Source organism: Pseudomonas sp. URIL14HWK12:I6, assembly GCF_000514195.1.
GTDB lineage: Bacteria > Pseudomonadota > Gammaproteobacteria > Pseudomonadales > Pseudomonadaceae > Aquipseudomonas > Aquipseudomonas putida_A.
Genome location: NZ_AZVL01000013.1, coordinates 1 through 54,645 on the forward strand (window position 1 = coordinate 1; position 54,645 = coordinate 54,645).

At 59.6% G+C, this 54,645-nt stretch carries 57 protein-coding genes; 26 read left to right on the forward strand and 31 right to left on the reverse strand.

Annotated features, from left to right (window positions below):
* Positions 1-144 precede the first annotated feature (144 nt).
* Positions 145-1,989 carry a UvrD-helicase domain-containing protein gene (locus H043_RS0117685; RefSeq protein WP_027612953.1) on the reverse strand — a complete coding sequence of 615 codons (1,845 nt, stop codon included), beginning with the start codon at positions 1,987-1,989 and terminating at the stop codon, positions 145-147.
* Complete coding sequence (locus tag H043_RS0117690) at positions 1,986-4,280, reverse strand: AAA family ATPase (RefSeq protein ID WP_027612954.1); 2,295 nt, start codon at positions 4,278-4,280, stop codon at positions 1,986-1,988. The genes H043_RS0117685 and H043_RS0117690 overlap by 4 nt, the downstream gene beginning before the upstream one ends.
* Positions 4,281-4,717: 437 nt before the next feature.
* Between H043_RS0117690 and H043_RS0117695 the strand changes: the two genes are divergently transcribed.
* Both H043_RS0117695 and H043_RS30715 read left to right on the forward strand, forming a co-directional pair.
* Positions 4,718-5,410: an ImmA/IrrE family metallo-endopeptidase gene (locus H043_RS0117695; RefSeq protein ID WP_027612955.1), complete on the forward strand. Its 693-nt coding sequence runs from the start codon at positions 4,718-4,720 to the stop codon at positions 5,408-5,410.
* Between the two features lie 103 nt (positions 5,411-5,513).
* Complete coding sequence (locus tag H043_RS30715) at positions 5,514-5,642, forward strand: hypothetical protein (protein ID WP_256214295.1); 129 nt, start codon at positions 5,514-5,516, stop codon at positions 5,640-5,642.
* A 685-nt stretch (positions 5,643-6,327) separates the two neighbouring features.
* Here H043_RS30715 and H043_RS0117700 read toward each other — a convergent pair.
* The 3 genes from H043_RS0117700 to H043_RS0117710 form a co-directional block, all read right to left on the reverse strand.
* Entirely contained in the window at positions 6,328-7,434 is a 1,107-nt protein-coding gene (locus H043_RS0117700) for a DNA alkylation repair protein (protein WP_027612956.1), read from the reverse strand.
* A 2-nt stretch (positions 7,435-7,436) separates the two neighbouring features.
* Complete coding sequence (locus H043_RS0117705; RefSeq protein ID WP_027612957.1) at positions 7,437-8,042, reverse strand: glutathione S-transferase; 606 nt, start codon at positions 8,040-8,042, stop codon at positions 7,437-7,439.
* A gap of 61 nt (positions 8,043-8,103) precedes the next feature.
* A complete protein-coding gene (locus tag H043_RS0117710) occupies positions 8,104-9,012 on the reverse strand; it encodes a MurR/RpiR family transcriptional regulator (RefSeq protein WP_027612958.1) in 909 nt (302 codons plus the stop codon).
* A 414-nt stretch (positions 9,013-9,426) separates the two neighbouring features.
* Between H043_RS0117710 and H043_RS0117715 the strand changes: the two genes are divergently transcribed.
* The 3 genes from H043_RS0117715 (at position 9,427) to H043_RS0117725 (ending at position 11,974) form a co-directional block, all read left to right on the forward strand.
* Entirely contained in the window at positions 9,427-9,831 is a 405-nt protein-coding gene (locus H043_RS0117715) for a TraR/DksA family transcriptional regulator (protein ID WP_003225981.1), read from the forward strand.
* Positions 9,832-10,056: 225 nt separating this feature from the next.
* Positions 10,057-11,661: a methyl-accepting chemotaxis protein gene (locus H043_RS0117720; protein WP_027612959.1), complete on the forward strand. Its 1,605-nt coding sequence runs from the start codon at positions 10,057-10,059 to the stop codon at positions 11,659-11,661.
* Positions 11,662-11,773: 112 nt separating this feature from the next.
* Positions 11,774-11,974: a hypothetical protein gene (locus H043_RS0117725; RefSeq protein WP_007966907.1), complete on the forward strand. Its 201-nt coding sequence runs from the start codon at positions 11,774-11,776 to the stop codon at positions 11,972-11,974.
* A 6-nt stretch (positions 11,975-11,980) separates the two neighbouring features.
* Here the strand turns inward: H043_RS0117725 and H043_RS0117730 are convergent, their stop codons facing one another.
* Both H043_RS0117730 and H043_RS0117735 read right to left on the reverse strand, forming a co-directional pair.
* Positions 11,981-12,217, reverse strand: a complete 237-nt coding sequence (locus H043_RS0117730; RefSeq protein ID WP_027612960.1) for a DUF2789 family protein — start codon at positions 12,215-12,217, stop codon at positions 11,981-11,983.
* Between the two features lie 47 nt (positions 12,218-12,264).
* Positions 12,265-12,540, reverse strand: coding sequence for a hypothetical protein (locus H043_RS0117735; protein ID WP_027612961.1), 276 nt, complete (start codon positions 12,538-12,540; stop codon positions 12,265-12,267).
* A 423-nt stretch (positions 12,541-12,963) separates the two neighbouring features.
* Between H043_RS0117735 and H043_RS0117740 the strand changes: the two genes are divergently transcribed.
* The 3 genes from H043_RS0117740 to H043_RS0117750 all read left to right on the forward strand — a co-directional run bounded on the left by H043_RS0117740 (position 12,964) and on the right by H043_RS0117750 (position 14,764).
* Complete coding sequence (locus tag H043_RS0117740) at positions 12,964-13,413, forward strand: hypothetical protein (protein WP_166497420.1); 450 nt, start codon at positions 12,964-12,966, stop codon at positions 13,411-13,413.
* A gap of 8 nt (positions 13,414-13,421) precedes the next feature.
* Positions 13,422-13,619: a hypothetical protein gene (locus H043_RS0117745; RefSeq protein WP_027612962.1), complete on the forward strand. Its 198-nt coding sequence runs from the start codon at positions 13,422-13,424 to the stop codon at positions 13,617-13,619.
* A gap of 128 nt (positions 13,620-13,747) precedes the next feature.
* Positions 13,748-14,764: an ABC transporter substrate-binding protein gene (locus H043_RS0117750; protein WP_027612963.1), complete on the forward strand. Its 1,017-nt coding sequence runs from the start codon at positions 13,748-13,750 to the stop codon at positions 14,762-14,764.
* Between the two features lie 139 nt (positions 14,765-14,903).
* On the opposite strand, the gene H043_RS0117755 is transcribed toward H043_RS0117750, so the two are convergent.
* Both H043_RS0117755 and H043_RS0117760 read right to left on the reverse strand, forming a co-directional pair.
* Positions 14,904-17,036: a TonB-dependent siderophore receptor gene (locus tag H043_RS0117755; RefSeq protein ID WP_027612964.1), complete on the reverse strand. Its 2,133-nt coding sequence runs from the start codon at positions 17,034-17,036 to the stop codon at positions 14,904-14,906.
* A 92-nt stretch (positions 17,037-17,128) separates the two neighbouring features.
* Entirely contained in the window at positions 17,129-17,518 is a 390-nt protein-coding gene (locus H043_RS0117760; protein ID WP_027612965.1) for a DUF2946 domain-containing protein, read from the reverse strand.
* A gap of 94 nt (positions 17,519-17,612) precedes the next feature.
* On the opposite strand from H043_RS0117760, the gene H043_RS0117765 reads away from it, so the two are divergent.
* Positions 17,613-18,053 (forward strand): DUF3995 domain-containing protein, encoded by a 441-nt coding sequence (locus tag H043_RS0117765; protein ID WP_027612966.1) that lies wholly within the window; start codon positions 17,613-17,615, stop codon positions 18,051-18,053.
* A 127-nt stretch (positions 18,054-18,180) separates the two neighbouring features.
* On the opposite strand, the gene H043_RS0117770 is transcribed toward H043_RS0117765, so the two are convergent.
* The 7 genes from H043_RS0117770 to H043_RS0117800 all read right to left on the reverse strand — a co-directional run bounded on the left by H043_RS0117770 (position 18,181) and on the right by H043_RS0117800 (position 25,421).
* Positions 18,181-18,543, reverse strand: coding sequence for a Na+/H+ antiporter subunit G (locus H043_RS0117770; RefSeq protein WP_027612967.1), 363 nt, complete (start codon positions 18,541-18,543; stop codon positions 18,181-18,183).
* Entirely contained in the window at positions 18,540-18,818 is a 279-nt protein-coding gene (locus H043_RS0117775) for a K+/H+ antiporter subunit F (protein WP_003225959.1), read from the reverse strand. Before H043_RS0117775 ends, H043_RS0117770 begins: the two co-directional genes overlap by 4 nt.
* Positions 18,815-19,303, reverse strand: a complete 489-nt coding sequence (locus tag H043_RS0117780) for a Na+/H+ antiporter subunit E (RefSeq protein ID WP_027612968.1) — start codon at positions 19,301-19,303, stop codon at positions 18,815-18,817. The genes H043_RS0117775 and H043_RS0117780 overlap by 4 nt, the downstream gene beginning before the upstream one ends.
* A complete protein-coding gene (locus H043_RS0117785) occupies positions 19,300-20,979 on the reverse strand; it encodes a monovalent cation/H+ antiporter subunit D (RefSeq protein WP_027612969.1) in 1,680 nt (559 codons plus the stop codon). Before H043_RS0117785 ends, H043_RS0117780 begins: the two co-directional genes overlap by 4 nt.
* On the reverse strand, positions 20,976-21,320 hold the full coding sequence (locus tag H043_RS0117790; protein ID WP_003225953.1) for a Na+/H+ antiporter subunit C: 345 nt from the start codon (positions 21,318-21,320) through the stop codon (positions 20,976-20,978). Before H043_RS0117790 ends, H043_RS0117785 begins: the two co-directional genes overlap by 4 nt.
* Entirely contained in the window at positions 21,320-24,238 is a 2,919-nt protein-coding gene (locus tag H043_RS0117795; protein WP_027612970.1) for a monovalent cation/H+ antiporter subunit A, read from the reverse strand. The genes H043_RS0117790 and H043_RS0117795 overlap by 1 nt, the downstream gene beginning before the upstream one ends.
* Before the next feature lie 247 nt (positions 24,239-24,485).
* Entirely contained in the window at positions 24,486-25,421 is a 936-nt protein-coding gene (locus H043_RS0117800; RefSeq protein ID WP_027612971.1) for a DMT family transporter, read from the reverse strand.
* A gap of 85 nt (positions 25,422-25,506) precedes the next feature.
* Between H043_RS0117800 and H043_RS0117805 the strand changes: the two genes are divergently transcribed.
* Both H043_RS0117805 and H043_RS0117810 read left to right on the forward strand, forming a co-directional pair.
* Complete coding sequence (locus tag H043_RS0117805; RefSeq protein ID WP_027612972.1) at positions 25,507-26,070, forward strand: helix-turn-helix domain-containing protein; 564 nt, start codon at positions 25,507-25,509, stop codon at positions 26,068-26,070.
* Positions 26,071-27,465 (forward strand): FAD/NAD(P)-binding protein, encoded by a 1,395-nt coding sequence (locus H043_RS0117810; RefSeq protein WP_027612973.1) that lies wholly within the window; start codon positions 26,071-26,073, stop codon positions 27,463-27,465.
* A gap of 199 nt (positions 27,466-27,664) precedes the next feature.
* On the opposite strand, the gene ppnN is transcribed toward H043_RS0117810, so the two are convergent.
* Positions 27,665-29,038, reverse strand: coding sequence for a nucleotide 5'-monophosphate nucleosidase PpnN (ppnN, locus tag H043_RS0117815; protein WP_027612974.1), 1,374 nt, complete (start codon positions 29,036-29,038; stop codon positions 27,665-27,667).
* A 223-nt stretch (positions 29,039-29,261) separates the two neighbouring features.
* Between ppnN and H043_RS0117825 the strand changes: the two genes are divergently transcribed.
* On the forward strand, positions 29,262-29,789 hold the full coding sequence (locus tag H043_RS0117825; protein WP_027612975.1) for a DUF3087 domain-containing protein: 528 nt from the start codon (positions 29,262-29,264) through the stop codon (positions 29,787-29,789).
* On the opposite strand, the gene H043_RS0117830 is transcribed toward H043_RS0117825, so the two are convergent.
* On the reverse strand, positions 29,786-30,172 hold the full coding sequence (locus H043_RS0117830) for a DUF2784 domain-containing protein (RefSeq protein ID WP_027612976.1): 387 nt from the start codon (positions 30,170-30,172) through the stop codon (positions 29,786-29,788). The two genes, H043_RS0117825 and H043_RS0117830, sit on opposite strands and share 4 nt — an antisense overlap.
* Positions 30,173-30,324: 152 nt before the next feature.
* On the opposite strand from H043_RS0117830, the gene H043_RS0117835 reads away from it, so the two are divergent.
* The 3 genes from H043_RS0117835 (at position 30,325) to H043_RS30445 (ending at position 31,540) form a co-directional block, all read left to right on the forward strand.
* Positions 30,325-31,023 carry an AzlC family ABC transporter permease gene (locus tag H043_RS0117835; protein ID WP_027612977.1) on the forward strand — a complete coding sequence of 233 codons (699 nt, stop codon included), beginning with the start codon at positions 30,325-30,327 and terminating at the stop codon, positions 31,021-31,023.
* A complete protein-coding gene (locus H043_RS0117840; protein WP_166497451.1) occupies positions 31,023-31,334 on the forward strand; it encodes an AzlD domain-containing protein in 312 nt (103 codons plus the stop codon). The genes H043_RS0117835 and H043_RS0117840 overlap by 1 nt, the downstream gene beginning before the upstream one ends.
* Before the next feature lie 62 nt (positions 31,335-31,396).
* On the forward strand, positions 31,397-31,540 hold the full coding sequence (locus H043_RS30445) for a hypothetical protein (RefSeq protein WP_177325641.1): 144 nt from the start codon (positions 31,397-31,399) through the stop codon (positions 31,538-31,540).
* A gap of 44 nt (positions 31,541-31,584) precedes the next feature.
* On the opposite strand, the gene H043_RS0117850 is transcribed toward H043_RS30445, so the two are convergent.
* From H043_RS0117850 to H043_RS0117865, 4 genes are all read right to left on the reverse strand, one after another.
* The gene (locus H043_RS0117850) at positions 31,585-31,857 is read right to left on the reverse strand and encodes a hypothetical protein (protein WP_027612979.1); all 273 of its coding nucleotides are present in this window, start codon (positions 31,855-31,857) and stop codon (positions 31,585-31,587) included.
* Positions 31,858-32,113: 256 nt separating this feature from the next.
* Positions 32,114-32,794 carry an SOS response-associated peptidase gene (locus H043_RS0117855; RefSeq protein ID WP_027612980.1) on the reverse strand — a complete coding sequence of 227 codons (681 nt, stop codon included), beginning with the start codon at positions 32,792-32,794 and terminating at the stop codon, positions 32,114-32,116.
* A 48-nt stretch (positions 32,795-32,842) separates the two neighbouring features.
* Positions 32,843-33,688: an ABC transporter permease gene (locus tag H043_RS0117860; protein WP_027612981.1), complete on the reverse strand. Its 846-nt coding sequence runs from the start codon at positions 33,686-33,688 to the stop codon at positions 32,843-32,845.
* Between the two features lie 60 nt (positions 33,689-33,748).
* Positions 33,749-34,735: an aliphatic sulfonate ABC transporter substrate-binding protein gene (locus tag H043_RS0117865; protein WP_027612982.1), complete on the reverse strand. Its 987-nt coding sequence runs from the start codon at positions 34,733-34,735 to the stop codon at positions 33,749-33,751.
* Positions 34,736-35,027: 292 nt separating this feature from the next.
* Between H043_RS0117865 and H043_RS0117870 the strand changes: the two genes are divergently transcribed.
* The 3 genes from H043_RS0117870 to H043_RS0117880 all read left to right on the forward strand — a co-directional run bounded on the left by H043_RS0117870 (position 35,028) and on the right by H043_RS0117880 (position 37,358).
* Complete coding sequence (locus H043_RS0117870) at positions 35,028-35,975, forward strand: ABC transporter substrate-binding protein (RefSeq protein ID WP_027612983.1); 948 nt, start codon at positions 35,028-35,030, stop codon at positions 35,973-35,975.
* A 131-nt stretch (positions 35,976-36,106) separates the two neighbouring features.
* Positions 36,107-37,006 carry a polysaccharide deacetylase family protein gene (locus tag H043_RS0117875; RefSeq protein WP_027612984.1) on the forward strand — a complete coding sequence of 300 codons (900 nt, stop codon included), beginning with the start codon at positions 36,107-36,109 and terminating at the stop codon, positions 37,004-37,006.
* Between the two features lie 109 nt (positions 37,007-37,115).
* Complete coding sequence (locus tag H043_RS0117880; RefSeq protein ID WP_003225919.1) at positions 37,116-37,358, forward strand: DUF1652 domain-containing protein; 243 nt, start codon at positions 37,116-37,118, stop codon at positions 37,356-37,358.
* Positions 37,359-37,362: 4 nt separating this feature from the next.
* Here H043_RS0117880 and H043_RS0117885 read toward each other — a convergent pair whose 3' ends face one another.
* A complete protein-coding gene (locus tag H043_RS0117885) occupies positions 37,363-37,725 on the reverse strand; it encodes an NUDIX hydrolase (RefSeq protein WP_027612985.1) in 363 nt (120 codons plus the stop codon).
* A gap of 222 nt (positions 37,726-37,947) precedes the next feature.
* Here H043_RS0117885 and H043_RS0117890 point away from each other — a divergent pair, with 222 nt between their 5' ends.
* On the forward strand, positions 37,948-38,145 hold the full coding sequence (locus tag H043_RS0117890; protein WP_027612986.1) for a hypothetical protein: 198 nt from the start codon (positions 37,948-37,950) through the stop codon (positions 38,143-38,145).
* A 62-nt stretch (positions 38,146-38,207) separates the two neighbouring features.
* Here the strand turns inward: H043_RS0117890 and H043_RS0117895 are convergent, their stop codons facing one another.
* Complete coding sequence (locus H043_RS0117895; protein WP_027612987.1) at positions 38,208-38,447, reverse strand: hypothetical protein; 240 nt, start codon at positions 38,445-38,447, stop codon at positions 38,208-38,210.
* A 186-nt stretch (positions 38,448-38,633) separates the two neighbouring features.
* Here H043_RS0117895 and H043_RS0117900 point away from each other — a divergent pair, with 186 nt between their 5' ends.
* Together H043_RS0117900 and H043_RS0117905 are read left to right on the forward strand one after the other, a co-directional pair.
* Complete coding sequence (locus H043_RS0117900) at positions 38,634-38,969, forward strand: hypothetical protein (RefSeq protein ID WP_003225912.1); 336 nt, start codon at positions 38,634-38,636, stop codon at positions 38,967-38,969.
* A gap of 183 nt (positions 38,970-39,152) precedes the next feature.
* Positions 39,153-39,758, forward strand: a complete 606-nt coding sequence (locus tag H043_RS0117905) for a DUF6338 family protein (RefSeq protein ID WP_027612988.1) — start codon at positions 39,153-39,155, stop codon at positions 39,756-39,758.
* Between the two features lie 191 nt (positions 39,759-39,949).
* On the opposite strand, the gene H043_RS0117910 is transcribed toward H043_RS0117905, so the two are convergent.
* Positions 39,950-40,834 (reverse strand): LysR substrate-binding domain-containing protein, encoded by an 885-nt coding sequence (locus tag H043_RS0117910; protein ID WP_027612989.1) that lies wholly within the window; start codon positions 40,832-40,834, stop codon positions 39,950-39,952.
* 159 nt (positions 40,835-40,993) lie between these two features.
* Between H043_RS0117910 and H043_RS0117915 the strand changes: the two genes are divergently transcribed.
* Positions 40,994-44,020 carry an FAD-binding and (Fe-S)-binding domain-containing protein gene (locus H043_RS0117915; RefSeq protein ID WP_027612990.1) on the forward strand — a complete coding sequence of 1,009 codons (3,027 nt, stop codon included), beginning with the start codon at positions 40,994-40,996 and terminating at the stop codon, positions 44,018-44,020.
* Here the strand turns inward: H043_RS0117915 and H043_RS0117920 are convergent.
* Positions 43,953-44,642 (reverse strand): paraquat-inducible protein A, encoded by a 690-nt coding sequence (locus tag H043_RS0117920; protein WP_027612991.1) that lies wholly within the window; start codon positions 44,640-44,642, stop codon positions 43,953-43,955. The genes H043_RS0117915 and H043_RS0117920 overlap by 68 nt on opposite strands.
* Complete coding sequence (locus H043_RS0117925) at positions 44,639-45,235, reverse strand: paraquat-inducible protein A (protein WP_027612992.1); 597 nt, start codon at positions 45,233-45,235, stop codon at positions 44,639-44,641. Before H043_RS0117925 ends, H043_RS0117920 begins: the two co-directional genes overlap by 4 nt.
* A 182-nt stretch (positions 45,236-45,417) precedes the next feature.
* On the opposite strand from H043_RS0117925, the gene H043_RS0117930 reads away from it, so the two are divergent.
* Positions 45,418-46,587, forward strand: a complete 1,170-nt coding sequence (locus H043_RS0117930) for a DUF1624 domain-containing protein (RefSeq protein ID WP_027612993.1) — start codon at positions 45,418-45,420, stop codon at positions 46,585-46,587.
* A 3-nt stretch (positions 46,588-46,590) separates the two neighbouring features.
* Here H043_RS0117930 and H043_RS0117935 read toward each other — a convergent pair whose 3' ends face one another.
* On the reverse strand, positions 46,591-47,487 hold the full coding sequence (locus tag H043_RS0117935; protein WP_027612994.1) for a LysR family transcriptional regulator: 897 nt from the start codon (positions 47,485-47,487) through the stop codon (positions 46,591-46,593).
* A 102-nt stretch (positions 47,488-47,589) separates the two neighbouring features.
* Between H043_RS0117935 and H043_RS0117940 the strand changes: the two genes are divergently transcribed.
* Positions 47,590-49,134: an MFS transporter gene (locus tag H043_RS0117940; protein ID WP_027612995.1), complete on the forward strand. Its 1,545-nt coding sequence runs from the start codon at positions 47,590-47,592 to the stop codon at positions 49,132-49,134.
* Positions 49,135-49,266: 132 nt separating this feature from the next.
* On the opposite strand, the gene H043_RS0117945 is transcribed toward H043_RS0117940, so the two are convergent.
* Positions 49,267-50,658, reverse strand: coding sequence for an aldehyde dehydrogenase family protein (locus H043_RS0117945; protein ID WP_027612996.1), 1,392 nt, complete (start codon positions 50,656-50,658; stop codon positions 49,267-49,269).
* A gap of 103 nt (positions 50,659-50,761) precedes the next feature.
* Here H043_RS0117945 and H043_RS0117950 point away from each other — a divergent pair, with 103 nt between their 5' ends.
* Together H043_RS0117950 and H043_RS0117955 are read left to right on the forward strand one after the other, a co-directional pair.
* Complete coding sequence (locus H043_RS0117950) at positions 50,762-51,640, forward strand: LysR family transcriptional regulator (RefSeq protein WP_027612997.1); 879 nt, start codon at positions 50,762-50,764, stop codon at positions 51,638-51,640.
* Between the two features lie 83 nt (positions 51,641-51,723).
* Positions 51,724-52,386: a M24 family metallopeptidase gene (locus tag H043_RS0117955; RefSeq protein ID WP_027612998.1), complete on the forward strand. Its 663-nt coding sequence runs from the start codon at positions 51,724-51,726 to the stop codon at positions 52,384-52,386.
* Positions 52,387-52,389: 3 nt separating this feature from the next.
* On the opposite strand, the gene H043_RS0117960 is transcribed toward H043_RS0117955, so the two are convergent.
* Complete coding sequence (locus tag H043_RS0117960) at positions 52,390-53,013, reverse strand: glutathione S-transferase family protein (protein ID WP_027612999.1); 624 nt, start codon at positions 53,011-53,013, stop codon at positions 52,390-52,392.
* 104 nt (positions 53,014-53,117) lie between these two features.
* Entirely contained in the window at positions 53,118-54,533 is a 1,416-nt protein-coding gene (locus tag H043_RS0117965) for a cytosine permease (RefSeq protein WP_027613000.1), read from the reverse strand.
* Between the last annotated feature and the right edge of the window lie 112 nt (positions 54,534-54,645).

The following is a 54,645-nucleotide window of genomic DNA, read 5'->3' on the forward strand; positions in this document are numbered from 1 at the left end:
TGTTGCGTCGACCGGTTGAATCCACAGCCAAAAGCAGACCTTGGCGGAAGGCCTGCTCAGACAAAGTGGCTCGCTCATATAGCCTCGCTGTGAGACCCGGGAGCGTCTACGCAACTCGGGCGATTCAATCCTAAGAAGAAGGTCTCACAGGATTTCGACCTCGCTCTCCTTAAGCCAGCCAGCAGCAACAACGTTTTGCTTGGCGAGTGCAGGCTGGGGTGTGTATACGACAATCGCCAGGCTCTTTTCAGCCCGACTACATGTCACGTAAAGCAGCCTACGCGTACGTGCTAGTGCGTTGTCCTTGCCGTCACGCTCGTTGTCCCGGTCAGTCTTTGTTGGTTCTTTTACACCCAGCAGTTTGTCGTAGCTGAATAAGAAGCCGCCTGCCTCCTCATCGTTGATGACGACCATGACTCGTGGAAACTCCAGCCCCTTCACTCCTTGATGTGTGCCGTAGGCTGAAAGGCCATCCGCATAACTCGCAAAGGCTGCCAGCTCCGAAAATGGACGCTCCAGAAATTGCTGGTATGCGTAGTTGGTCATCGCGTTCGTATCTTCAGGATCTGGAGCCTCACCAGGAGCTCCTAACACCATTGCCCCAACCAGATTTTCAGGGACATCAAGCAGTTGGGTTTGCAGCAGAAGCGTTGCGACCTCGCTCAGTGTTGGATCGCTTCTTTCGTAAAGAGAGAGCAGAGCTCGTGTCGCGTTCTCCACGCGCTGCATATGGGCCGATTGATCTCCTGTTGATTGCATAACTTCCTTGCTCAGCAAGGGAGAACGAGAGCGTACGGCTTCAAGCAGGAGGAAGTGATCATTTTTAGCGTTGAGGATGGGAAGAACGCCTTCGCTGAAAACGCGAAGTGCAGGGAGGGTTCCATCCAGCAAGCCTGTTTGAAGGTGCTCAACCGCATGTAAGGGCGTGAACAATTTCTCGAACCCCATTCGCCGTCCAGCCATCTTATGTTCGAGGATCAAGGTCTTCCGGCCTTCAGGGCCGGTAGCCCATTCTCCGTCGCCGGTGAGTGCAGCCATTGAATGAGCGATTCCTTCCTCAAGATTCGGTGCCTGTTGGCTTTCGCTAATGCAGTACATGCGCACTAAACCTTCAATGGCATCAGGCATGGGGGTCTGCTGATGAGTGTCTGCAGTGCTTCGAATCACGTTGATAAGTTCTACAACCCTACGAGGGCAGCGGCGATTAACGATCTTTTCAGGTTTCAGCCAGTCACCCGGTATCGCTTTATCAAGGCGCGTTACTCCATGGCCGTAAATCTGTTGCATAGTGTCGCCCAGTAGCCCCAAGCAGAAGCGAGTCTTCGCCAATTGCTGGACTTTCAGAAAAGCCTCCATTACTGGAGCGTGGGTATCCTGACTTTCGTCGATCAATACAACTGGGTAACGGTCTACGAGAACATCCAGCAACGGGCGTTCAGAAACGAATGCCGCAGTTAACTTGATGACTTCATCGTGATTGAGTGCTTGTCGCTCTCTGTTGTCGCCAGTGGGGCTGTAGATGAACTTCGTAATCTCGTCGAGATTCTCAAGTCTGCGTATCTTGCTTTGTAGCTTCCGTCTGTTTGCTCGAGAGGTTTTGTTGTCGCCTCTCGAGCGTGCTAGCTCACCCTCGATCTTTTCGATGTCTTTGGGAAGTTTGATCCTTAGCCACTCTCTGATCTCGTTGTCGAATCCTTGGATTAAGCACCATGCGAACGCGTGAATAGTCGAGACTTCCACTAGTGGGTCAAATTCTAACCTCCGAAGAATCTCGTCGCAGGCTGCGTTTGTGTAAGTGATCACCGCAATGCGCCGGCCTTCGAACGTCAGGCGTTCTCGCTCGCGACTTTTGAGTTCGCGGATAGCCTCGACGAGTGAATAGGTTTTTCCTGAGCCAGCACCTGCGTAAAGAAAAAAACTCTTTGGGTCTGCCAGATTCAGGCAAGCCTGCATAATTGTGTCTGCATCTGCAGCAGCTGCTTCGCTCATGGCGTCACCTCCGCGCCCTCGGGCGGAATTACCAGCAGCTCTTTTTGTTTGCTTCGCAATTTGGACTCAAGCCAGTTGAGGCCGTCACTGATATATACGGGGATTTCGAGGTTGGAAAAGTTTTTATCCCCCAACACGAGCAGGACAAACTCTGCCTTCTTTCCTTCGCGTAGTTCGTTGAAAAGCCCTTTCCCGACGCCTTCAGATGTTTGCGATTCATTTAAAACTTTGAAGAAAGCTTTCATCAGACCAGTGCTCCCTGTTTTTTCCGCAAAGTGACGGACGTTGCTAAGCACAAAGCTGTCTTCAAAGGTATTTGGAAGAACTTGTATTGCTTCACCAGTAGCGGGAAGGTGAGTGGAAATAGGAGTTTGATAGGCAACGCGTACCGAGTATAGGTCGTCGATTTGGTGCTCTTTTTTGTTCGCTGGCAGCTCAAGAAGCTCATCCACTGTGCTGCCCAGATGCATCAGCTTCATCCAGCTCCGCAATGTCGGATTGTTCGTAATCTGATCTGCGTTTCTTTGCACCGGTACTGCAGCTTTGTTTAGCCCTGCATCGAGGTCTGTAATAACCAGCGTGAGGATGCCCAGGGCGTCAATTAAAGGCCTTAGCCGGTGCGCGTGGCTGCCACCGATATCGAGGGTTGTGATGTAGCAGCGGTCAAGGAATGGAAACTTATTTCGCAAAAAATGCGGCAGCATCATTCGCTCTGCTGAACCCTCTACCATGATGACGGCATCAGCGAAGAATATGTCCGCATGCTGTGCCCGCAGATACCTGGTTACGAACTCCTTCGTCTTTGTTCCCTCGCCGAACACGTTAGAGAGATTAGAAACCGTCGACACCGGTACACCAATGTCATACATCCCAGCTGGGAGTCGCCTGAAATACCTAAGGTTCTGGTACTCCACTTCATGTGTTACATGGCTGGAGTGCGTGCTCACCAAAAGCTGAGTTTTCAGATTTGGGTAGCGTTCAAGCAAAGCGTCTCGACAAAGAACTTGGTAGGCGTGCCGCACGAACACTTGTTGCACTTGAACATGAAGATGGGCTTCAGGCTCTTCAATAAGTACGAGGTGGATGGGCTCGACGCGGTCTATTACTTCCGTGCTGGCGGCCCTGGTTTTTCTCAGCCATTCGTCCCTGAAGCTCATCAGCCGGAAAATCATGGATATCAGGTTTTGATATCCCAATCCGTTAGCGGTCTCTGGCAAGTGAAGTGGAGGTGCTCCAGGGGCGCCCTGGATTGAATCCAACTCAAACAGCACGGCCGCTTCATGGTTCATGCCGTCAGTTGTTGCCAAGCGACTTGCGACTTTGATACGTGGGTCATTTCGGCCTGGGTAGCCCAATCCCTCGACCTCTCTAATAGCGGGTTCGAAGCTGCTACCAAGTTTCGTATCGAATGCCGACTGGGCTGCTTCTATCGCCCGCAAAGCTTCGAGATCTGAGATATCGGGGCTGTCACCTGGATCAAGGTGTCGGGAGTAATAGGATCTGAGCTGTTCCGAGAGTTTTCGAGCGCCACTGGGTCTAGTGCTATCGCTTTGATTGTCGTCCGAATGGTCGCCGAATCCCCGTTGTGCATTAATTTCATGTACTCGAATTAATCCGCTGAGAGGATTACTTTCCAAGGGCAGGGCAGTAGGGCTCAGTTGCTGCATTTGCGCCATTCGAGTCGACTTGTCAGGTTTCTCAAGTTGTTTTGGATCTAGGCGGTACCACCGAATCTTGAATTTATCTCCCAGTCGACGGTTCAAATAATCATGAAGGCTCTGCGGCCATAGTGTCAGCGGGCTACCAGGCGGGTCTTCCATCCCTAGAGCGTCCTCAAGCTCTGCAACCCTCGCGCGCTCCTTGCGATAGTCCGTGTACAACGTATTCATATCATCTGGTTCAAGCAGAAAGCGCATTCCCACAAGCCCCCCGCGCCACTCAAAGCTGGGAATGAGATCGCGGATGAAGTGGAACTCTCCTTGATCTGCCGAGACCCAGATATCCAGACTGGGGAGCCAGTCGGCCCAGTCCTTGGCTGCAGGAATTTCAAAGTCTGCTGGCGGGTTTTCCCACTCCTTCCCAATTTCGTCCAGCTTGGCGAGATGACAAAGAGTCAGATCCTGGAGCCGAAAAGCAGAAGCCTTCGAAACCAAAAATCTTCTTAGTGCCAGCATGGCGGAGGATTTTCCGCTGTTGTTTGCACCTACGAGCAGTGTGGTCTCGTTAGCGAAGTCAATTCGCACAGAAAGCAGCTTTCGGAAGTTCGATATCTCTACGTGCTGGATGCGCATGGGTCGTCCTTGAAAGCCTGAGGAATATCAATTTGCTATCAATGTAGCTAGGTGCCTACAACAATCAAGAGAGAAGACGGAGACAGGTTCATTTTTGCAGCCCAGAACGACTGATATTGGCCGAAAGCGGACTTGTGGAAACTTGCCCGTATCCGGTTTCAGAGGCTTCCCAACCTACGCTTTAACTCACCGGCCCCGGCTCCACCCACTCAACCAATCCACTCCCAATACCAAAATCAGCGAAAAAATAAATCCGTGGCCATTTTGATTATTTCCGGAAGGCTCGATCCCTGAAACCGTCTGCATAGTGGTTTGCTCATGAGCTTGACCTACTCAACGCCGTTCGTCAGCTGGATCCAAATCTGACGGCGAGATGGTTGAATATCATACATATTGTGGTTATTTTTTGTTATGGCACAATATGTGGTGGTGGCGAAATGGATCGAGAATACATCCAAGAAGCAGCGCATTGGGTTCACGAAGGCCTTTGGGCACACAAGGAAACTCTGTGGCCCGGCGGACAACCTCCACTATTAAGCATGCTAGATCCCGCAGTTGCGGCTTCACTGTTGGGACTGACGTATCTGGAGTTCCCGACCCTTGGTTCTACAAGATTTGCTCCACAAGGTCAGAAATTCCAAGCAGCTGGGATATTTGATCGGCGCTCTGGAAAAATCGCAATCTCTACCGAATTCCCGTTACATGAACGCCGTTTCACAGCTGCTCATGAGATAGGCCATTTCCTGCTTCATGAGCAAAAAATTATGCATAGGGACCGGCCGATAGGCGGCTATCACTCACTATCGACCAAACCTCTGATTGAGCGCGAAGCGGATTATTTCGCAGCGTGTTTCCTTATGCCCCCTAAGCTTGTGATTGCTCAGTTTGAAAGCAAGTTTGGATGCAAGGGGCAGTTTCATTTTAACGACGTCAGTTGTTTTCACCTGAACGCTAACGATCCAAATTCCCTTCTTTATGCCTCGCAAAATTCACTCGACCGAGAAATAGCTTTGGCTCGCTGTACCAGATTCAACGGCAAGGCAATCAATTCATTGGCTCAGCAATTCAGAGTATCTGACAGTGCCATGGCGGTTCGAATCAAGGAATTGAATTTGGTGCGCTGGCCATAGAATTAAGAATCAACCTTGGTAGGAGGGCAAAGGGGAAATTTATTTTATGAGAAATTGATAAGTGCAAAAACCACAATCAATATCAACGTTAAGGAGAAAGCATATGGCGCTTAAACCAGGCCCAAAACCAATCGCTAAATCAACCGGTGAAGTTGACAAGCGTCGTCGTGATAATAAAGACACGCAAGGAAACAATCCCGACTTGAAACCTAGCAAATCTTCAAAAAAATAAGTTGTCGCTGGCAGAAGCTACTGTAATGGTAGCTTTTGTCATTGAAAAAGGAGAATGATTTATTTCTCAGAAAAAAGCAGTCCCAGTCTCAAGAGAAGATAAGTTCCAACCAGAATAGGGGGGGCGTCTAGGTTTTTGGACGCAATCAGGGTCGTATAACCGGACCCAAGGGTTCGTGTGTTCAGTAATTCGGTCTCATGAAATCGCATCTCACCTTCGATAGTTTGTCGAATCGAGCACGGTGGGTTTTGTACCCACGTTAGTGCTTGCCTTGCTCAACTTTTTCACCTTCGTAGCGGTCAGCTAGTATCTTTGGGGGCGATGCGCTCAACAGATATATTCAGACGGGAAAATATTTTGCGTGTGCTCATGGAAGCTGCGTCTACGTACTGCCAGAAATTTGGCAATACAGCTACTGGCATTCAGTGACCGCAATGGGAGGCACCCAGTTTTCGATTGCGGAGGTCGCTCTCTTCGTTAACACAGGTGACATCACAATTGACTGGAATGCGCCCTAATCATTCATCCAGTTGGACGAGTTACCATCCGCTTAATTCTAGCGTTGAAAGTCTGTTTCTGGCCGAAAGCTGCGGCTCACAGACGGCCGCTTCTGGCCGAAAGCAGCCCCATCCGTAACTTCCTATCAGTCCAAGTCCCGTCATATCAACGGAATCTATTAGCAGTATCAATCAGCAACAATCTCAAACGCACCACTCCCCAAAACCTCCCCATTAACCAAAACCCTAACCCCATGCCGCCCCAAAAAATGCTTCCGCGTCGTAAAATCCCGAATCACCTGCCGCCTCCCCACAACCATCTCCCCAAACCCCGCCAACACCACCGTCTTCAACTTGAACACCTTCCCCGAAATCCCGCCATTCGCCTTCACATAGTCAATCGCATAATCAATCACCAACCGCTGTTCATGCGCCACCGTCGACTTCACCGTAAACGACAACGTAATCGCCTCACCCAACCTCACCACCGCCGGTTCAACCCGCACATCCAGCAACTCAACCTCAGCCTTGGCCCCCGCACCAATCACCGTCAGCGCGCGCAAATCGCCCTGTTTGATCAAGCTGCGCAGCGCATGCTTGGCAATCCACGCCGTGTGTTTGTTCTCCAGCGGCCAGCCTTCAATTGTGTCCAGCACCCATTCCGGATGTTCCTTGGTCACGTCGTTCAGATGGTTCGCCACGGATTTGCGTACGTACAAACTCTCGTCGGCTTTCAACCGATCGAGGATTCCGGCGGCCAGTTGCGGGTTGGCTTGCACGGTTTCCAGGCGGAACGACCAGGGCAGGCGGGGGCGGGTGCCTTCGCTGGCTAGGCGGCGGACGTGGTGGTTTTGGTCTTGGGTCCAGTCGTGCATGTGTTCCAGCGAGCGTTCGAGGTCGCTGCGCAGGAAGTGGCGGATGGCGAATTCGGAGGAGCCGAAGGTGGTGAAGTATTTCAGTGCTTGCATCGAGGTCTCGAAAGCGTGGCTGCCGTAGCTGGCGACGTAGTGCGGCAGGCACATGCTGACGAATCCGCTGTTGAGGCGGGGGGCGAGTTCGCGCAGGACTGCGAGGGAATCTTCGTAGTCCAGTGGCAGCACGGCGTGCAGGCTTTCGCTGACGCGGGCCATGCGTTGCATCACCGACAATTCCGCCAACCCTTGGTTGGCGTGCTTGAGAAACGCCTTTGCCTTGAACGCCGGGTACACGGCGCTCATTTCGCTGGCGATGTGTTGCAGGCGTTCGGCGTTGAAGATTTCCTTTAACGCCGGGGCGGCGGTGTCGGTGCTGCTCATGGTCAGGTCATCGGGGTGCTGACGAACGCTTCGAGGGTTTCGGCGTACGCGGTGTATTGGGCGATGTGCGGGTAGCGGCGGGTGTCGATCTGGTCGGGGACGACGAGGTCGGTGAAGCTCCAGGCGACGGCGAGGCTGATGCCGGCCTGAGTGAGGGTGCCGTCGGTGGGCAGGCCGGTTTTTTCCAGTTCCTGTTCGAGGGCGGTGAAGGCGGCGGCGAGTTGACCTTCGACGCGCTCGACCCACGTTTGATATTGAATGTCGGCCGGGCGCAGGTTGCGTTCGTAGTAGAGCTGCACGGCTTTTTCGCAGGCGGCGAGGCTGAGGCCGATCAGGCGCAGGGCGTGGGCGCGTTGTTTTAGGTCGCTCGGCAGCAGGCTTTTGCCGCTGGCGGCTTCGAGGTAGTCGAGGATGAGAGTGGAGTCCATCAGGACCACGCCGTCGTCGAGGATCAGCGTGGGCGCCTTGACCACCGGGTTGATCTGCTGGAATTGCTCGAAGTGGCGGAACACCGAGACCGATTCATGTTCGAGGTCGATGCCGAGGCGTTTGGCGGAGATCGCCACGCGGCGCACGTAGGGGGAGTCCAGCATGCCGATCAGTTTCATGACGCGTTCCTTCAAGTCGAACCGGTGGGAAGGCATAACCTAGCCGAGCCTGAGGCAAATGTCAGTCGTCAAAACCGGCTTGTTCGTGAATCTCGTCCACATTCAATTCCAGTCGATACGCCACCGCCACGAACAGCGCCTGACACAAACACAACGTCGCACTCAGCGAACGGAACGCCAGTGCGCTGCCCTCATTCACCAGCAGCAGGCTGTTGGCGTTTTTGGCCAAAGGCGAGAGGTGGCTGTCGGTGAGGATCAGGGTGTTGGCCTGTTGTTGCCGGGCGTAGCGCAGGCAGTGCTGGGTTTCCTTGGCGTAGGGGGTGAAGCTGATGGCGATGACTAAATCACCGCTACGCACGCTGCGCATCTGCTCGCGATAACTGCCGCCCAGTCCGGAAACCAGGTGAATGCGCTTGTGAGTGTGTTGCAAGTTGTAAACGAGGTAGTCGGCGACGGCGAAGGAGCGGCGCACGCCGACGACATAGATGTTGTCGGCGTTGACGATCAGGTCGACGGCTTTTTCGAACGCGACGTCGTCGAGTTCGCGCCCCAGGCGTTCGATGCCGGAGCGGGTGGCGTCGATGCACTCGCGGGCTAGGTCGCCGTCGCTGGCCTGCTGCGACTGGTTGGCGATCATGCTGCGGATGCGTTGCTGGTAGTTGTGCACCGGCGAGGCTTTGTGGGTGTAGGCGGCGCGGAACAGCGCCTGCATTTCGCTGAAGCCGCTGAAACCGAAGCGCTGCGAGAAACGCACGATGGCGGACGGATGCACCTCGCATTCCCGGGCGATGTCGCTGATGCGATCGACCATGATCCGGTCGCTTTGCTGGCTCATGTAGCTGGCGATGCGCTTGAGTTGGCGCGGCAGGGTGTCGTATTCGTCGGTGATCAGTTGCAGCAGACGCTCGGCATTGATCGGGAGGCTGGCGAGGGGGCGCTCGTCGTTGGCCGGCAGATCGGGGCGGGGCATAAGTCTTCCTTCAGGCTGATCAAATCACACAAAGTGCTGGGATGTGCCTGATGTTAGGAGGGCTTTTGGGGTTCTGCTTGGCTGAAACGATGCACCGGGAGAAGAAAAATTCGCGATGAGGCACCAGCGGTTAGCCGTTTGTCTTCTATATACAGCCGCTCGACTGAATTTCTTGCTATAAACGCACTCCGATGACCGCCATGAAGCCTGTGTCAGACCCGTTTACGGCTGTTGTCGGACAAATTCCCGGTATTTACAGTTGCTGAGGCCTCAAACGGGCCTTAGACTGCCGCCCCTTCGTAAATTGAGTGCCGGGTGGCGTTTGCAATAAACGATGCCTTTTCGTCGACCGGACACGGTTCGCCGGAACGCTCCCTATTTCGCCTTAATGCACGTTTTTTTATAGAGATATCAATGACAAAGGACAAGTTGCTGGCCATGCCGGCAGATGACTACATGAATGCCGAGCAACACGCTTTCTTCACTGAGCTGTTGCAGAACATGAAAGTCGAAACCCACGAGCGCATTGAGCAAAACCGTATCGCCATCGAAAGCCTGGACACTCCGGCCGACCCGGCGGACGCGGCTTCGGTTGAAGAAGAGCGCACCTGGCTGGTGAACGCGATCGATCGCGACCAGCGCATGCTGCCGCAACTGGAACAAGCCCTTGAGCGCATCAAGGAAGACAGTTTTGGCTGGTGCGACGACAGCGGCGAGGCCATCGGCCTGAAACGCCTGCTGATCAGCCCGACCACCAAGTACTGCATCGAAGCTCAAGAGCGTCACGAGCAGATCGACAAGCACCAGCGTCAGGCCTGATTCCATGGCTGCCCCCTGAATGGGGGGCGCCTGCAAAAGATCGCAGCCTTCGGCAGCTCCTCCACGAGCTGACGGGGCTGCGATCTTTGCTTTTGCTCGTCTGCGATATTTTGCGCGTCGTTCCATTGACCTGCTGCAGACTCCACGACTAACGGACCATGGATAATGGCGTTCTAGTGGCGTTTAATGCAGTCACAACAATGAGAACATGCGTGGGGTGTTGATATGACGAGAGATGGATCTCTGGTTGGGGCTTTGCCCGCACCAGTGCTGTTGCCGAAAAACCGCTGGATCGCTCCGACCCTGCAAAGCATCGCCCTGATGCTGTTGCTCGCCGGCATGACGCTGGGTGGATGGTCGCTGTACATCGGCCTGCCGCTGGCGGTGCTGATTGTCTGGCTGCCGCGCCTGCGCTCGCGGGCCACCCCTGATGCTGCGCCTGTCGATGCCGGTAGCGCGATTTCCGAACTCACCCGCGATCTTTCCTACACCACCAGTCATAACGCGCTGTCAGCCGCCGGTGTGGCGTTTTCCGTCAAGCAACTGGCGAGCAAACTCGAATCGCAACTCGACGCGGCGGCGCAGATTGTCAGCAACGCCGAAGTGATGATCGCCACTGAACACGCCACTTCGCAGCTCAGTCGTGAAGCGCTGGACGCCGCCAGCGAGGCGCATCACAGCAGCGCGGCGGGGCGCACCGAACTGGTGGATTCGATTGCGCGCATGCATCAACTCAGTCAACGCGCCAACGCTAGCCGTGAGCTGATCGAAGCCCTGAGTCTGCGCAGCGACGACATTCAACGGGTGACTTTGGTGATTCAGTCGATCGCCAGCCAGACCAATCTGCTGGCCCTGAACGCGGCGATTGAAGCGGCGCGGGCGGGCGAGCATGGTCGGGGATTTGCGGTGGTAGCGGACGAGGTGCGCGGTCTGGCAGCGCGGACTGCCTCGGCGACCGGCGAGGTCGGGGAGATGGTTGCCGACATTCAGCAGCGTACGGCGCAAGTGGTGGAGCAGATCCGCGAGCTGTCCAGTGATCTGCAGACCGGCGTCGAGCAGGTCGAGAACACCGGCCAGCATCTGGAAAACATCGCGCGGCTGGCGGCGGGCGTAGAGACTCAGGTCGGTGAAATCGCCCGTGGTGCGGAAACCAATCGCGAGCAGCTCGACAGCCTGTTCAAGGCCATCGAGCAGATGCGCAGTGATCTGGCGATCAGCGATCAGCAAACCCGACGCTTGGCCGAGGCCGCCGTGCAGATGGAAGGGCAGGCGGAAACCATCAGCGAGCGTCTGGCCGAAGTCGGTCTGGATGACTATCACCAGCGCGTCTATGACCTGGCGCGTGAGGGCGCGAGTCAGATTGCGGCGCGGTTCGAGGCGGATGTCGAGCAGGGGCGGATCAGTCTTGAGGATTTGTTCGACCGTCAATATCAACCGATTCCCGGGACGCAGCCGGCGAAGTTTCAGACCCGTTTCGACCGCTACACCGATCAGGTGCTGCCGGCGATCCAGGAGCCGTTGCTGCCGCGTCATGAGGGGTTGGTGTTCGCCATCGCCTGCACGCAGCAGGGTTATGTGCCGACGCACAACCTGGCGTTCAGTCAGCCGTTGACCGGTGACGCGCAGGTGGACGCGGTGGGTAACCGCACCAAACGCAAGTTCGCCGACCGCACCGGGATCCGCTGCGGCAGCCATCAACAGGCGGTGTTGCTGCAGACCTACACCCGTGACACCGGGGAGCTGATGCACGACTTGTCGGTGCCGATCATGGTCAAGGGCCGGCATTGGGGCGGTCTGCGCCTGGGTTACAAGCCGGAAAATCCGCGCTGATCGATTGTTACCGCTCGCGCAATGAATCTGTGCACGGGCGTTGCTGTTTCCTCTGCGACGAAGTCATTAACATGGCCGTTAGTTAGGTAGCTAATGAAGTCGAGAGGTCAGTATGTGCAGAGTCGATGTCGCGGTGATGATTGGCAGTGGTGTGCCCGCCGGATTGCGCGCGATGGGCCAGAGCGTCTGCTGGGTGGTGTTGCTCAATGGTGAGCGGCGTGGCACCGCGTTCGCCAGTCGCGACGAGGCGGAGGAGTGCAAGGCTGCCTGGCTCGCGCAACTGATGGCCGAGCCTGGCGACAGCCTGCACTGACATTTATTAACGTCCGTCGTGCAGGCGTACGTTCAATTCATCGACCATCACCGCTTCTTCGCCGTCGGCGCGCAGCCACTCCTTCAGCAGTTGCGCCTGTTGTGGCGTCCAGAAGTCGGCATCGATCAGTTTGGTATTAGCGTCCAGCGGATGCGCTTCGATGAAGTCGTCGATTGCCCCGTTTTCCGATGGCAGGCCCAGTTGGTCGAACAGGGTTTTCAGATCATATGCAGGCAGTTCCATCGTGTACTCCTTTTTGCGTGTGCCGGAATGGCGCTGTCGCTCGCTCTTTATCTGAGGCAGCCGTTGGACAAGAGTTCGATCCGTGATTCAAGCAAGCGGGCGAGGGCGCACGCCTCGTTATGGTCTTCGCGGAAACCTCTTACACGACCGGTGGAAGATTCCTTGATATGAAAGAACGCGTTACCTGCCGGGACCACCTGAAATCGTGGGGTCTGAACGCTTTGTGCGTATTGCGCAAGTTCCGGCAAATCAGTGCCGTGCAGCACGAAAGGCGTATCCATGACTGGTTTGGAGGGCTGGGCAAAGTGAGTCAGAGTGCACATATGAAGTCCTTTTCATGAGATAGCCGACGGTTACAGGTCGGTTCGGGTAGTCGGAAGCAGCATCGCTGCTCTAGAATCGCCAGTGTCTGCTGGCGACAGGTGCCTATCTAAAGCAATTTTTTACCGGCGATATGTCGGAAAAGGGCTTTTTTTCGTCAGTTTTTTCCCTAAAGTTTGTAGTCCGTCTTCGTTGCGCTTCAATGGAGATTTTTCCTTCAAGGCCTGGCGAACATCGAGGCAAGTTTCTCGTCTGACTTTCCAGTAGTCTTGCGAACTTGTGATGTATGGGCGCTCCGCTTGTTTCAGGTGTACTGAAGTCATTCGGTAACAGCATCGGCCTGGCCGTTTTTTTGCCGTGCGCGTTTTGGCGCCGGGTACTTTTTCAGATGTGGGGATGTTTCTTTGGCAGTCAGTAACCTCGATATGCATGCTTTGTTCGTGTTGGGTGATTTGCGTGCAAAGCTGGTCAAGCTGTTTCAATCGCGTTTTGTTTACATCACCGAACAGAACGCCGAAGGCATTTACGTGGCCGAGATCGACACCGAAAGTGCGTTGGTAGTCGATGACAAACCGGGGCTCAAGCTCAAGGTCGGCGATCATTTCAGCGCGGCCGTGCTGCCCAGCCGTGAAGGCGGCAAGATGGACATCCGCTTTCGCGAAATCAAACTCACGGTGTACGGCCTGGGCGACTACGCCTTTGTCGATACAGCGGACGGCCACGCGATCCTGTTCAAGGAAGGCCACAGCGTGGTGACGGTGTTTGCCGCGCACCAGCAACTGCAGGAAGGCCTGACCAAGACCCTGAAAGCCGTTACCGGTAAAGCGGCGAAGTGGCGCAAGGGCGAACTGATCACGTTCAAGGCCAGCGAGTGATCGGTGGTGTGAGTCGCGCCGACTTCCATTCGCAGAACCTCGACCGTGCGCGTGAGGAGGCCTTGCGCCTGTTCAACGCCAAAGCCGAATTGCAGGGTGCATGGCTGAACTGGGTGGCAGCGCAGATCTACACCTTGCGGCCTGCGGAATACGCCAGCATGGTCAGACGCGAGCTGCAAAGCTTGCAGGAAAAGTCTGAAACGTAACCTCGCCGGGATTGCGGCCCGGAAAAAGCAGGAACCTCGGCTACAGTCAGTTGACTGAGTATTCAGAGGCTTGCGGTCTTCTGCCAGGCCATCCTGCTATTGCTGTGAACAGCACGAGGTGCAAAAGCATGAAAGGATTTCGACGGTTACTGGCCGCCAGCGTTGTCACGTTCGGTGTGCTGACATCGGCGCAACCGGTGACGGCGGCGCAAACGCCCATCCATTTTGCCGACCTGAACTGGGAAAGCGGCAGCCTGATCACCGATGTCCTGCGGATCATCGTCGAGAAGGGTTATGGCCTGCCGACCGATACATTGCCGGGCACCACCATCACCCTGGAAACCGCGCTGGCCAACAATGACATTCAGGTCATTGGCGAAGAGTGGGCCGGGCGCAGTCCGGTGTGGGTCAAGGCTGAAGCGGAGGGCAAGGTCGTCAGTCTCGGCGATACGGTCAAGGGTGCGACTGAAGGCTGGTGGGTGCCGGAATATGTGATCAAGGGTGACCCGGCCAAGGGCATCAAGCCACTGGCGCCGGACCTGCGCAGTGTCAGTGATCTGAAGAAATACAAGGACGTGTTCAAGGACCCGGAAAATCCGAGCAAGGGTCGGTTCCTCAACAGCCCGATCGGCTGGACCTCGGAAGTGGTGAACAAGCAGAAGCTGACCGCTTACGGCCTGCAGGACGATTACACCAATTTCCGCAGTGGATCGGGCGCGGCGCTGGATGCCGAGATCAGCTCTTCGATCCGTCGGGGCAAACCGGTGCTGTTCTATTACTGGTCGCCGACGCCATTGCTGGGCAAATTCAAACTGGTGCAGCTGGAAGAGCCACCGTTCGATGCCGAGGCGTGGAAGACCCTGACCGATGCCGATAACCCCAATCCGAAACCGACCCGTTCGCTGGCATCGAAGCTGTCGATTGGCGTGTCTACGCCGTTCCAGAAACAGTATCCGCAGATCGCGGATTTCTTCAGCAAGGTGGATTTTCCGATCGAGCCGCTGAACAAGGCGTTGGCCGAGATGAGCGAGAAACACACCGCACCACGGCAGGCGGCTGAGGCGTTCATGAAGGCGCATCCGGAGGTGTGGCAGGCGTGGGTGCCGAAGGATGTGGCGGAGAAGGTGGCGGCTGATCTGAAATAGATAGTTGAGACTGCTGGCCTCTTCGCGAGCAAGCCCGCTCCCACAATTGGAGCGCTCTGTCCTGTGGGGGCAGTCTCACTCCCACAATTGGAACGCGCTCTCCTGTGGGAGCGGGCTTGCTCGCGAAGCTTTCAGGCTTTTAGAACTTCGTCTGTACCGCCAACTCAAAGGTGCGCGGCGTACCCAGATAGTAAGCCGGCGACACATGCGCAAACTCGGCATACACCTCGTTGGTCAGGTTGCGCACTCGGCCGGTGACGGTGGTGTGCGAGTCGACCTTGTAGCTGAGGAAGCTGCCGAACAGCGTGTACGACGGCACGGTCATGGTGTTCGCCGTGTCCGCATACACCGACGCCACATACCGCGCATCGACCCCAGCTTGCCATTGCGGCGAAAAATCGTAAGTCAGCCATAGATTGCCGACCCGATCCGGGACGTTGGTCGGTGTATTGCCCTTGCGTGAAACCACCGCACCGGCGGCGTTCTTTTCGGTGAAGTCATCGTACTGCGCATCGACCCAGGCGAAGTTGCCTTCGGCCAACAGCTTGTCGGTAATCCGCAGGGAACTGGCGATCTCGATGCCCTTCGAGGTTTGCTGCCCTACCGGGATGCTGCTGGTCGGATCCAGCGGATCAGTCACAGCGAAGTCCTTGCGCTCGATGGTGTAGGCGGCAACTGTCGCCGAGCCACGGCCATTCAGGTAGTCGAACTTGCTGCCGATTTCCCATTGCTTGCCGGTGGAAACATCGAAGTCCTGCGTGCCGTTCGGTTGTTCGGCGGCGGTACTGTATTGCACGTAGACATTGGCCGACGGGATGAACTGGTAGGTCAGGCCGACGCGCCCGGTGACCGGCTCCCAGCTGCGCTTGAGGTGTTTGGGGTTGGCGGCTGTCACCGTACGGTGGTTGGTCACGTCGAGGTCGATGTCGTCGTAACGCAGGCCGGTGAGCAACGCCAGTTTGTCGGTCAGTGCCAGACGGTTTTCCACGAACAGTGCCTTGGTGGTGACCTCGTTGGTCTTGTCGCTGATCAGTGCCGGGTTGGTGCCGGGAATATCGTAGAAATGCCCCGGACGGTAGTTGTTCGGATCCACCGTGCTTGCGCCTTTGATATTCAACGGCGAGTTGGTGGTCTGGTTGACCTTGTACTCGAAACCGCCGGACCAGGTGGTGTCGAGGCCGAACAGGGTGTTGTCGTGGCGCAGCTCGAACTGGTTGCCGTTCTGCTCACCCTGATGCCGCACTTGATAGGCGGTGGAGCGGTTCACCGCCGTGTTGTCGGCGTTGTACTGATAGGTTTCGAGGTTGCGGTAGTCGCGTTGGCTGTCGAGGTGATACAGCGTATTGCGCAGAGTGGTGCTGTCGTTGATCCGGTAATCGATGATCGAACGCACCCAGATCGTGCGCTGTTCGTAGCGCCCGTCATCGACGTTGTAGTTGTTGAAGCGATTGTGTTTGTCGATCTTCAACTCGCCGGCTTTGGGGTTGAGCACCGGCGTGCCCCAGTACGGGCTGTCTTCGTGTTCGTCCTGATATTCCAGGGCCAGGGTGTGCGACAGATCCGGCGTGAGGTCGCTGAGCAACGAGAACGCCACGCTCCAGGCATCGCGCTCCTGACGGTCGATGTAGCCGTTGCTGGTGTTGTGGCTGACATCGAGCCGCGCGTAGTGCTGCACGTCGGCGCTAGGGTCGGTCAGCGCGTGGTTGAGGCCGAACGCGGTTTCGGTGGTGTCGTAACTGCCGTAGCTGACGCGACCTTCGGCGGCTTGTTCGTCGCGGGTCGCCAGTTTGGTCACGTAGTTCAACGAGCCGCCGACCGAGCCTGCGCCGTTGATCAGCGAAGATGGGCCGCCCACCAGTTCGACTCGATCATAGATCCATGAATCCACCGGCCGGGCGAGGCCGCCGGAGACGGTGACGCCATTGAACATCTGGGTGATCTGGCTGCTGGTGAAACCGCGATAGGAGACGAATCCGCCAAAGCCTGGCGGCGCGCTGGCATTGACCCCAGGCAGGGTGTTGGCGGCGTCCTGAAAGTTTTGTGCGCCGTGGCGTTCGATGTCGTTGCGGTTGGCGACGGCCACCGAGGCCGGTGTGTCGCGCACGCTCAAGCCGAGGCGCGAGGCCATGCCGCTGGATTGATCGAGGCTCAGGCCTGGTTCGCTGGTGGATTCGCCGTCGATGGTGATCGGCGCCAGATCCACGGTGGATTGCGCCCAGGCGTTAAGGGACAGGCAGCCGCACAGGCTCGCCAGCAGAGGAATATGTTTCATTGTTGAATCCTGAATGCTTGTCTAGGAATCAGCGCACAGGCGAACGCCGCGCGTTGGCGCAGTGAGCTGAAAAATCAAAAAGGCAAAGACACTCAGGCGAGCGGCGGGGCGCGAGGGTTGGCCGAAGGCCAGGTGAAGCGGGCAGGAAGGTCGGCACTGACGATGGGCGCCAGCGGCGGGCTGTGTTGCTCGGGCAGAACCGCGAGGGTCAGGCTGGAGTTGAACGCCGGACCCATGCCGCCGCCGACCGAGCACAGCGGGCAGCCGAACGCCTTGGACAGGGTCGGCAATTGTTCTTCGCTGGGATTGCTGGTCTGTGGCGCTTGGGTGGCCGGGTCGACCGTACAGAACTGCCCGCCGATGCCGTTGAGCTGCATCCCGACCATTTGCCCGTGACCGATGCTGCAGGCGAACACGTTGAACAGGACGCAGCAGTAGAGCATCCAGGCCAGCAGTGAGCGATCGGAACGGGTGAATTTCATGGGGCGGCACTTTACCGTACCGCTGATCGGTCGTGCACTTCAAAAAATGCCGACTAGGATGTTTTGTTCAAATCCCTCGAAAGGATTCTTGACCATGACCTTTGTGTTGGCTCAATGGCTGGTGACGATATTCGCGGCAATCGCCCTGGTACACGTGTATTGGGCGCTGGGTGGGCAGTGGGCGGCGGTGGCGGCGGTACCGCAAGTGCCGGTGCAAGGACTGGTGGTGACGGTGCGACCGGCGTTCAAACCGTCAGGCTGGATCACCTTGCTGGTAGCGGCAGCATTACTGGTGATCGCCGCGCTGGTGTGCATGCGCGTCGGCTGGGGCATGCCGGCGGTGCATCACAAGGCGTTGCAATGGGTGATCAGTGCGATTGCGTTATTGATGTTCGCCCGGGCGATCGGCGATTCGAATCTGGTGGGGTTTTTCAAAGAAGTGAAGGGGTCGCGGTTTGCGCGACTGGATACCTGGGTGTATTCGCCGCTGTGTCTGGCGTTGGGGGCGGGGTTGTTGGCGGTGGCTTGGGTCTGACCCGGTTCATGTGTTGGCAGTACCGGCCTCTTCGCGAGCAAGCCCGCTCCCACATTTGGAATGCATTTCCCCTGTGGGAGCGGGCTTGCTCGCGAAGAGGCCAGTTCAGACACCCTGGATGTAGAAACTAACTACCACTCTCGGTGCGGCGACTACTCACCTCAGCCGGCACATCATCCCCGGCCATGCGCTTGCGGAACAACGCCGCCCGCGCCAGCAGCAACGTAGTCACCGGCACGGTAATCGCCAACAGAATCGGAATCAGCCAGGCATGCATCACCGGCCCGGACTTGAGTGCCGAAAAACAGATGATCGACGCCAGTGCCACACACCACGCGCCCAGTGTCGAGGCCAGCGCCGGCGGGTGCATGCGCTGGAAGTAATCCTTCATGCGCAGCAATCCGGTCGCGCCAATCAGTGCAAACACCCCGCTGAGCACCAGCAGGATCGCCACCGGAATCTCCACCCACAATGACAATTCAGCATTCATTCGATCACCTCGCCACGCAGCAGGAATTTCGCCAGCGCAAACGAGCCGACGAAGCCGAACAGCGCGATCAGCAGCGCCGCCTCGAAATAAGTGTCACTGGAATAACGAATGCCCAGGGTCAGCATCATCAGCATGGCGACGATGTACAGGTAATCCAGCGCGAGTACCCGATCCTGTGCCGACGGCCCCTTGAACAGGCGAATCAAGGTCAGAACCATCGCCAGCGAGAACAGGAACAGCGTCAGCAGAATCGCGTTCGACAGCAACGGGCTCATTCGAAAATCTCCATCAACGGCTGCTCGTAGGCAGTCTTGAAGTGGTGGATGAAGTGCGCCTCGTCATCCAGATCCCAAACATGCAGCAGCAGAATGCTGCGATCCAGCGCCAGCTCCGACCACACGGTGCCCGGCACCACGGTGCAGATCATCGCCAGCGCCGCCAGACCGTTGGCGTCGCGCAGGTCCAGCGGCACTTTGACGAAGCGCGAGCGCGGCGGGCGGCGACCGGCGTTGATCACGCCCCAGGCGACGATCAGGTTGGAGAGGATCACGTCACGACCGACCATCACGAACAGGCGCAAAATCGTCAGCGGACGGCGGATGCGCACCTGTTTCGGGCGCAGCTTGCGCATCATCAACGGTGCGGCGAACCCGAGGATTGCACCGAGCAGCAGGTTGCCCGGGCTGACGGAGAGGTTCAGCGTCAGCCACAAAACCCACAACGCCAGTGACAGCAATGGAGCCGGAAATACGCGCTTCATGGCTGCACCTCCAGCATCGCCGCTTTGGCTTCAGGGCTGGGCACGGCGCGGGTGCCGAGCACCGCCATCACGTATTGCTGCGGGTTGTTCAGCGCGTCGGCGGTGGCCTCGGTGTAACGCAGCAGCGGTTCGGCCTTGAAGGTCAGCGCGATACTCAGCCCCAGCAACAGGAAGATCGGTGCGCATTCGAGCTTGCGCAGCAGCGGCGAAGGACGCTCCTCGGGCGTCCAAAAACGCTGGATGCCCATGCGCGCGAATGCCATCAACGAGGCCAGCCCGGAGAGGATCAGCAACGCCAGCAACGCCCATGCAGCGTTCGAGATCGGCGCATCAGTACCCAGCCCCAACGGATTAAGCAGCGCACCGATCAGGTTGAGCTTGCCGATGAATCCGGACAGCGGCGGCATGCCGATGATCAGCAGCGCGCAGGCGATGAAGCTCAGGCCGAGAAACGCCATGGTCCACGGAATGACCTGGCCGACCACGGCTTTCTGTTCATCGTCGAGATTGATGCCCTTGGGCGGTTGCAGCGATTCCTGCGGACGCGGCAGCAACTCGCTTTCATCCTCCAGCGGGATTTCGTTGGCCGAACGCGAACGCTCGATCAACTCCGCCAGCAGGAACAGCGCACTCAGTGCCAGGGTCGAGCTGACCAGATAGAACAGCGCCGCGCCGATCAGGTTTGGCTGGGCGAAACCCACCGCCGACAACAGAATCCCCGCCGACACCAGAATGCTCAGGCTGGCCATGCGCTCCAGACGTTGTGCAGCCAGAATCGCCAGCGCCGCGCAGGCGATGGTCGCCATGCCGCCGTAGATCAGCCAGTCGCCACCGAAGAACGCCGAAGCCCCGGCCTGCCCAGAGAACAGCAGCGTCCACAGGCGCAGCAGGGTGTAGACGCCGACCTTGGTCATGATCGCGAACATCGCCGCCACCGGCGCACTGGCCGAGGAGTAGGCCGGCACCAGCCAGAAGTTCAGCGGCCACATGCCGGCCTTCGCCAGAAACGCCACCGCAAGAATCCCCGCGCCAGCATGCAGCAAGCCACGGTCGGCTTCCGGCACCAGCGGAATCTTCAGCGCCAGATCGGCCATGTTCAGCGTACCGGTGACGCCATAGATCAGCGCCGCGCCAATCAGAAACAGCGACGAGGCCAGCAGGTTGATCGAGATGTAATGCAGCCCCGACGATACCCGCGCCCGACCCGAACCGTGCAGCAACAGACCATAAGAGGCCGCGAGCAGCACTTCGAAGAACACGAACAGGTTGAACAGGTCGGCGGTAAGGAAGGCGCCGTACAGACCCATCAGTTGAATCTGGAACAACGCGTGGAAGCTCGACCCGGCGCCATCCCAACGCGCCATGGCAAACAGCAGGGCGCTGACGCCGATGATCCCGGTCAGCACCAGCATCAAGGCCGACAGGCGATCGACCACCAGCACGATGCCGAACGGCGCCTGCCAGTTGCCCGGCAGATACACGCCGATGGAACCGGGCACGCCGGTGGTTTGCGTCCACTGCAGCAGCATCACCGAAATGAACAGGCCGACGAGGCTGGAGAACAGATTGATTTTCGCCTTCAGCGGTCGGTGCTTTTCGCCGAGCATCAACATGATGGCGGCGGTCAGCAGCGGCAGCAGGATCGGTGCGGCGATCAGGTGAGTCATCGCCATCATTCCTTGGGCTCCCGGCCGTCGACGTGGTCGGTGCCGGTCAGGCCCCGCGACGCCAGCAGCACCACCAGGAACAGCGCGGTCATGGCGAAGCTGATGACGATCGCGGTCAGCACCAGGGCCTGCGGCAGCGGATCGGTGTAGTGCAGCAGGTCCTGGGTCACGCCGTCCTTGATCACCGGTTCTTTACCGATGAACAGGCTGCCCATGCTGAAGATGAACAGGTTGACCGCGTAGGACAGCAGGCACAGGCCCATGACCACCTGAAATGTCCGTGGCCGCAATACCAGCCACACACCGGACGCGGCGAGCACGCCGATGGCGATTGCGATGACTTCTTCCATCAGACGGCTCCTTTGCTGGCGACGGACTTGGGCAGCGATGCGGTCTTGTGACCCCGCACCGATTGGTGGGCGAGGGCGGTGAGGATCAGCAGTGTCGAGCCCACGACCACGGCGTACACGCCGATATCGAAGAACAGCGCGCTGGCGATATGGATCTCGCCCAGCAGCGGCAAGGCGAAATGCCAGGTGTGGGTGGTCAGGAACGGATAACCGACCGCCATCGCGCCGAGACCGGTGGCGGTGGCGAACAGCAGCCCGGTGCCCATCCAGCGCAGCGGTCGCAGGCTCATTTGCGCTTCGACCCACTGCGTGCCGGCGACCATGTATTGCAGGATGAACGCCACCGACATCACCAGTCCGGCGACGAAACCGCCGCCCGGCTGGTTGTGACCGCGCATGAACAGGTAGCACGACACCACCAGCGCAATCGGCAGCAACAAGCGCACCAGCACCGCTGGCACCATCATGAAGCCGAGTGCGGTGTCGCTGGCGCTGCGCGGGTTGACCAGATCGGTGACCACGTCCGGCGCGAGCAGGCGTTGCTGGGCCGGCAGTTGCAGGCTTTCTTTCGGCGGGCGGAAGCGGCGCAGCAGGGCGAACACGGTCAGCGCCACGGCCACCAGCACGGTGATTTCACCGAGGGTGTCGAAGCCGCGGAAGTCCACCAGCATCACGTTGACCACGTTGCTGCCACCGCCCTCGGGCATGGCCCGGCTGAGGTAGAACGAGGAAATGTCGTTGGGCGTCTGCCGGGTCAGCATCGCGTAGGACAACAGCGCCATGCCGGCGCCGACGGCAATCGACAGCAGCAAGTCGCGCAAGCGCCGCAACCGGGCCTTGCGCAGGCTCGACGGCAGTGGCGAGACTTCTTCGATGCGTCGCGGCAGCCAGCGCAGACCGAGCAGGATCAGCACCGTGGTCACCACTTCCACCGCCAGTTGCGTCAGGGCCAGATCCGGCGCCGAGAACCAGACGAAGGTCACGCAGGTCATCAACCCGCAGACGCTGACCATGGTCAGGGCGGCGAGACGGTGATACTTGGCCTGCCATGCGGCGCCGAGCGCGCAGGCGATTGCCAGCAGCCACAGGGTGACGAACACGATCGAACCCGGAATCTTCGGCCGGTCGCCCCAGCTCAGGCTGCTGTGCAACATCGGGATCAGGCCGGCGAGCACTGCCGCCAAGACCATCAGGAACAGTTGCATTTGCAGGCGGCGGGTGCCGAGTCGGCGTTCGACCCGACGGGCCATGCGCATCATCAGCACCAGACTGCGCTCGAACAGGCGCTTGCCGTTGAAGCGACCCACCAGCGGCGGGTATTTGAAGCGGCCCCGCTTGAGCTGGTTGCGCAGCAGCAGATAGACCACAATGCCGCCGGACATGGCGATCAGGCTCATGATCATCGGCGCGTTCAGACCGTGCCAGATCGCCAGGCTGTATTCCGGCAGCGTCCCGCCCACCACCGGCAGCGCGGCAGCCGCGAGCAGCGGGCCGACCACTTGCGCCGGGAAGATCCCGACGACCAGACAGGTGAACACCAGCAGCTCGACTGGCGCACGCATCCAGCGCGGCGGTTCGTGCGGGGTGTGCGGCAGGTCGGTGGCGGTAGGGCCGAAAAACACGTCGACGGTAAAGCGCAGCGAGTACGCGACGCTGAAGGTACCGGCGATGGTCGCGACAATCGGCAACGCTGCTTCGACCCACGCAGTGGCGTTGATGAACACGGTTTCGGCGAAGAACATTTCTTTCGACAGGAAGCCGTTGAGCAGTGGTACGCCGGCCATCGACGCGCTGGCGACCATGGCCAATGTCGCGGTGAACGGAATCAGTTTGATCAGGCCGCTGAGTTTGCGGATGTCACGGGTACCGCTTTCGTGGTCGATGATGCCCGCGGCCATGAACAGCGAGGCCTTGAAGGTCGCGTGGTTGAGAATGTGGAACACCGCGGCAACAGCTGCCAGCGGACTGTTCAGGCCCAGCAAAAGAGTAATCAGCCCGAGGTGGCTGATGGTCGAGTAGGCCAGCAGCCCCTTGAGATCGTTCTGGAACATTGCGCAGTAGGCGCCGAGCAACAACGTACACGCACCGGCGCCGCTGACGATGTAAAACCATTCTTCGCTGCCGGACAGCGACGGCCACAGGCGCGCAAGCAGGAACACCCCGGCCTTGACCATGGTCGCCGAGTGCAGATAAGCCGAAACCGGGGTGGGCGCCGCCATTGCGTGCGGCAGCCAGAAATGGAAGGGGAACTGCGCGCTTTTGCTGAGGGCGCCGATAAGGATGAGGGGAAGCAGGATAGGGTAGAGGGCATGTGCGCGAATCTGATCGCCGGCGGCCAGGACCTTGTCCAGGTCATAGCTGCCAACGACATGGCCGAGGATCATGACCCCCGCCAGCAGGCATAGTCCCCCGGCACCGGTGACCATCAGCGCCATATAAGCGCCACGCCGGGCATCCGAGCGGTGGTGCCAGTAGCCGATCAACAGGAACGAGAAGAGGCTGGTCAGCTCCCAGAAGAACACGATCTGGATCAGGTTGCCGGAGATCACCAGCCCGAGCATGGCGCCCATGAACGCCAGGAAAAAGGCGAAGAAGCGCGGCACCGGGTCGTCCGGCGACATGTAATAACGCGCATATAAAGAGACCAGAGCGCCGATGCCCAGCACCAGCAACGAGAACAACCAGGCGAAGCCGTCCATGCGCAGGACGAAATTCAAACCGAGGCTGGGCAGCCACATGAATTCTTCGCGGATCACCCCGCCGTGGGCGATTTGCGGGTACAACAGCGCGACCTGCACGGTGCCGATCAAAGCGACCAGACCTGCCAACAGGGATTCGGTATTACGCGCGTTGTGTGGCAGCACCGCTGCCAGACAGCTGCCAATGAATGGCAGAAGCAGTAGAACTATCAGGGACATAGGCTTCTAATCTGCGGAAGTTTGTGAAGCATCATACGTGCCAGCTCCCTGATTACCAAACGCCAGGATGTCTCAGAATCCTACAAAGTAGTCTGGAATTTTCTGTTTGGCATTGTTTCAGGTAGATGGATATTGCTTGGAATGGCCTCATCGCGAGCAGGCTCACTCCTACAGGGGAAACGCATTTCAATTGTAGGAGTGAGCCTGCTCGCGATAGCTACGGTTCAGGCACTAAAGATATTGCGGATTAACCTTGGGTCTCCCGCTCCAGCTCCGCGTCTTCTTCGACAACCTTACCCTTGGTCTTCAACTCGCTGACAATCACCGCCGCCACAATCAATCCCGCACCCACCAGCGCAATCGCCGGCAAGCGCTCCCCGGCAAGCCGCCCGACGATCCCGGCCCACACCGGTTCACCGGCGTAGATCAAGGTCGCCCGGGTCGGCGAAACGCTTTTCTGCGCCCAGTTCATCGCCACCTGAATTGCCGCACTCGCCGCGCCGAGACCCAGTGCGGTCACCAGCAAGGTCCAGGAAAAATCCGGAAGCGTTTCACCGGTCGGCACCACCAGCAGAAACGACAGCACCGAGGTCGCCGCCAGCTGCACCACGGTCACCCGGCGTACATCGACTTGACCGGCATAGGTGCTGATCAAAATGATCTCGGCGGCGATCGCGATGGCGCTGATCAGGGTGGCGATTTCGCCGGGGCTGAAGTTCAGCGCAGCCCCGGACGGCCCGGACAACAACATCAAACCGGTAAACGCCAGCATGATGCCGATGCTTGGCATCAACCCCGGACGACGGCCCAGCACCAGCCATTGCAGCAACGGCACGAAGGGCACGTACAGCGCGGTGATGAATGCCGACTGACTGCTCGGGATCGTTTGCAGACCAACCGTCTGCAAGCCGTAACCGAGCATGATCGCCACGCCGATGAACGATCCGGCCTTGAGCTCGAACAGGGTCAGTTCACGCAAGTGGCGCCAGGAGAACAGCGCGACAATGGCGGCCGCAGCGGCAAAGCGCAGGCCGACAAAGAACATCGGCCCACTGACGGTCATAGCGTGTTGCACCAGCAGGAACGTGCCGCCCCAGACCATGGTGATCAGCACTAGTACGCACTCGGCCTTGCTGAAGCGGGAGAAGCGGAGAGAGGTGGAAGATTCGTTCACTGACGTCATGACCTTGCGCACTATAAAAGGCAGGACGCACAATGCGCCCAACGTTGCGCAGTATACTGCCCAACCCCACCGAGTGAGCAATATAGTGCACAAAGATTCCAGCCAACGGGCGTCCGTCCTGCAACACGTCAGTCACAACGTCCGGCGCCTGCGCCACGCTGCCGACATGAGCCAGACCGCGCTGGCGGAAAAGTCCGGCGTCAGTCGGCGCATGCTGGTGGCGATCGAGGCCGGGGAAAAGAATGTCAGCCTGACCACCCTCGATCGCGTTGCCGAAGCGCTCGACGTGGCCTTCAGCGACCTGATCCAGGCCCCAGACGCACGCGATACCAGCCGCATCAACGAGGTGGCGTGGGCCGGCGTGATTCCCGGGAGCAAAGCGGTACTGCTATCCAAGGCCACCGCCACCCGTGAAGTCGAACAGTGGGAATGGTGTCTGCAACCGGGCGAGGTCTATCCGTCGCAACCCGACGCCGATGGCTGGAGCGAGCAGATTTATGTGTTCGAAGGTTGCCTGACGCTAACGATTGGCGACGTGGCCAACACCATTTCCGCCGGTGAGTTTTTCATGTTTGCCAGCAACCAGCCCCATGGCTATCGCAATGACGGGCCGGTAGCGGTGCGCTTTGTGCGCAATGTGGTGATTTGAATGAGTCAGAACGCAGACATCCTGATCATCGGCGGTGGCCTCAGCGGCACGATGCTGGCCGTGCAATTGCTGCGACTGCCCGGCCAGCGTCGGATCCTGATCATCGAACCGCGCGCCGAACTCGGTCGCGGTGAAGCTTACAGCGCCGTTGAACTGGGCCACACGCTCAACGGCAATGCGGCGCGCATGAGTGTCGACCCCGATAACCCCGATGACCTGACTCAATGGCTGACCGCGCACATCGCTGCCGGTGGCTGGCCGGAATCTGTCGAGCAGAATGTGCCAATCAGTGAGCTGTTCCCTCCACGCGGGCTGTTTGGCGTTTATGTGCAGCAGCGTCTGGCCGAGGCGCGCGTCGTTGGTGCGCAGCATGGTTCGACCGTCGAGCACGTTCGCGCTGAAGTCGTCGATCTGCAAACTGATGCGGATTCGGTGCAAATGAGCTTGAGCAATGGGCAGACTCTGCGCGGCGCCTATGCCGTGCTCGCTACGGGCATGTTCCCCGCCGCGCGCACGCCGCAGAAAGAGTCCAGCGGCCTGAACGCCGCAGCGCTTGATCCGTGGGATGTCGCCGCCATGCGTCAGCTCGATCCGCAGTCGACTGTGCTGATCATCGGCTCCGGCCTGACCATGGTCGATGCCGTGGTTTCACTGGAGCAGGCCGGGCATCGCGGGCCGATCGAAGTGTTTTCCCGTCACGGACTGTTGCCCCATGTGCGTCGGCAACCGACGGCGTGGGTGGATTTTCTTGCCGAAGATCAGAGCATTCGCACACCTCGACAGTTGTTGCGCGAGCTGCGCAGGCATTGCCGCGAGGCGATCGCTCAGGGCATCGACTGGCAGGCGCCGCTGGACACGGTGCGGGCCCATATCGGACGGCTGTGGAGTCAGGCGACTGACGTGCAGCGTCGACAATTCGTACGCCATGTGCGGCCGTGGTGGGAGAGTCATCATCACCGGTCGCCGCCGCTGAGTGCAGCATTGGTTGAGCGCTTGCACAACGAAGGACGGTTGCGGATTCAGGCGGCGTCGTTCAAAGGGCTTGAGCCGATGACGGGCGAGGGTGTGAGCATTCGAATTCGGCGTCGCGGCGAGGCGCAAACCTGTGTGGTGCAAGGTGCAGCGCTGATCAATTCCAGTGGCATCGAGTACGACTGGCGCCGCGTCGCGCGCCCGCTGCCGCAGCAGTTGCTGGCGCGTGGGCTGGTGCGTCCGGGGCCGTTGGCGTTGGGGATTGCAGCGGCGGTGGACGGTGCGGTGCTAGATGCTGAAGGGCAGGCCGGCAGCCGACTGTTCGCGATGGGGCCACCGCTGCGCGGGATGTGGTGGGAGAGCACGGCGGTGACGGATGTGGCGTTGCAGGCCAAGGCATTGGCGGCGCGATTGGCGGGATAAGGTTGAGGGTGGTCTTTCGCGATCAGGCTCGCTCCCACAGGGGACTCCGCTTGGAAATACCCTGCGCCGCCACACACCAGAACCTGTGGGAGCGGGCTTGCTCGCGAAGAGGCCGTGTCAGTCAACATCAATGTTGCCTGAAACACCGCTTTCGTGAGCAAGCCCGCTCCCACATTAGGGGATGTGGTGCCCGGAAAAGTTACGCCACCACGCGATAGCACGGCACATACGCCGCGCCGCCCGGCAGTTTCATCCGGTGCTGGGCGACGAAGGCTTTGAGCAGCGCGTCGAGCGGTTGCATGATCGCCGCGTCACCACGGATCTGGTACGGCCCGTGCTCTTCGATCAAGCGGATGCCCTTGTCCTTGACGTTGCCGGCGACAATCCCGGAGAACGCGCGGCGCAGGTTGGCGGCCAGTTCGTGGGGCGGCTGGTCGCGGTGCAGCTTGAGGTTGGCCATGTTCTCGTGGGTCGGATCGAACGGGCGCTGGAAGCTTTCGTCGATCTTCAGCAGCCAGTTGAAGTGGAACGCGTCGTTGCGCTCGCGGCGGAACTGCTTAACCGCTTTGAGGCCGGCAGTCATCTGCCGGGCGACTTCGGCCGGGTCGTCGATGATGATCTCGTAGTGCTGCTTCGCCGCATCGCCGAGGGTGGCGGTGACGAAGGCATCAAGCTGTTCCAGATACGGCGCGGCATGTTTCGGCCCGGTCAGGATCACCGGGAACGGCAGGCCGGCGTTGTCCGGGTGCATCAGGATGCCCAGCAGGTACAGGAACTCTTCGGCGGTGCCGGCGCCGCCCGGGAAGATGATGATGCCGTGGCCGACACGCACGAACGCTTCAAGACGTTTTTCGATGTCCGGCAGGATCACCAGCTCATTGACGATCGGGTTCGGCGCCTCGGCGGCGATGATCCCCGGCTCGGTCAGGCCGAGGTAGCGCCCACCGTGGATGCGCTGCTTGGCATGGGCGATGGTCGCGCCCTTCATCGGGCCTTTCATCACGCCGGGGCCGCAACCGGTGCAGATGTCGAGGCTGCGCAGGCCCAGTTCGTGGCCGACTTTCTTGGTGTATTTGTATTCTTCGGTGTTGATCGAGTGACCGCCCCAGCACACGACGATTTTCGGCTCGACACCCGGACGCAAGGTGCGCGCGTTGCGCAGTAGGTGGAACACGTAGTCGCTGATACCTTGCGAGGTGCTGAGGTCGATGCGTTGGCTGTCGAGTTCGTTTTCGGTGTAGACGATGTCACGCAGGGCGCTGAACAGCATCTCGCGGGTGCTGGCAATCATTTCGCCGTCGACGAAGGCGTCGGCCGGGGCGTTCAGCAGTTCGAGGCGCACGCCGCGGTCTTGCTGGTGAATGCGGATTTCGAAATCCTTGTAGGCTTCGAGGATGGTCTTGGCGTTGTCGACATGCGCGCCGGTGTTGAGGATGGCCAGGGCGCACTGGCGGAAGAGGGTGTAGGTGCTGCCGGAGCCGGCTTCGCTCAGTTGCTGAACTTCACGTTGAGAAAGGGTTTCCAGGCTGCCTTTCGGGCTGACCGAGGCGTTGATTACGTGTCGTTGGGTCATGCAATGATCCTTAAAACGATGTCATTCCAATGGCAGGCAAATGGCATCCGAATAGTGTGTATCCATGAATGAAGATGGCACGATCTGCGCTGTACCGCCATGTCCCCGTTGGACGCTGAAAAGATGAAAAGGGCCCCCAGCATAGCTAAATCCCCGAGAGAGGCGATAATGCGCAGCGAGTTTTTTCCGTTGCCCTTTTTATCGCTCAAGGAAGTCATGCCTGATGTTCGAGATCCAGCCGATGGACCCAGCAACGTTTCGCCAGCAGACCCGCCGCAGCACGTTGATCATTGCCGTGCTGTTCCTGGTGCTGGCGATGGTGCTTTCGACGGCGGCAGTGGCGCTGTTCGGCGAGCCCGGCGGCGATAACCTGCGGTTCAATGTCGGCGGGGTGTTCGTGGCGTTTCTGCTGACAGCGGCGCTGATGCGCGGGCAGTTCTGGCAGCAGGCGTGGATGGCCCCGGCGGTTTATAGCTGGCGGCTCAAGCGCAGCCTGATGAGCGTGACCAACGTGATGCATCAGGTGACCGCTGCGGTGGAACAGAACGATCCGACCGCGATGAAGGTGCTGCGCTTCTATCATCTGGGGCTGACCCAGATGCACGAACTGGACGGTAACTCCAGCGATCATGCGCAGTTGCGCCGGGAAGTCGAAGCGCACAAGGAGCGGATGCAGGCACTGGGTCTGGAGATCGACCAGAAGCGCCTGGATCCAGCCTGGCTGGAAACCTTGAAACCCGCCGCGCGTTAAAACGGAATACGGCTGGCGCGGCGCAGTTTCCACGCACGGGCCAGACGCCCGTAGACCAGCAGGTTGATCACCAGCACCACGCTGCCCAGCGCCAACTGGATCTGCGGCGTCAGACCTGCGGGGTAGATGATCGGCCAGATGTAGTGCTCGATGAAGCCGCCGGCGTATTCGGTCTGCCCGGCGGCGTGGCGCATCAGGTTTTCCCAGTAGGTCAACGGACAGGTCAGGTGCAACACCTCGACCGCCACGCCCCATGCAGCGGCCGGCAGATGCAGCCACATCAGGCGTGGCCACTTGAGCACCAGCAGCCCGCCGAACAGCACAAACAGAATGAATGACAGATGGAACAGCACCAGCCCGTCGGCTGCGATTCGGTACAGCATGTCGTCTCCCTGACGTGGTTGTGAAGGCCTCCATGGTACGCCGACAGCGACGCTGGGGCGCTGCGATTTAGCGCAAGTGCGCAAGATTGTTCAAGCCACGAAGGGGCACTTGCTGGCAGAGTCTGCGACCGTTTCCTCGGTTGAAGAGCGTTATGTCTGACTCACTTATGCCGCGCCGTGCGTTTCTTCGCGGCGCTGCGGCGATCATGCCGTTATCACTGGCGACGGCGCCGTGGGGGCTGCTGGCCGGCTCCATGGCGATCGAAGCCAATCTCACGCCGTTACAGGGGCAGGGCCTGTCGAGCATCGTGTTTGCAGGGGCCGCGCAACTGGTGGCGATCGGTATGCTCAAGGGGGGTGCCGGGATTTTCTCGATCCTGCTGACCACGCTGTTGCTGACCTCGCAGCATTTGTTGTACGGGATGAGCATGCGCTCAGTGATTTCGCCGCTGCCCGGGCGCTGGCGCATCGGCCTGGGCTTTTTGCTCACCGATGAGCTGTTCGCCCTGACCAGTCAGCATGACCGTCAGCAGTTCAACCGCTGGTACGCCTTGGGCGTCGGCCTGACGTTCTATATCGCCTGGAACCTGTTCACCCTGGCCGGCATCGTGTTGGGCAGCAGCATTCCGGGGCTTGAGCACTTGGGGCTGGATTTCTCGATTGCCGCCACTTTCATCGCATTGATCACCCCGGTGGTGCGTAACGTGCCGACCGTGGTGTGTGTGGCGGTGTCGCTGTTCTGCTCGGTGCTGTTCAGTTATTGGCAGTGGGGCTCGGCACTGGTGTTGTCGGGCCTGGCGGGGATGACCGCAGGATTTGTCTGCAACAAGCTGTATCGGGGGCGCACATGATGGTCTGGGCAGTGATTTTCGGCATGGGGATTCTGGTGTTCCTCAACCGTTACGTGTTTCTCGAACCGCGCCTGCCGCTGCGTTTGAGCAGCAACGCACGGCAGTTTCTCGGGTTTGCCGTACCGGGAATGCTCACGGCGATCTGCGGGCCGATCGTGTTCATGCCGGACAAACAGTTGAATCTGCAGTGGGATAATCCTTATTTACTGAGTTCGCTCGTAGCGATCGGGCTGGTGCTGTACACCCGCAATACCTTGCTCAGCATGCTCTTGAGCATGGCGTTTTTCTTTTTGCTGCGCTGGTGGTTGTAAGTTGCCGGGAAAAAACTGTTCTACGCTGGTTGGATGACTATTTTCGACAAGTCGAGGTGCACATGACGACCGAGCAAAAGCGTCCTGATGAAGACGAAGAAGTAGACGAGCCCAGCGAAGAAGAAATCGAGCGTGAGAAACGCAAGGAACAGACGTGGAAGCACGACGATGGCAAGGAACTTACCGGGCCTGATATGAAGCTCTGAGAGCAATCTGCAAAAAGCCCCGCAACAGCGGGGCTTTTTGTTGTTCAGAGGTCTTCCAGCGACGGGAAGTCCGGATGTGACGCCCGATAGCCCAGGGTCTTGTCGATCCATGCATTGAGCTCGTTGACCATCACCGGTGGGTGGCCGGGATAGCCTTCGAGAGTCGTGCGCAGGATGCGTTCGATGTCCGGCACTGAACGCAGGTTTCGGGTCTTGATGTAGTGGCCGATAAAACAGTCGAGTTGAAAGCGTTCTGTCATGGACAGATAGATACACTCCAGGCCGTTGGCCTGTTTGATTGCAAAATCGTCGCGCAACTTAGTTCTCTGCAAGGCTTGTTAAAGTTGTAGGGGATTCCTGGTTTTGCTGACTCTTTGGTCAACTGGTATGCCAAATGGAAATGCGGCGCGCATGCTATCCGTAGTGCATGTAAATGTATGTATGACGGTTGAAATGTCAGACAGGCGGTTAGTTCGCTCAAACGACTGTTTTTCTCGGGCTGTCTCAACAATGAAACACCAGCTGTAACGATCTTGCGTCAACTACAAGGTAGACGCGTGAGAACGTGGATCTTTAAGCCACTTCTTCAATCAGCCCTGCACCCTGATTGCGTGAATTGCCGACTGCCTTGCCGACTTTGTGCCAGGCGAAGGCATCACTGGGTTCGCCTTCAAACAGGAGCATCTGTTCGGCGCGTTCAACAGACGTGGCGCTGTCGAGCCACTCGGCAGCCATGTCAGCGCGAAAGACCACGGGTCTTCGATCATGGATATCGAGCAGGCCGCCGACGCTGTCGGCGGTGATGATCACAAAACCGCCGTCGTCCCGGCCATCGCTGCCGGGTGTTGGAAACTGTCCGATGGCCGCACAGAAAATCGGCCCGTGATCGGCACGACGGATCAGCCACGGCTGTCGGGTTTTGTCCGGGCCGTCGACCCATTCGAACCAGTTGTCGACCGGCACGATCAACCGATGACGCCAGATCGCCCGGAAGAACGGCCCATGGGCGACTTTCTCCACGCGCGCGTTGATTGGCGCCGCGCGGTCCTTGGCCCAGTGCGGGCGCCAGCCCCAGCGCAGGTTGTCGGCATACAGGCGTTGATCATGTTGATGGAGCACCGCGAGTGACGTGGTCGGCGCCGCGTTGTATCGCTCCAGCGCAGCGTCGCCGACGTGATTGATCAGCGCATCGGGAATGCTCAGCACCGCGACAAAGTCGTGAATGCCGCGGTACTGCGAGAGTCTTCCGCACATGCGCCGAATCTCTGGATGGACGCTTTCAGCATAGTTGGCTCTGGCCAATCAATCCTGCGCCTCCTGACCGGTGAAGGTGTCGCGCCAGATCAGCCAGCGGCGTTCCAGCACCGCGAGCAAACCGTCGCTGAGTTTGCCGAGCAAGGCGAGCACGATGATCGCCGCCAGCACGATGTCCGGCCGCGAGGTTTCGCGGCCGTCGCTGAGCAGATAACCGAGGCCCTTGGTCGCGGCGATCAGCTCGGCGGCCACCAGAAACATCCACGCCAGACTCATGCCGCTGCGCAGTCCGGTGAACAGGCCGGGCAGGGCGGCGGGCAGCAGAATCCGCCGCACCAGTTGCCAGCGGCTGAAGCCATAGATACGTCCGACCTCGACCAGTTTGCGATCGATGTTGCGAATCGCCGCGACCACGTTGACGTACACCGGAAAGAACGCGCCGATGGCGATCAGCACGATCTTCGAGGTTTCATCGATGCCCAGCCACAGCAGCAACAGCGGCACCCAGGCCAGACTCGGAATCGAACGCAGCGCGGCGAACGTCGGTTCCAGATACGCCTCGGCCTCACGGCTCAGGCCGACCCAGGCGGCGAACACCAGCGCAAGGCTGGCGCCAATTGCAAAACCGAGCAACACCCGCAACAGGCTGGCGCTGATGTGTTTCCACAGGGCGCCTTCGGCGAGGTCGGTGAGGGTCAGGGCGATCTCGCTGGGCGCCGGCATTTGATAGGACGGAAGCCAGCCGAGACGCACGATGAACTCCAGGGCGACCACGATCAGCAGCGGCAGGGCCAGACCTTTCAGGCGCCGGCGCCATGTCGGGTTGAGAGATGAAGGACGCGGCCTCGGCAAGCTGCGAGGCGGCGCGGGCAGTTCGTTACTGCGAGTGCTCATACGTGGGCTCCGCTCACAGCGAATCCGCGCCGGGCGCGGATGGGCTGTGAGTCTGGTCGATTACTGGCGGGCGACGGCTTGCTGCACTCCGCTGTCGAGCAACTGATCGATGACTTGATCGACATTCACTCCACGCCGCACCAGTTCCTCAGACACCAGAATCGGTGCCGCAGCTTTCGACGCTTGCACATCGTTGGCGGTCAGTTGCGGACTGCTCAGGTCGGTGCGCGACAACTGCAGTTTGGCCACGTCCAGCGGCAGACCGGATTCCTTGGCAAGCAGCGCGGCGAACTCGTCGGGATTTTTCAGCGCCCAGTCCCGCGCCTGCTCGTAGGCTTTGATCACGGTGTCGATGGTTTGCGGATGCTCCTTGGCGTACTGCTCGGTGACGCTGACTACGCCGTAGCTGTTGAATGCCGGATTGCGATACAGCAGACGCGAACCGGCCTGTACCTGACTGGCGGCCATGTGCGGATCGAGTCCGGCCCAGGCGTCGACATCGCCTTTTTCCAGCGCGGTGCGGCCGTCCGGATGTTGCAGGTGCACCAGTTCCACGTCGTCTTTCTTCAGCCCGGCCTGTTGCAGGCTGCGCAGGGTGAACAGGTACGGGTCGGTGCCTTTGGTGGCGGCGATTTTCTTGCCCTTGAGGTCGGCGAGGCTCTGGTACGGCGAATCCTTGCGCACTACCAGCGCGGTCCATTCGGCACGGCTGTAAACGTATACCGACTTGATCGGGCTGCCGTTGGCCCGGCTCAGCACTGCAGCGAGGCTGGCGCTGGAGGCGAAATCGACGCCACCGCTATTCAGGTATTCCAGCGAACGGTTACTGCCCTGGCTCAGCACCCAACTGATTTTGGACTGTGGCAGGGCCTTTTCGAGAAAACCGAAATGTTTGAGCACCAGACTCACGGGTGAGTAGTAAGCGTAATCCAGATGGACTTCCGCAGGCGGCGCTTCGGCGGCTTGGGCCAGCGGTTGCAGGCTCAATGCCATGGCGCTGGCGACCAGCAGCGTTTTGAGGCGAGTAAACGGTAAGAACGATGTCATGGGGCGCTCCGGCAAAGGCACTGGTTGTTATGTCCAAAAATATATTTTTATCGGCTGCGTCCTGCATGAATGGAATATTGCAGGCTCTGTGCCATGTGTGTTTCGACCCATGTTTACGGGGTTTTCGCCGGTTTTAGCGCCTTTCAACTGTTGCTTGGGAAACATTGTGGCAAGGCACTGTTGCGCAGCGGACAGTGAGCATTCCGGGCGCTGAGCTTATGCCTTAATCGAATTTAAAATCGGTTTATCAACAGCGTTATGGTCTATGCAAAATCCCGTCGCAGGACCTCCCATGAAGCTCTCTCGTTTGCTCCGCAGCACACTGATGACCGCGTTATTCACCGCACCGCTTGCCCACGCCGCCGAGCCGTTGGTCCTGCATGTTGGTGACCAGAACTACTACAACATCCGCGCTTCGGTCGAAGCCTCCGGCGTGTTGAAAGACGCGCCTTACAGCGTCGACTGGAAGCACTTCCAGGCCGCCGCGCCACTGGCCGAGGCGTTGCAGACCGGCTCGCTGGATCTGGGCTTTCTTGGCGATTCGGGTTTTCTGTTTCTCGCCGCCAAACAGGCGCCGGTGAAACTGATCGGTGTGTCGCGGCAGAACCCGGACACTATCGCCTTGCTGGTGCCGAAAGATTCGCCGGTGAAAACCATCGCTGATCTGAAGGGCAAAAAAGTCGCCTACTGGCCCGGCGCCTGGAGCCAGCAGCTGACCTTGCGCGCCCTGGAGCAGGGCGGTCTGCCGGAAAATTACGTCGACTTCGTCAAACTGATGCCGATTGATGCGGCGGCGGCATTGCCACAGGGCAGCATCGACGCGTTCCCGGTGTGGGAACCGTATATCTCCCAGCAAATCGTGTTCTCCGGTGCGCGGCCGATTCTCACCGCGAAAAACCTGATGCCGGGACTCAGCGCGATTGCCGCGTCGGCGCCGTCGATCGACAGCAAGCGTGCCGCGATTGCCGATTTTCTCGGGCGTTTGAAACAGGCGCGGGCCTGGGTCGACAGCCACACCGACGAATACGCGGACCTGTGGGCGAAGAAAGCCAATCTCGATCAGCAGGTTTCACGGCACTGGTTGCGTCAGGCGCACATGACTGTCGGGCCGGTGGATCAGCAGGCGGCGGTCGACCTGCAAGGCACCGCGGACTTCCTGTTCAAGGTCAAGGCTCTGCCTGCGCCGCTGGCCACCGCCGGGGTCATCGATACCTCGTTTCAACAGGCTCTGGCTGACTGAGCGAGCGCCGGAACCAAAGCCTGTGTACCCTATCCAAACCTGGCTCGCGAAGCCGGGCGCAGGGATGGATCAGGGCGAGGGAGTTTTGCCAGTCGACAACAGGGCCGCAACGGCCAGGCGCAAGGCAAAACATGAAATACGCGTTCAATCTTCTCTGTGCAGCGGCCATCGCGCTTGGGCTGGCCGGCTGCATTGCCGCGCCGATCGAAATGACCGCGCAAACCGAAACCCGGCTCAAGGCCCAGGCGCCGGTGCGCTTTTTGCTGACCTTCGATGATGGCCCCAGCGCCTCGAGTTTCTGGAATCCGTCGGCGACAGTGCTCGACAGCCTCAAGGTCAACCCGGTGCAACCGGACATCAAAGCGGTGTTCTTCGTCCAGACCCGCGCGCCTCGCGCCGGTAACAGTGACATTGGTCGCGGCATCATGCGGCGCGAGCACGCCGAAGGGCACATCCTCGGATTCCACACCGCCACCCATTGGCACACCAATCATCGCTCGCTCGATCCGCAAGAACTGGAGCAGTCGTTGCGCAACGGCACGGCGGATATCGCCGCGATCACCGGAGCAGCACCGATCCTGCTGCGCCCGCCATTCTGGAATTACGACAAGCGCACCTTCGCCGCGTATCAGCAGCATGGCTTGCACGTGTTGTTGACCGATTTGAGCGCCAATGACGGCAAGATCTGGGGCTTCAACGCCAGTCCCCGACGTCGGGCGAATATGCTGCGCCAGCTATCGGAAGTCCGCGAGCGCATTGCCCTCGGCGAATTTCCGACCGTAGACGGGGTGATTCCAGTGGTGGTGACCTTTCATGACCTCAACCGCTACACCGCGCGGCATACCCGCGAGTACCTGCAGATCCTGCTCGACAGCGCCGCCGCCACGGGCGTGAGACTGGCGGACAAACCGTTCTACGATGATCACGCGACGCTACAGAAAGCGGCGCTGGCGCGTACGGTTCAGCAGAGTTCGCAGCCGGTGCAGTTGCCGGGAATGTGGAACTGGATCTGGGATCATGACGCGCACTGAGGCCGCGCTGGAAATGTGATCGGGTTGGCACTTGCTTGGGCGGCAGATTATTGATCGCTCATCTATGCTGAATCGGTCGACCGACTCATCGCCTGCGAGGCGTGCGCCCATGTTAGCCATTGCCGACATCTGCCGGATTGTCGAATCCGGCTTTCCGTCGCTTGAATGCGAATGCACACAAGTGGAGCAGGGACTGTTGCGGATCAAGGTTTATGAGCCTGACTCCGGGCGAGTCGAGTTGTTGCTCAATGGTGTCTCACCGGAACATCTGGTGACGATCCGCGACATTTCCAACTTCATTGGCGAATTGCGTACGGAAATGAGCGCCGGGCGCCGGGCATTCGCCGGCTGATACCTTACAAGCGCCGCTGAAACGCCTGCACGATGCGTAACGTCGCCTCGCTGGTGGGTAGATTCTGCACCGCGTCCAGCGGATGCCAGATGCATTCGGTGATCTCGTTTTGCGGGCGCAACTGCTCAAGATCGAGCACCGACGCCTCGTAGACATGATGCTGGGTGCTGCCGCTGTGCAGTTCCATCAGATACAACATCTGCTCGGCATCCAGTGCTGTTTCTTCCTGCAGCTCGCGCATCGCCGCCCCGGCTTTGGTTTCCCCAGGCTCGACCTTGCCGCCGGGCAATGTCCAGCGGCAGCGGGGTTTGCGCACCAGGAGAACGTGTCGATCCTGCTCGCAAATAACGGTGGCGCGTACTTTCATCTGTTACCTGTTTACTGCGTGTCACATAAATGAAATAAAACTGCAATATTCGAGCCGGGCCCGGATTCAAAGGTTCCCTCGGGGTTTTGAGTGTTTGGCCTGGCGGAAAGTGCCAAAGCCTTGGCGCATCGCGATGGCGACACCCGGTCGGCACAACAGCGGCATCCGGGTGTAAGTTAAAAAGGCAGAGCTGAATCCACCGTCGGCAAAAAGGAGGTACCCATGAGCATTCCGGTCTTGAACAAAATGCACATGAACGGCTACGACGTACTCAGCGTGAACAACGGCCCGTGGCGGGTTTGTACTCAAGGCGATCGGCTTGCGTCGTTCGATAGCAGAGAGGAGGCGCTGGCCTATGCCGCTGCGTTGCCGGGTTACAGAAAACGCTCGGTGCGAGCGCGAAGTCACGCTGCAAATTGAAGCAAATGTAACGAAAGAGCCCCGGTGATTGCCGGGGCTTTTGTTGGGGGCAGGGGGTGGTATCAGTGGACTTTGGTCCGGCTGATGGAGCGCGTCTTCACTTCCCTGGCATACAGCTGCAGGCGTTCTTCATCACTTTGCAGCACCTCGCAGGACCTGAGTACCGCCTGGGCATCCGCTTCATTGCCGCTCTTGCGCAGCTGTTCGGCGATGCGTTTGAGGTCGACCGCCGACCATCTCAGATCCGATGCAACGGCTTGCAGGTCGCGCTGAAGTTCGTGTTCGTATTCATTGAGCCGCATGATCACCTCCGGAACATTCTCGGTAGAACAGAGTAGTCGCATTTTTCTTCGATGATGCGCAGCTCGTCTGCCACCGGGCTGCATGCATGTAAATATTTGTCCAATCTCCCTTGTGGGCGACGTGCCGCGCTGGATGTACACCCGGTTACACGTTACATTCGCGTTTTTTAAGATCAGGGAAACACCATGCGGATATGGATCGGGAGTTTGGCGTTGGCATTGCTGGCGGGTTGCTCATTGCCAGCATCGCTGGTGCCGGGCGAGCCAAATCTCAGCAAAACCACCACCAAAGCGCCTAAAGACTATGCCGCGTGCTTGTTGCCGTTGTGGCAGCAGGACATTCCGAAGACCACGCAGACGTCCATTTCCAACGGCTACCGGATCAAGGCGCCGAGCCTCGTCACCGCCGACGAGATTCTCGATATCATCAAATACAAGGACGGCAGCCGCGTTTCCCTGTATCAGGGACCGCCATGGGCCAAGTCCGGGTCGTTGCGCAAATCGGTGCGTGACTGCCTGTAAAGCCCAGCCTCCGCTGCAAAAGCCAGCCCCACAAAAAGCAGAAATCGGATCAATGGTTTCTGCTTTTTTTTGCTTTGCGAAATGCGCTGTGACAGATCGGCACGAGGCTTATTCCAGTGTGCGCTAGGCTTCTGAGTGCCACCCGGTAACCGGAGGGGCATGCCTTTCAAGGAGCCACGGATCATGGATGATCTGGTCAAAGAAGTTATTCCGTTGTTGCAGTATCTGATTCCCGGATTTGTTTCTACCTGGATTTTCTACACGCTCACCGCGTTCAAACGGCCTGATACGTTTGGGCAGATTGTGCAGGCGTTGATCTTTACGTTTGTGATTCATGGGGTGGTGTTGGGGATCGGCGCTATTGGTCTATGGGTAGGCTCGAAAGGCTTTTCTGTAGGAAAGTGGGATGGCAAATCCCAGGCCGTGTGGGCGTTCATGGTCTCAATGGCGCTCGGCTTGTTGTCGTGTGCTCTGGCGTCGAATGACAAATTGCACAAATGGTTACGAAGTAAAAATGTAACGAATAAAAACTCATACCCCAGCGAGTGGTACAGCACCTTTGCCCGCCACAATCGCCTGGTAACGCTGCATTTGACGGATGAAAGGCGATTGTTCGGCTGGCCCGTCGAGTGGCCTTCCGGCCCGCTGGAGGGGCAGTTCATCATGCTGAATCCAGGCTGGCTGGGGGAGGATGGCGTGGCGTTGCCTTTTGGCGCCGAACTATTGGTGATAGATTCCTCGAAAGTCCAGTGGGTCGAATTCAGTTCTGTCGAAGAGGTTTCATCATGAGCGCAAAAGAGCCTACTCCCATGCCGCCCAGCGTCAGGCGCCTGTTTTATGGCCCGGATGGCAAGCTGCTGGCCAAGCCCCTCGTCAAGGGGCCGAGTGCGCCGCCACCGCTAAAGCGCCAGTACCGGGATTGACTGAACGCCGCTCATCGAGCGGCGTTTCGTTATGTTTTGCATTTGTGGGGGCTGCGGTCAGAGCGTATCCACCAACCAATCCCTGAACGCTTTCAGTGACGGTAACGCCTCATTGCGCGGCGGATACACCAGGTAATAGCTGCGGCGGCTGGTGATCGGCTTCCCCAGTTGCAGCAGCTCGCCGTTAAGCAATTCATCCTCCACCAGAATCCGTGGCACCAGCCCCACGCCAATATTCGTCCGCACCGCCTGAATCAGGTGCGAGGTCATTTCAAAGCTCGGCCCGATGCGCATGCTGCGGTGGGGCAAACCATGATGCGTGAACCACTCCGCCCAGGCCTGGGCATTGCTGCTGACATTGAGCAGTAACTGCCCGGCGATGTGCTGTTCCGCTTCATCGCGCTCGGCCAACGACAACTGCGCACTGGCAATCACCACCAGTTCTTCAGTGTGCAGGGGCAGGGCGCTCAGCCCCGGCCAGTCTCCCGCACCGACACAGATCGCCGCATCGATTTCGCTGGTGTCGAAGTCGATCGCTTCGATGCGTGAATGCAAGTGCACGGTCATGCCGGGATGTGCGGTGTAGAAGTCCTTGAGTCGCGGCAGCAGCCATTTCGAGCCGAAGGTCGGCAGCGTCGCCAGACGCAAACTGTGAATGCCGGAACCGAACGCCATGGCCTGCAATGTCGCGCTGCGGATCTGCCCGAGGGCTTCGGCCAGTTCGCGCTGATACATCCGCCCGACATCGGTCAGCACCACTTGCCGGCCTTCGCGACTGAACAGGCGCATGCCGAGCATCTTTTCCAGAATCTGCACCTGACGGCTGACCGCGCTTTGCGTCAGCGACAGTTCGTGGGCGGCGCGGGTGTAGCTTTCATGGCGTGCGGCAGCCTCGAAAGCCAGCAGCAACGACATGGAAGGGGTGAGGGTTCGCGGATTCATTCGTTTTAGTCATGGATTACGGGTCGATTTTACGTTTGTCTCGATAGCACCAAGCAATGAACATAAGCACCATGAGATGGCGGGAGCGTGACGCAATCATTCATTGCGCACAACTGTTCACCGCCACACGGCCCGATTTTGACCGAGATTTCCCGACCGATGATTGCCCAGCTGTCGCCCGCCACTGCATTGACCGCCGATTACCAGAAGTTCCTCAAAGCCCTGAAAGCCAGTGGTTTTCGTGGCGAGATCAGCGCCGATTACGCCAGTCGCGTGGTGCTCGCCACCGACAACTCGATCTACCAGCGCCTGCCGCAAGCGGCAGTGTTTCCGAAGGATGCCGAGGACGTGGCGCGGGTCGCGCGGCTGATTGCCGAACCGGCCTATCAGCAAGTGGTGATCACTCCACGTGGCGGCGGCACCGGCACCAACGGCCAGTCGTTGACCGATGGCATCGTCGTCGACCTGTCGCGGCACATGAACCGCATTCTGGAAATCAACGTCGAAGAGCGCTGGGTGCGGGTGCAGGCCGGGGTGGTCAAGGATCAGCTCAACGCCGCGCTGAAATCAGCCGGGCTGTTTTTCGCCCCGGAGCTGTCGACCTCCAACCGCGCCACCGTTGGCGGCATGATCAACACCGACGCCAGCGGACAGGGCAGTTGCACCTACGGCAAGACCCGCGACCATGTGCTGGAACTTGACATGGTCCTGCGCGGTGGCGAACGCCTGCACGGCGCAGCGCTGGCGGAAGAAGATCTGACAGCGCTGTGCGCCCGTGAAGATCGGGTGGGTGAAGTCTATCGCTGTGCGCGGCAGATCATTGATGAGCAGGGCGAGCTGATCAAACAGCGCTTCCCCGATCTCAACCGTTGCCTGACCGGCTACGACCTGGCGCATCTGCGCGAGGCTGACAACCGCTTCAACCTCAACAGCGTGTTGTGCGGCGCCGAGGGCTCACTCGGCTTTGTGGTTGAGGCGAAGCTCAACGTACTGCCGATCCCCAAACACACGATGCTGGTGAACATTCGCTACGCCGGGTTCATGGATGCGTTGCGCGATGCCCGGGCGCTGATGGCGCTCAAGCCGCTGTCGATTGAAACCGTGGATTCCAAGGTGTTGCTGCTGGCGATGCAGGACATCGTCTGGCACGGCGTCGCCGAATACTTCCCGGAAAGCGCCGAGCGCCCGACACTGGGGATCAACCTGGTGGAGTTCTGCGGTGACGATCCCGAGGATCTGCAGCGCCGGGTCGAAGCCTTCCTCGAACACTTGAGCAGCGACACCACCGTCGAACGCCTCGGCCATACCCTGGCGGTCGGCCAGGCGGCAGTGAACAAGGTTTATGGCATGCGCAAACGCGCAGTCGGCCTTCTCGGTAACGTTGCCGGCGAAGCGCGGCCGCAGCCGTTTGTCGAAGACACCGCAGTGCCGCCGCAGCACCTGGCCGAGTACATCGCCGAACTGCGCGAACTGCTCGACAGCCACGGTTTGCAGTACGGCATGTTCGGCCACGTCGATGCCGGTGTGTTGCACGTACGGCCGATTCTCGACATGAAGGATCCGCAGCAAGCGGCGCTGGTGCGTCCGGTGTCCGACGGTGTCGCCGCGCTCACCCAACGCTACGGCGGCCTGTTGTGGGGCGAACATGGTAAGGGTCTGCGCTCGGAATACGCGCCGGCGTTTTTCGGTGAGCTGTATCCGGCGTTGCAGGCACTGAAAGCTGCGTTTGACCCGTTCAATCAGTTCAACCCGGGCAAGATCGCCACCCCGGCCAATACCGGTGCGGCGTTGCTGAAAATCGACGAAGTGACCCTGCGCGGCGAACTCGATCGGCAGATCGATGAAAAAGTCTGGCAAAGCTACGGTGCGGCCATGCATTGCAACGGCAACGGCGCCTGCTACAACTTCGATCCCGACGACGCCATGTGCCCATCGTGGAAAGCCACCCGCGAGCGTGCGCAATCGCCCAAGGGTCGCGCATCGCTGATCCGCGAATGGCTGCGTTTGCAGGGCGAGGCAGGGGTGGATGTGCTGTCGGAGGCGATCCGTCGTCCGGCATTTTTCCGCAACCTGTGGACACGCTGGCGCAACAGCCGCGCGCAGGATGCAGACTTTTCCCATGAGGTGTATGACGCCATGGCCGGTTGCCTGGCGTGCAAATCCTGCGCGGGACAGTGCCCGGTCAAGGTCAACGTGCCGGAATTCCGTTCGCGTTTCCTTGAGCTGTATCACAGCCGTTATCTGCGCCCGGCGCGGGATTATCTGATTGCCTCGCTGGAGTACAGCATTCCGTACATGGCGCGGATTCCGGCGCTGTACAACGGTTTGATGGGCGCAACCTTTGTGCGCAAACAGTTGGAGCGTCTTGGCGGCATGGTCGATGTGCCGTTGCTCAGTCGCTTTGATTTCCACGCTGCGCTGCGCCGTTGGAAGGTGCAGCCGGCGACGGTTTCCACGCTGTCGGCGCTGACCCCGGCCCAGCGCGAACGCAGTGTGGTGTTGGTGCAGGACGCCTTTACCCGTTACTTCGAGGCGCCGCTGCTGGCGGATCTGCTGGAGCTGATTTCGCGGCTCGGCTATCAGGTGTATCTGGCGCCATTCAGTGCCAACGGCAAGCCGCTGCATGTGCAGGGCTTCCTCTCTGCGTTCAACCGCGCGGCGTTGCGCAATGCGCAGCAACTTCGTGAGCTGGCGGACGTTGGCGTACCGCTGCTGGGACTGGATCCGGCGATGACGCTGGTCTATCGCCAGGAATACTTGAAAGTGCCGGGTATGGAGCAGTGCCCGGAAGTCGCGCTGGTACAGGAATGGCTGCTCCAAGTGATGCCGGAGCAGGCGAATAACACATCGGCAAGTGCATTCCGGCTCCTGGCACACTGCACCGAGAAAACCAACGCGCCGGCCGCCACTCGCCAGTGGGAGCAAGTGTTCGAGCGAGCCGGATTGAAACTGGCGACGCAGGCCACCGGCTGCTGCGGCATGTCCGGCACCTACGGCCATGAAGCGCGCAACCGCGAAACCTCGGCGGTGATCTACGAGCAATCGTGGGCGCGGCAGGTTGAGGCGCCGGCGGAGCAGGGCGAAGCGCTGGCCACCGGTTACTCATGCCGCAGTCAGGTCAAGCGCCAGTCGGATCGGGCGCTGCGCCATCCGTTGCAGGTGCTGCTTGAGGTGGTGCGTCGCTGAGCGGTTCGTCGTCCGGGGCATTGTCCCAGATCAGCCGTGGGTCGAAACTCATCGCCGAGAGCATGGTGAACACCACCACCATGCCGAAAAACAGGATGCCCGGGCGTGGTTCGATATCGCCCAGCGCCTGGAACTTCACCAGCGCCGCGACCAGGGCGACCACCAGCACGTCGAGCATCGACCAGTAGCCGATCAGCTCGACGAAACGGTACAGCTTCGAACGCTCACGGCGCGCCCAGTCGCTGCCCCGCTGCACGGTGATCAGCAGCAGCGACAGGGCGACGAATTTGATCCCCGGCACCGCGATGCTGGCGATGAAAATGATCAGCGCGATGTCCCATGCGCCGCCCTCCCAGAACTCCAGCACGCCGCTCATGATCGTGCTGTCGGCGCCGTTGCCGAGCATCACCGTGTTCATCACCGGCAGTAGATTGGCCGGCACGTAAAACGCCAGCGCGGCAAACAGATAGGCCCAGGTACGGGTGAGGGAATTGGTCTTGCGCCGATGCAGCGGTGCATCGCAGCGCGGGCACTCGTGCGGCTCGTCGGTCATGTCACAAGCCAGCCCACAGCTGTGGCACAGGCACAGATTCAGTTCGCTGGCGGTCGCGGGTCGCTTCATAGAATGTCCCACAGATCACGAATGTCGCGGCCGGCAATGCGGATCATCATCAGGCTCAGCACCGCCAGGGCGAACAGGCCGATACCCGGCAGCACATCGAGCAGCCCGGCCAGTTTGAATACCGCCACCATCGCCCCCAGCAGACACACTTCGAGCATGCTCCACGGACGCAGGGTTTCCAGCCAGCGCATGCACAGCTTGAAGCCCGATGCCCGGCGCGATGACAAGGCGAAACTCAGCACCCAGATCAACAGCACCAGTTGAAACGCCGGGGCGATGATGATCGAAATCGCCGCGACCATCGCCATGAAGGTGATCGGCCCCTGACTCAGCGCCAGTACCGAATCCCACAGCGTCGCGCTGTTCTTCAGGCCCTTCATGCTGATGCTCATCACCGGATAGAAATTGGCGAACAGCCACAGCATCGCCGCAGTGAAACTCAGGGCCAGCCGCTGCTCGACGGTCAAGCCGTTGTAGCGCTGCAGCACGCCGCCGCACCGCACGCAGAGGGTTTTCTGGTGTTTGCCGAGCACGACCTTTTCGTACACGCAGTCGCAATGCTCGCAGATGATCAGGTGTTCGGTTGAGGTCATGGGCAACGCTCGACAGCAGGCGCAAAGCGCAGGGGGCGCCTGATCACTATAGAAGCCTGACGTGATTGGGCAAATGTCGTTTGGGTTGGGAATCGACATTTTAATGTTATAAAGTAACGTGAATTTTTGGCGGGGCGTGCGGTTGCGATCCCCTGATTCATTTGCTCGTTGGCGAAATCTCCATGACGATTGTGTGTACCCGTTCCAACCCGCTGCCGACCGGCCGCTTGCTGTCCATTGATGCGTTACGAGGTCTGGTGATCCTGTTCATGCTGCTGGATCACGTACGCGAGACGTTCCTGTTGCATCGTCAGGTGTCCGACCCGATGGACATCGCCAACACCGAGCCGGCGTTGTTTTTCAGTCGCACGTTGGCGCATCTGTGCGCACCGGTGTTCGTGTTGCTGACCGGATTGTCTGCGTGGCTGTTCGGCGAGAAGTACGCGGGCAAGGCCGATGTCAGTGCCTTCCTGTTCAAGCGTGGGCTGTTTCTGGTGGTGCTGGAATTCACGTTGGTGAATTTTGCATGGACGTTTCAGTTGCCGCCGAGCGTGATCTATCTGCAGGTGATCTGGGCGATTGGCTTGAGCATGATCGCGTTGTCGCTGCTGGTCTGGTTGCCGCGCTGGCTGTTGCTGACGCTGAGTCTGGCGATTATTGCCGGGCATAACCTGCTGGACGGGCTGCATTTCGCGCTGGAGTCGGCACTGCATGTGCCATGGGCGATCCTGCATGATCGGGGCTGGATCGAGGTCGGTGACAGTCTGCGCTTGCGCACTTCGTATCCGCTGTTGCCGTGGATCGGCGTGATCGGTCTGGGTTATGCGCTGGGCCCGTGGTTTGCCCGTGCGGCCGACGCCGGAGTTCGTCAGCAGTGCCTGTTGCTGGCTGGTATCGCCGGACTGCTGGGTTTCGTCGGGCTGCGGTTGCTCAACGGATACGGCGAAAAGCCTTGGGCGGTTGAAGACACGACCGTGCAAACGCTGATGGCGTTTTTCAACATCACCAAGTACCCGCCATCGCTGCTGTTCATCAGCCTGACGGTGAGCATCGGATTGCTGTTGTTGCTGGTGTTCGAACGGCTGCAGACGCGCCGCTGGATTCGCTGGCTGACGGTCTTCGGTTCGGCACCGATGTTCTTTTATCTGTTGCATCTGTACGTGCTGAAGGTGCTGTACCTGATGGCGCTGGCGCTGTTCGGACTGAATCAGGGCAGCCATTTCGGATTCGACTCGGTACCGGCAATCTGGCTGGCATCCGTGCTGTTGGCGGTTGCGCTGTACCCGGCGGTGCGCTGGTTTTCCGTGCTGAAATCGCGGCGCCGCGATATTGCCTGGCTGAAATATCTGTAAGCCCTAGTGACCACTGCGCTCGCGCGCGAAGTCGATAAAAGCCTTGAGCGGCGCCGGTACGTGGCGCCTGCTCGGGTAGTACAGATGCAGGCCCGGATAGTAGGGGCACCAGTCGGCCAACAGCTGAACCAGACGCCCCGATGCCAAGTGTTCGCTGACCATGTCATCGAACACATACGCCAATCCCAGACCTTGCAGTGCAGGGCCGACCATCAAGCTGACGTCGCCCAGGGTCAGCGGGCCGTTGACCTCGATTTCCTGGGCAATGCCATCGCGTTCGAATTCCCAGCGATACAGGGCGCCACTGGGGTAGCGGTGGCGCAGGCACGGCAAGTCGTGCAGATCTTCGGGTTTTTGCGGCGCAGGATGGCGTTCGAGGAATGCCGGCGAAGCGACCACCACCGAACGCATCGCCGGGCCAATCGGCAGCGAGACCATGTCGGCCTGCAGTCGATCGCCAAAGCGCACGCCCGCATCAAATCCGCCAGCGACGATATCCAGCAATGCTTCGCTTTCGACCACCTCCATGCGAATGTCCGGATACGTCTGCAAGAACTCGCTGGCAATCGGCAGCAATACCAGTTCGCACGCCTGGCGTCCGCAAGTGATGCGCAGGTTGCCGGTGGGTTTGTCGCGAAAATGGTTGAGGTCTTCCAGTGCATCGTCAATGTCGCGGAACGCCGGTTTCAGGCGCGCGTAAAAGCGCTCACCGGCCTCGGTCAACGCCACGCTGCGGGTGGTGCGATTGAACAGACGCACACCGAGGCGATTCTCCAAAGCCTTTACCGAATGGCTCAGGGCTGACGGGGTGAGCCCGAGTTCGACGGCGGCCTTGCTGAAATTCAAGTGCTGCGCCGTACAGAGAAATACGCAAAGGTCTGCCGCTGAGGGTGATTTCATCTGTGAATCTCTTTCACAAAGTCATGCAAAATTGCTGGGATTATCGCATCAATCTAACGGCCTTAAAGTCGCAGCCTGGCAATTTCTTTAAAGGATGAATGCATGACAACGGTCGCTCATCAACCAGGCGCGCATAACAAGGTGCTGATCCTCGCGGCCGTGTGCCTGTCGGCATTGGTACTGCCCTTGAGTTTTACCGGTGGCGCGGTGGCGACGCCCGCCATTGGCCGTGATCTGGGCGGCAGCCCCGTGGCCCTGACCTGGATCACCAATGCGTTCATGTTGTCATTCGGCAGTTTGCTGATGGCGGCGGGAGCGTTGGCCGACGTCTATGGGCGTAAACGCCTGTTCAGCTTCGGCATGTTGCTGTTCACCGCAGCATCGATTGCGCAGAGCCTGGCACCGTCGGTGTACTGGCTGGATGGGCTGCGTGCAGTGCAGGGCGTGGCCGGTGCTGCGGCGTTGGCCAGCGGCTCAGCGTCGCTGGCGCAGGAATTCGAAGGCCATGCGCGGACCCGCGCGTACAGCGTACTCGGCACCACATTCGGCATCGGTCTGGCTTTCGGGCCGCTGCTGGCCGGTGCATTAATCGAGGTGTTCAACTGGCGGGCGATTTTTGTTTTCACCGCGCTGATCGGCGTGATCGCCATGGTCTTCGGCCTGCCGCGCATGCGCGAAAGCCGCAACCCGGATGCCACGGGACTGGATTGGCCGGGCACGATCACCTTCAGCACGATGCTGGCGCTGTTCACCTTCGGCGTGATTCAGGCCCCGGAAAGCGGTTGGGGCAGCCCGCTGGTAGTCGGTCTGCTGAGTGCTTCGGCATTGTTGCTGGGGTTGTTCGTGATCATCGAAAAGCGCGTTAAACATCCGATGCTCGATCTGACCCTGTTGCGTTTTCCGCGCTTCATCGGCGTGCAGATGCTGCCGATCGGCACCTGTTTTTGCTACATCGTGCTGGTGGTGATGTTGCCATTGCGCTTTATCGGCGTGGAAGGCTTGAGCGAAATCGATGCCGGCCTGCTGTTGCTGGCGCTGTCGGCGCCCATGCTGGTGGTACCGATGCTGGCGGCGTCGCTGACCCGGTTTGTCTCGGCGGGGATTCTCTCGGGGATCGGTTTTCTGATCGCTGCGGTGGGCTTGCACGGGTTGAGCCTGTACAACGTCGGCGAGCCAAAATCCGCCTTGGTCATTGCGATGCTGTTGATCGGGATTGGCACCGGTTTGCCGTGGGGCTTGATGGATGGTCTGTCGGTCAGCGTCGTACCGAAAGAGCGCGCGGGGATGGCGGCGGGGATCTTCAATACCGTGCGCGTGGCGGGTGAGGGTATTGCGCTGGCGGTGGTGGGCGCCGTGCTGACTTCGCTGCTGCATACCGATCTGACGGGGGCAGTGGCAGGCAGTGTCGATGCGGCGTTGATTGCCGAGACCGCGCACCGGGTCACCACGGGGGACATGGCGCATGCGCTCAACACCGTTCCGGGGCTGGCCAAAGAGCGTCTGGTGCAGGGTTATGCCACGGCGTTTCAGTACCTGTTGCACATCCTTACGCTGATTACCCTGGCCTCGGCGGCGGTGGTGCTCGGGCTGTTGAGCAAGGATCGGGCGGTTACGCAGCCGCAAAAAACAGCGCCCGACTTGCTATAGCGGTGTGTGCGGAATTTTCGAGTGTGGGAGCGGGCTTGCTCGCGAAGGCGTCAGGTCAGTCACTATCAATGCTGAACATGCCGGCCCCTTCGTGAGCAAGCCCACTCCCACCAGTGCGTGTTGGAGTCCTGATTATTTGCGATCCAGCCACACCGTCTGCGCGTTGCAGAACTCGCGCACGCCGAAGTGCGAGAGCTCGCGACCGAAACCGCTTTTCTTCACGCCACCGAAAGTCACGCGCGGGTCGCTGGCGGAGTAGCCGTTGATGAACACGCCGCCGGTGTCCAGTTCGCTGCTCAGTTGCTGGGCCAGCGCGACGTTGGCGGTGTAGATCGTCGCGGTCAGGCCGAAGTCGCTGTCGTTGGCCAGGGCGATGGCGTGGGCGCAATCGCGGGCAGTGATGATCGACGCCACCGGGCCGAACAGTTCCTGTTTGAACGAGGTCATGCGGTCCGTGACATCGGCCAGCACGGTCGGCTCGTAGTAGTTGCCCGGGCCTTGGGCCTTACCGCCGCCGAGCAGCAGGGTGGCGCCTTCTTCGAGGGTGTCGCGCACTTGCTGGTCGAGTTCATCACGCAGATCGAAACGCGCCATCGGCCCGATGTAGGTGTCGGCGGACAGCGGATCGCCGACTTTCAATTGACGCGTGGCCTCAACGAATTTGCGGGTGAATTCCTCGACCACACCTTCTTCAATGATCAGACGCTTGGCCGCGGCGCAGACTTGGCCGGAGTTCTGGTAGCGACCGATGACGGCAGCCTGCACGGCCTCATCAAGATCCGCATCATTGAGCACGATGAACGGGTCGGAACCACCCAGTTCCAGCACGCACTTCTTCAGCGCGGCACCGGCCTGAGCACCGATGGCCATGCCGGCACGGACGCTGCCGGTCAGGGTGACAGCGGCGATGCGCGGGTCGGCGATGGCGGTGGAAACGCCTTCCGGGGTGACGTTGATCACTTCAAATACGCCATCGGCGAAACCGGCGCGCTTGAACGCGTCGCGCAGCAGGTAGGCGCTGCCCATCACGTTCGGCGCATGCTTGAGCACGTAGGTGTTGCCGGCGATAAGCGCCGGAACGGCACCGCGCAGCACTTGCCAGATCGGGAAGTTCCACGGCATCACCGCGAGGATCGGGCCGAGTGGTCGGTACTCGATACGCGCCTTGCCGCCTTCAACCTGAGTCGGTTCGGCGTCGAGCATGGCCGGACCGTTTTCCGCGTACCACTCACAAAGCTTGGCGCATTTCTCGATTTCGCCACGGGCCTGGGCGATCGGCTTGCCCATTTCCAGGGTGATCATGGTCGCCATGGCTTCGGCGGTTTCGCGTAGGGCGCCAGCGAGGGCGGTGAGGGCGCGGGAGCGATCCTGCAGCGGCTTGCGTTTCCATTTCGAGAAACCGAACGCGGCGCGGGTCAACGCGGCGTCGAGGGCTTCGGCGGATTCAAAGGCGTAGTGAGCGATCTGCTCGCCGTTGGCGGGGTTGATCGAGATGGCGTGGGTCTGGCTGGAAATCTGGCTCATGGCTGGCTCCTGCGAGTTCAGTGGATGGGCCTAGAGTAGGGTGGCGTTTGTTTTCTGGAAACTGAATAATAAAGATCGTTTCTTTCACGATTGGAGAATGATTGTGGATCTGGTGCAGCTGGAAATCTTCAAGGCCGTTGCCGAGCACGGCAGCATCAGCGCCGCCGCGGCGCAGATTCATCGCGTGCCATCGAACCTGACCACGCGGATCAAGCAGTTGGAGCAGGACTTGGGCGTCGACCTGTTCATTCGCGAGAAAAGTCGTCTGCGTCTGTCACCTGCTGGCTGGAGTTTTCTCGAATACGCGCGGCGCATTCTCGATCTGGTACAGGAAGCGCGGGCCACGGTCGCCGGTGAAGAACCGCAGGGCGCATTTCCCCTCGGTTCGCTGGAAAGTACCGCCGCCGTGCGCATCCCCGAACTGCTCGCGGCGTACAACCAGTTGCATCCCAAGGTCGATCTGGATCTGTCGACCGGCCCGTCCGGGACAATGATCGACGGCGTACTCTCCGGACGATTGGCGGCGGCCTTCGTCGATGGCCCGGTGCTGCACCCGGCGCTGGAAGGTGTTCCGGCGTTCGAGGAAGAGATGGTCATCATCGCGCCACTCAATCACCCCCCGGTGCAGCGCGCGGCGGATGTGAACGGCGAGAACATCTACGCGTTCCGCTCCAACTGCTCCTATCGTCATCACTTCGAAAAATGGTTCAGCATCGACGCCGCCGTGCCGGGCAAGATTTTCGAAATGGAGTCCTACCACGGCATGCTCGCCTGCGTCAGTGCCGGCGCCGGGCTGGCGCTGATGCCGCGCAAAATGCTGCAGAGCATGCCTGGCAGCGCAACCGTGAGCGTGTGGCCGCTGGCGGCGGATTTTCGCTATCTGACCACCTGGCTGGTGTGGCGCCGGGGCACGGTGTCGCGCAGCTTGAGCATGTTCGTGCGTTTGCTGGAGGAGCGCGGTGTGGTGCGTGCGGAAGAGTAATTGACACGTTGTGTCATGGCTGTATCTTGATCGGCGTTTCGCAATATAAAAAACTACACAGCGTAGCCATGAGGAACAAGCAAATGAGTGCAGCCTTGAGCGGTAAAGAAGCAGTCGGTGAGCGGTTTGTGCTGGAGACGATGCGCCACGCACAGAATCTGACTTGGAACGCCGTTGACGCCATCGCCCAGGTGATCAAGCCCGGCATGCGTGAGTCCGAAGCCCAGGAGCGGGGCAAGCAGATTCTCGCCGAACTGGGCATGGACCGCATCTGGCATCCACTGCTGATTCGCTTCGGCGCCAATACGCTGAAGGCGTTCAAGGAGCGTTCCGAAGGCGATCCGGTGCTCGGTGACAACGATATTTTCTTCATTGACATGGGCGTGGTCTGGCAGGGGCACGAAGGCGATGCCGGCGCAACCTTCACCACCGGCTCCGATCCGGAAATGATCGCCTGTGCAGCGGCGTCCAAAGAGCTGTTCAAGCGCGTCGAGGCGTTATGGCGCCAAGGCGTGAGCGGTGTCGAGTTGTACCGTTACGCCAGCGATCAGGCTGAAACCATGGGCTGGAAACTCAATCTCGACATCAAGGGCCACCGCGTCAGCGATTTCCCGCACGCGATCCATCGCGGCGGCAATCTCGGCGATTTCGACCAGACGCCAAATGCCGGGGTGTGGATTCTGGAAATCCAGATCGCCCACCCGCAGCGACCGTTCGGCGCGTTTTATGAAGATCTGTTGATCTGATTGTCACGGCGTACCGTTTCTGCCGTACAGGCGAAAGCCTTCACGTTGGCTCAGACGCTCGTAATAAGCGCTGACGGCGGCATAGTCCGGATGCGCGAGCGGCGTTTCGAACCAGCGGTTGACTGACAGCCCGATGGGGATATCGGCGAGGGAAAACCGGTCGCCACTGACGTAGGCGCCAGTCTTCTGCAACTGTTGATCGAGGATGCCCATGGTCTGCGACCACTGCTCGATGCCCTTGGCCAGAGCGGCGCTGTCCTGATAATTCGCTGACTGGCGCACCAGCGACATGAATGCATACGACCACGACCGGTTCAACTCCGACGCTTGCCAGTCGATCCACTGATCGACCCGCGCACGAACTCGCGGCTCGGCGGGGTAGAGGTCTGCGCCGCCATAGTTGCCCGCCAGATAACGAATGATCGTGTTCGATTCCCACAGGGTGAAATCGCCGTCCTGAATCACCGGCACCATGGCGCAGGGGTTGAGGGCGAGAAACTCCGGGGTGTCGGTGGGTTTGAAGCTCGAGCCCCAATCCTCACGCTCGAACGGGATCTGCAGTTCAGCGCAGGTCCACAGCACTTTGCGCACGTTGATCGATGACGCCTTGCCCAGAATTCGCAGCATGAGTTTTCCCTGTCTCGTGGGTGCCTGTCGGGGCATCAAGAAATACCACACCACAACGCAGAAGGCCCGCGCATGGCGGGCCTTCTTTTTACATCGAATCAATCTCAGTGACTGCCCACCAGTTTCCCGCCCATCATCCGCCGCCGATAGGCGCTGTCACGATTGGCCAGCCAGAAGTACAGCGGCGACGTCACCAGCAACCCCACCAGCCACGACAGGTCCGCGCCGTTGATGTGCGCCGACACCGGGCCGACGTACAGCGGGGTGTTCATGAACGGGATCTGCACCGCAATGCCGATCGCATAGGCCAGCAACGCCTGCGGGTTGTAACGTCCGTATATGCCACCGTCGACCTGGAAGATCGACTGGATGTCGTACTGGCCCTTGTGAATGGCGTAGAAGTCGATCAGGTTGATCGCCGTCCACGGCACCAGCACCACCAGCAGCACCAGCACCATGTCGACGAAGTGGCCGATGAAGTCCTTCGACGCGCCGACGGCGGCGAAGCAGCAGGCCAGCAGCACGATGATCGAGATCACCGCACGGCTCTTGGCGGTCGGAATCCAGCGATAGGCAAAGGTCTGCACCAGAGTGATCAGCGACAGCACCGCGCCGTACAGGTTGAGGGCGTTGTGGCTGATCACGCTGAGCAGAAACAGCACCAGCATCAGCGGGCCGATCGAGCCGGTGGCGAGTTTGACCGCGTCCATGGTGTCCATGCCCACGGGTGTCGCGAGGACGGCGACGGCACCGAAGATGAACGCCAGACTCGAACCCAGCGCCGACCCCAGATACGTGGTCCAGAACGTCGACGAGACTTTGACGTCGGCCGGCAAATAACGCGAATAGTCGGACACGTACGGCGCAAACGCGATCTGCCACAGCGCGGCGAGCGACACGGTGGCGAGCCAGCCGGAAAGGTTGAAGCTGCCGCGGGTGAGGAAGTCATCGGTCTGGATATGGGTGAAGATGTAGCCGAAACCGACGACGATGCCGATCCCCAGCACCCAGGTGCCGATGCGGTTGAGCACGTGGATGAAGCGGTAGCCGATGATGCCGATGATCCCCGAGCCGAGGGCGCCGATGACGATGCCGACCGGCACCGGCACGCTGTCGACCACGCCGTGCAGCGACTTGCCGGCCAGCACGATGTTGGAGGCAAAGAAGCCGATGTACATGACCCCGGCAATCAGCACCACCAGCAGCGCGCCGAGCGAGCCGAACTGTGCGCGGCTCTGGATCATCTGTGGAATGCCCATCTGCGGACCTTGCGCCGAGTGCAGCGCCATCAGCACGCCGCCGACCAGATGACCGACCAGAATCGCGACGATGCCCCAGACCAGATTCAAGTGGAACAACTGCACGCCCAGCGCGCCGGTGACGATGGGCAACGGTGCAATGTTGCCGCCGAACCACAGCGTGAACAGATCCCTGACCTTTCCGTGGCGATCTTCGGGGGGCACGTATCCTATCGTGTGTTTTTCAATGAGCGGCGCGGATGTTGTTGCAGAGGTGGACATGACGAACTCCAAGGCAAGGATGAGTACGTGGACGTACTTCGGTAAGCGCCGACACGGACGGCGCATTTCTTGTTGAAGCGATCATGTGCAAAGGCCCGGGATAGATAAATTA

Excerpts from the sequence above, each read along its gene's own strand:
- H043_RS0117825 (WP_027612975.1), top strand. The coding sequence starts at position 29,262 with ATGTTCGAGATCCAGCCGATGGACCCAGCAACGTTTCGCCAGCAGACC.
- H043_RS0117720 (WP_027612959.1), top strand. The coding sequence starts at position 10,057 with ATGACGAGAGATGGATCTCTGGTTGGGGCTTTGCCCGCACCAGTGCTG.
- H043_RS0117800 (WP_027612971.1), bottom strand. The coding sequence starts at position 25,421 with ATGACGTCAGTGAACGAATCTTCCACCTCTCTCCGCTTCTCCCGCTTC.
- H043_RS0117830 (WP_027612976.1), bottom strand. The coding sequence starts at position 30,172 with ATGCTGTACCGAATCGCAGCCGACGGGCTGGTGCTGTTCCATCTGTCA.
- H043_RS0117835 (WP_027612977.1), top strand. The coding sequence starts at position 30,325 with ATGTCTGACTCACTTATGCCGCGCCGTGCGTTTCTTCGCGGCGCTGCG.
- H043_RS0117865 (WP_027612982.1), bottom strand. The coding sequence starts at position 34,735 with ATGACATCGTTCTTACCGTTTACTCGCCTCAAAACGCTGCTGGTCGCC.
- H043_RS0117810 (WP_027612973.1), top strand. The coding sequence starts at position 26,071 with ATGAGTCAGAACGCAGACATCCTGATCATCGGCGGTGGCCTCAGCGGC.
- ppnN (WP_027612974.1), bottom strand. The coding sequence starts at position 29,038 with ATGACCCAACGACACGTAATCAACGCCTCGGTCAGCCCGAAAGGCAGC.
- H043_RS0117900 (WP_003225912.1), top strand. The coding sequence starts at position 38,634 with ATGCGGATATGGATCGGGAGTTTGGCGTTGGCATTGCTGGCGGGTTGC.
- H043_RS0117770 (WP_027612967.1), bottom strand. The coding sequence starts at position 18,543 with ATGAATGCTGAATTGTCATTGTGGGTGGAGATTCCGGTGGCGATCCTG.
- H043_RS0117690 (WP_027612954.1), bottom strand. The coding sequence starts at position 4,280 with ATGCGCATCCAGCACGTAGAGATATCGAACTTCCGAAAGCTGCTTTCT.
- H043_RS0117895 (WP_027612987.1), bottom strand. The coding sequence starts at position 38,447 with ATGCGGCTCAATGAATACGAACACGAACTTCAGCGCGACCTGCAAGCC.
- H043_RS0117905 (WP_027612988.1), top strand. The coding sequence starts at position 39,153 with ATGGATGATCTGGTCAAAGAAGTTATTCCGTTGTTGCAGTATCTGATT.
- H043_RS0117910 (WP_027612989.1), bottom strand. The coding sequence starts at position 40,834 with ATGAATCCGCGAACCCTCACCCCTTCCATGTCGTTGCTGCTGGCTTTC.
- H043_RS0117925 (WP_027612992.1), bottom strand. The coding sequence starts at position 45,235 with ATGACCTCAACCGAACACCTGATCATCTGCGAGCATTGCGACTGCGTG.
- H043_RS0117940 (WP_027612995.1), top strand. The coding sequence starts at position 47,590 with ATGACAACGGTCGCTCATCAACCAGGCGCGCATAACAAGGTGCTGATC.
- H043_RS0117765 (WP_027612966.1), top strand. The coding sequence starts at position 17,613 with ATGACCTTTGTGTTGGCTCAATGGCTGGTGACGATATTCGCGGCAATC.
- H043_RS0117860 (WP_027612981.1), bottom strand. The coding sequence starts at position 33,688 with ATGAGCACTCGCAGTAACGAACTGCCCGCGCCGCCTCGCAGCTTGCCG.
- H043_RS0117705 (WP_027612957.1), bottom strand. The coding sequence starts at position 8,042 with ATGAAACTGATCGGCATGCTGGACTCCCCCTACGTGCGCCGCGTGGCG.
- H043_RS0117685 (WP_027612953.1), bottom strand. The coding sequence starts at position 1,989 with ATGAGCGAAGCAGCTGCTGCAGATGCAGACACAATTATGCAGGCTTGC.
- H043_RS30445 (WP_177325641.1), top strand. The coding sequence starts at position 31,397 with ATGACGACCGAGCAAAAGCGTCCTGATGAAGACGAAGAAGTAGACGAG.
- H043_RS0117965 (WP_027613000.1), bottom strand. The coding sequence starts at position 54,533 with ATGTCCACCTCTGCAACAACATCCGCGCCGCTCATTGAAAAACACACG.
- H043_RS0117795 (WP_027612970.1), bottom strand. The coding sequence starts at position 24,238 with ATGTCCCTGATAGTTCTACTGCTTCTGCCATTCATTGGCAGCTGTCTG.
- H043_RS0117710 (WP_027612958.1), bottom strand. The coding sequence starts at position 9,012 with ATGCCCCGCCCCGATCTGCCGGCCAACGACGAGCGCCCCCTCGCCAGC.
- H043_RS0117695 (WP_027612955.1), top strand. The coding sequence starts at position 4,718 with ATGGATCGAGAATACATCCAAGAAGCAGCGCATTGGGTTCACGAAGGC.
- H043_RS0117945 (WP_027612996.1), bottom strand. The coding sequence starts at position 50,658 with ATGAGCCAGATTTCCAGCCAGACCCACGCCATCTCGATCAACCCCGCC.
- H043_RS0117750 (WP_027612963.1), top strand. The coding sequence starts at position 13,748 with ATGAAAGGATTTCGACGGTTACTGGCCGCCAGCGTTGTCACGTTCGGT.
- H043_RS0117875 (WP_027612984.1), top strand. The coding sequence starts at position 36,107 with ATGAAATACGCGTTCAATCTTCTCTGTGCAGCGGCCATCGCGCTTGGG.
- H043_RS0117730 (WP_027612960.1), bottom strand. The coding sequence starts at position 12,217 with ATGGAACTGCCTGCATATGATCTGAAAACCCTGTTCGACCAACTGGGC.
- H043_RS0117715 (WP_003225981.1), top strand. The coding sequence starts at position 9,427 with ATGACAAAGGACAAGTTGCTGGCCATGCCGGCAGATGACTACATGAAT.
- H043_RS0117870 (WP_027612983.1), top strand. The coding sequence starts at position 35,028 with ATGAAGCTCTCTCGTTTGCTCCGCAGCACACTGATGACCGCGTTATTC.
- H043_RS0117785 (WP_027612969.1), bottom strand. The coding sequence starts at position 20,979 with ATGATGGCGATGACTCACCTGATCGCCGCACCGATCCTGCTGCCGCTG.
- H043_RS0117780 (WP_027612968.1), bottom strand. The coding sequence starts at position 19,303 with ATGAAGCGCGTATTTCCGGCTCCATTGCTGTCACTGGCGTTGTGGGTT.
- H043_RS0117960 (WP_027612999.1), bottom strand. The coding sequence starts at position 53,013 with ATGCTGCGAATTCTGGGCAAGGCGTCATCGATCAACGTGCGCAAAGTG.
- H043_RS0117915 (WP_027612990.1), top strand. The coding sequence starts at position 40,994 with ATGATTGCCCAGCTGTCGCCCGCCACTGCATTGACCGCCGATTACCAG.
- H043_RS0117880 (WP_003225919.1), top strand. The coding sequence starts at position 37,116 with ATGTTAGCCATTGCCGACATCTGCCGGATTGTCGAATCCGGCTTTCCG.
- H043_RS30715 (WP_256214295.1), top strand. The coding sequence starts at position 5,514 with ATGGCGCTTAAACCAGGCCCAAAACCAATCGCTAAATCAACCGGTGAA.
- H043_RS0117725 (WP_007966907.1), top strand. The coding sequence starts at position 11,774 with ATGTGCAGAGTCGATGTCGCGGTGATGATTGGCAGTGGTGTGCCCGCC.
- H043_RS0117760 (WP_027612965.1), bottom strand. The coding sequence starts at position 17,518 with ATGAAATTCACCCGTTCCGATCGCTCACTGCTGGCCTGGATGCTCTAC.
- H043_RS0117775 (WP_003225959.1), bottom strand. The coding sequence starts at position 18,818 with ATGAGCCCGTTGCTGTCGAACGCGATTCTGCTGACGCTGTTCCTGTTC.
- H043_RS0117930 (WP_027612993.1), top strand. The coding sequence starts at position 45,418 with ATGACGATTGTGTGTACCCGTTCCAACCCGCTGCCGACCGGCCGCTTG.
- H043_RS0117755 (WP_027612964.1), bottom strand. The coding sequence starts at position 17,036 with ATGAAACATATTCCTCTGCTGGCGAGCCTGTGCGGCTGCCTGTCCCTT.
- H043_RS0117735 (WP_027612961.1), bottom strand. The coding sequence starts at position 12,540 with ATGTGCACTCTGACTCACTTTGCCCAGCCCTCCAAACCAGTCATGGAT.
- H043_RS0117790 (WP_003225953.1), bottom strand. The coding sequence starts at position 21,320 with ATGGAAGAAGTCATCGCAATCGCCATCGGCGTGCTCGCCGCGTCCGGT.
- H043_RS0117890 (WP_027612986.1), top strand. The coding sequence starts at position 37,948 with ATGAGCATTCCGGTCTTGAACAAAATGCACATGAACGGCTACGACGTA.
- H043_RS0117955 (WP_027612998.1), top strand. The coding sequence starts at position 51,724 with ATGAGTGCAGCCTTGAGCGGTAAAGAAGCAGTCGGTGAGCGGTTTGTG.
- H043_RS0117840 (WP_166497451.1), top strand. The coding sequence starts at position 31,023 with ATGGTCTGGGCAGTGATTTTCGGCATGGGGATTCTGGTGTTCCTCAAC.
- H043_RS0117935 (WP_027612994.1), bottom strand. The coding sequence starts at position 47,487 with ATGAAATCACCCTCAGCGGCAGACCTTTGCGTATTTCTCTGTACGGCG.
- H043_RS0117700 (WP_027612956.1), bottom strand. The coding sequence starts at position 7,434 with ATGAGCAGCACCGACACCGCCGCCCCGGCGTTAAAGGAAATCTTCAAC.
- H043_RS0117885 (WP_027612985.1), bottom strand. The coding sequence starts at position 37,725 with ATGAAAGTACGCGCCACCGTTATTTGCGAGCAGGATCGACACGTTCTC.
- H043_RS0117740 (WP_166497420.1), top strand. The coding sequence starts at position 12,964 with ATGCATGCTTTGTTCGTGTTGGGTGATTTGCGTGCAAAGCTGGTCAAG.
- H043_RS0117920 (WP_027612991.1), bottom strand. The coding sequence starts at position 44,642 with ATGAAGCGACCCGCGACCGCCAGCGAACTGAATCTGTGCCTGTGCCAC.
- H043_RS0117855 (WP_027612980.1), bottom strand. The coding sequence starts at position 32,794 with ATGTGCGGAAGACTCTCGCAGTACCGCGGCATTCACGACTTTGTCGCG.